53 protein-coding genes and 1 pseudogene (1 of these 54 cut by a window edge) are annotated in these 56,341 nt (G+C 71.5%); 36 read left to right on the top strand and 18 right to left on the bottom strand.

Features of this window, described 5'->3' with window-relative positions; genetic code table 11:
- Nucleotides 1–254: 254 nt before the first annotated feature.
- Together ACH4D3_RS38870 and aroQ are read left to right on the top strand one after the other, a co-directional pair.
- A complete protein-coding gene (locus tag ACH4D3_RS38870) occupies nt 255–1,355 on the top strand; it encodes a calcium:proton antiporter (protein WP_398332504.1) in 1,101 nt (366 codons plus the stop codon).
- 89 nt (nt 1,356–1,444) lie between these two features.
- A complete protein-coding gene (gene aroQ, locus ACH4D3_RS38875) occupies nt 1,445–1,918 on the top strand; it encodes a type II 3-dehydroquinate dehydratase (protein WP_003976858.1) in 474 nt (157 codons plus the stop codon).
- 209 nt (nt 1,919–2,127) lie between these two features.
- Here the strand turns inward: aroQ and ACH4D3_RS38880 are convergent, their stop codons facing one another.
- Together ACH4D3_RS38880 and ACH4D3_RS38885 are read right to left on the bottom strand one after the other, a co-directional pair.
- Entirely contained in the window at nt 2,128–2,784 is a 657-nt protein-coding gene (locus ACH4D3_RS38880; protein ID WP_398332505.1) for an MBL fold metallo-hydrolase, read from the bottom strand.
- Between the two features lie 60 nt (nt 2,785–2,844).
- Nucleotides 2,845–3,531 carry a maleylpyruvate isomerase family mycothiol-dependent enzyme gene (locus ACH4D3_RS38885; protein WP_398332506.1) on the bottom strand — a complete coding sequence of 229 codons (687 nt, stop codon included), beginning with the start codon at nt 3,529–3,531 and terminating at the stop codon, nt 2,845–2,847.
- A gap of 223 nt (nt 3,532–3,754) precedes the next feature.
- Here ACH4D3_RS38885 and uvrA point away from each other — a divergent pair, with 223 nt between their 5' ends.
- Nucleotides 3,755–6,811 carry an excinuclease ABC subunit UvrA gene (gene uvrA, locus ACH4D3_RS38890; RefSeq protein ID WP_398332507.1) on the top strand — a complete coding sequence of 1,019 codons (3,057 nt, stop codon included), beginning with the start codon at nt 3,755–3,757 and terminating at the stop codon, nt 6,809–6,811.
- Nucleotides 6,812–6,877: 66 nt separating this feature from the next.
- On the opposite strand, the gene ACH4D3_RS38895 is transcribed toward uvrA, so the two are convergent.
- A complete protein-coding gene (locus ACH4D3_RS38895; protein WP_398332508.1) occupies nt 6,878–7,438 on the bottom strand; it encodes a YceI family protein in 561 nt (186 codons plus the stop codon).
- A gap of 102 nt (nt 7,439–7,540) precedes the next feature.
- On the opposite strand from ACH4D3_RS38895, the gene ACH4D3_RS38900 reads away from it, so the two are divergent.
- The gene (locus tag ACH4D3_RS38900) at nt 7,541–8,404 is read left to right on the top strand and encodes a helix-turn-helix domain-containing protein (protein WP_398332509.1); all 864 of its coding nucleotides are present in this window, start codon (nt 7,541–7,543) and stop codon (nt 8,402–8,404) included.
- A gap of 16 nt (nt 8,405–8,420) precedes the next feature.
- Here the strand turns inward: ACH4D3_RS38900 and ACH4D3_RS38905 are convergent, their stop codons facing one another.
- Both ACH4D3_RS38905 and ACH4D3_RS38910 read right to left on the bottom strand, forming a co-directional pair.
- Complete coding sequence (locus ACH4D3_RS38905) at nt 8,421–9,329, bottom strand: carbohydrate kinase (RefSeq protein WP_398332510.1); 909 nt, start codon at nt 9,327–9,329, stop codon at nt 8,421–8,423.
- Nucleotides 9,326–10,432, bottom strand: coding sequence for a LacI family DNA-binding transcriptional regulator (locus tag ACH4D3_RS38910; RefSeq protein WP_398332511.1), 1,107 nt, complete (start codon nt 10,430–10,432; stop codon nt 9,326–9,328). The genes ACH4D3_RS38905 and ACH4D3_RS38910 overlap by 4 nt, the downstream gene beginning before the upstream one ends.
- A gap of 267 nt (nt 10,433–10,699) precedes the next feature.
- On the opposite strand from ACH4D3_RS38910, the gene ACH4D3_RS38915 reads away from it, so the two are divergent.
- On the top strand, nt 10,700–11,125 hold the full coding sequence (locus ACH4D3_RS38915; RefSeq protein ID WP_398332512.1) for a Rieske 2Fe-2S domain-containing protein: 426 nt from the start codon (nt 10,700–10,702) through the stop codon (nt 11,123–11,125).
- Nucleotides 11,126–11,140: 15 nt separating this feature from the next.
- Here the strand turns inward: ACH4D3_RS38915 and ACH4D3_RS38920 are convergent, their stop codons facing one another.
- Nucleotides 11,141–12,091 (bottom strand): hypothetical protein, encoded by a 951-nt coding sequence (locus tag ACH4D3_RS38920; RefSeq protein ID WP_398332513.1) that lies wholly within the window; start codon nt 12,089–12,091, stop codon nt 11,141–11,143.
- A 374-nt stretch (nt 12,092–12,465) separates the two neighbouring features.
- Between ACH4D3_RS38920 and uvrC the strand changes: the two genes are divergently transcribed.
- The 11 genes from uvrC to pgi all read left to right on the top strand — a co-directional run bounded on the left by uvrC (nt 12,466) and on the right by pgi (nt 26,968).
- Entirely contained in the window at nt 12,466–14,616 is a 2,151-nt protein-coding gene (uvrC, locus tag ACH4D3_RS38925; RefSeq protein ID WP_398332514.1) for an excinuclease ABC subunit UvrC, read from the top strand.
- Entirely contained in the window at nt 14,613–15,656 is a 1,044-nt protein-coding gene (gene rapZ, locus ACH4D3_RS38930) for an RNase adapter RapZ (protein ID WP_398332515.1), read from the top strand. Before uvrC ends, rapZ begins: the two co-directional genes overlap by 4 nt.
- A 7-nt stretch (nt 15,657–15,663) precedes the next feature.
- Nucleotides 15,664–16,755, top strand: a complete 1,092-nt coding sequence (yvcK, locus tag ACH4D3_RS38935) for a uridine diphosphate-N-acetylglucosamine-binding protein YvcK (protein WP_356861717.1) — start codon at nt 15,664–15,666, stop codon at nt 16,753–16,755.
- Nucleotides 16,746–17,738 (top strand): DNA-binding protein WhiA, encoded by a 993-nt coding sequence (whiA, locus tag ACH4D3_RS38940; protein WP_059300230.1) that lies wholly within the window; start codon nt 16,746–16,748, stop codon nt 17,736–17,738. Before yvcK ends, whiA begins: the two co-directional genes overlap by 10 nt.
- 197 nt (nt 17,739–17,935) lie before the next feature.
- Nucleotides 17,936–20,908 (top strand): M14 family zinc carboxypeptidase, encoded by a 2,973-nt coding sequence (locus ACH4D3_RS38945; RefSeq protein WP_398332516.1) that lies wholly within the window; start codon nt 17,936–17,938, stop codon nt 20,906–20,908.
- 227 nt (nt 20,909–21,135) lie between these two features.
- Nucleotides 21,136–22,146, top strand: a complete 1,011-nt coding sequence (gene gap, locus ACH4D3_RS38950) for a type I glyceraldehyde-3-phosphate dehydrogenase (RefSeq protein ID WP_398332517.1) — start codon at nt 21,136–21,138, stop codon at nt 22,144–22,146.
- A gap of 134 nt (nt 22,147–22,280) precedes the next feature.
- The gene (locus tag ACH4D3_RS38955; RefSeq protein ID WP_398332518.1) at nt 22,281–23,492 is read left to right on the top strand and encodes a phosphoglycerate kinase; all 1,212 of its coding nucleotides are present in this window, start codon (nt 22,281–22,283) and stop codon (nt 23,490–23,492) included.
- 5 nt (nt 23,493–23,497) lie between these two features.
- Complete coding sequence (gene tpiA, locus ACH4D3_RS38960) at nt 23,498–24,274, top strand: triose-phosphate isomerase (RefSeq protein ID WP_398332519.1); 777 nt, start codon at nt 23,498–23,500, stop codon at nt 24,272–24,274.
- Between the two features lie 135 nt (nt 24,275–24,409).
- Nucleotides 24,410–24,646, top strand: coding sequence for a preprotein translocase subunit SecG (gene secG, locus ACH4D3_RS38965; protein ID WP_016325957.1), 237 nt, complete (start codon nt 24,410–24,412; stop codon nt 24,644–24,646).
- Between the two features lie 213 nt (nt 24,647–24,859).
- On the top strand, nt 24,860–25,195 hold the full coding sequence (locus ACH4D3_RS38970) for an RNA polymerase-binding protein RbpA (protein WP_003976875.1): 336 nt from the start codon (nt 24,860–24,862) through the stop codon (nt 25,193–25,195).
- A 117-nt stretch (nt 25,196–25,312) separates the two neighbouring features.
- Entirely contained in the window at nt 25,313–26,968 is a 1,656-nt protein-coding gene (pgi, locus tag ACH4D3_RS38975) for a glucose-6-phosphate isomerase (RefSeq protein ID WP_398332520.1), read from the top strand.
- Between the two features lie 129 nt (nt 26,969–27,097).
- Here pgi and pgl read toward each other — a convergent pair whose 3' ends face one another.
- From pgl to tkt, 5 genes are read right to left on the bottom strand one after another with little or no spacing between them, the layout of a single operon-like run.
- Nucleotides 27,098–27,883: a 6-phosphogluconolactonase gene (pgl, locus tag ACH4D3_RS38980; protein WP_226030367.1), complete on the bottom strand. Its 786-nt coding sequence runs from the start codon at nt 27,881–27,883 to the stop codon at nt 27,098–27,100.
- The gene (opcA, locus tag ACH4D3_RS38985) at nt 27,880–28,932 is read right to left on the bottom strand and encodes a glucose-6-phosphate dehydrogenase assembly protein OpcA (RefSeq protein ID WP_398332521.1); all 1,053 of its coding nucleotides are present in this window, start codon (nt 28,930–28,932) and stop codon (nt 27,880–27,882) included. The genes pgl and opcA overlap by 4 nt, the downstream gene beginning before the upstream one ends.
- Nucleotides 28,929–30,452: a glucose-6-phosphate dehydrogenase gene (gene zwf, locus ACH4D3_RS38990; RefSeq protein ID WP_398332522.1), complete on the bottom strand. Its 1,524-nt coding sequence runs from the start codon at nt 30,450–30,452 to the stop codon at nt 28,929–28,931. The genes opcA and zwf overlap by 4 nt, the downstream gene beginning before the upstream one ends.
- A gap of 3 nt (nt 30,453–30,455) precedes the next feature.
- Nucleotides 30,456–31,574 (bottom strand): transaldolase, encoded by a 1,119-nt coding sequence (tal, locus tag ACH4D3_RS38995; protein WP_398332523.1) that lies wholly within the window; start codon nt 31,572–31,574, stop codon nt 30,456–30,458.
- 34 nt (nt 31,575–31,608) lie between these two features.
- Nucleotides 31,609–33,696, bottom strand: a complete 2,088-nt coding sequence (gene tkt, locus ACH4D3_RS39000; RefSeq protein WP_398332524.1) for a transketolase — start codon at nt 33,694–33,696, stop codon at nt 31,609–31,611.
- A gap of 370 nt (nt 33,697–34,066) precedes the next feature.
- On the opposite strand from tkt, the gene ACH4D3_RS39005 reads away from it, so the two are divergent.
- The 4 genes from ACH4D3_RS39005 to ACH4D3_RS39020 all read left to right on the top strand — a co-directional run bounded on the left by ACH4D3_RS39005 (nt 34,067) and on the right by ACH4D3_RS39020 (nt 37,494).
- Nucleotides 34,067–35,020, top strand: a complete 954-nt coding sequence (locus tag ACH4D3_RS39005; protein ID WP_063739967.1) for a heme o synthase — start codon at nt 34,067–34,069, stop codon at nt 35,018–35,020.
- A gap of 97 nt (nt 35,021–35,117) precedes the next feature.
- Complete coding sequence (locus ACH4D3_RS39010; protein ID WP_398332525.1) at nt 35,118–35,486, top strand: hypothetical protein; 369 nt, start codon at nt 35,118–35,120, stop codon at nt 35,484–35,486.
- 118 nt (nt 35,487–35,604) lie between these two features.
- A complete protein-coding gene (locus tag ACH4D3_RS39015; RefSeq protein ID WP_398332526.1) occupies nt 35,605–36,711 on the top strand; it encodes an amidohydrolase family protein in 1,107 nt (368 codons plus the stop codon).
- 39 nt (nt 36,712–36,750) lie between these two features.
- A complete protein-coding gene (locus tag ACH4D3_RS39020) occupies nt 36,751–37,494 on the top strand; it encodes a nucleotidyltransferase (RefSeq protein ID WP_398332527.1) in 744 nt (247 codons plus the stop codon).
- On the opposite strand, the gene ACH4D3_RS39025 is transcribed toward ACH4D3_RS39020, so the two are convergent.
- The 4 genes and pseudogenes from ACH4D3_RS39025 to ACH4D3_RS39040 form a co-directional block, all read right to left on the bottom strand.
- Nucleotides 37,449–38,471: a heme A synthase gene (locus ACH4D3_RS39025; RefSeq protein ID WP_398332528.1), complete on the bottom strand. Its 1,023-nt coding sequence runs from the start codon at nt 38,469–38,471 to the stop codon at nt 37,449–37,451. The genes ACH4D3_RS39020 and ACH4D3_RS39025 overlap by 46 nt on opposite strands.
- Before the next feature lie 55 nt (nt 38,472–38,526).
- Nucleotides 38,527–39,336, bottom strand: a complete 810-nt coding sequence (locus ACH4D3_RS39030) for an ABC transporter permease (protein ID WP_398332529.1) — start codon at nt 39,334–39,336, stop codon at nt 38,527–38,529.
- Nucleotides 39,333–40,256: an ABC transporter ATP-binding protein gene (locus ACH4D3_RS39035; RefSeq protein WP_063739109.1), complete on the bottom strand. Its 924-nt coding sequence runs from the start codon at nt 40,254–40,256 to the stop codon at nt 39,333–39,335. The genes ACH4D3_RS39030 and ACH4D3_RS39035 overlap by 4 nt, the downstream gene beginning before the upstream one ends.
- A 77-nt stretch (nt 40,257–40,333) precedes the next feature.
- Nucleotides 40,334–41,154 (bottom strand): annotated as a pseudogene (locus tag ACH4D3_RS39040) (aminoglycoside N(3)-acetyltransferase).
- 171 nt (nt 41,155–41,325) lie between these two features.
- On the opposite strand from ACH4D3_RS39040, the gene ACH4D3_RS39045 reads away from it, so the two are divergent.
- The 11 genes from ACH4D3_RS39045 to dapD all read left to right on the top strand — a co-directional run bounded on the left by ACH4D3_RS39045 (nt 41,326) and on the right by dapD (nt 49,917).
- A complete protein-coding gene (locus tag ACH4D3_RS39045; RefSeq protein ID WP_109031966.1) occupies nt 41,326–42,084 on the top strand; it encodes a metalloregulator ArsR/SmtB family transcription factor in 759 nt (252 codons plus the stop codon).
- Complete coding sequence (gene sufB, locus ACH4D3_RS39050; protein WP_003976894.1) at nt 42,081–43,502, top strand: Fe-S cluster assembly protein SufB; 1,422 nt, start codon at nt 42,081–42,083, stop codon at nt 43,500–43,502. Before ACH4D3_RS39045 ends, sufB begins: the two co-directional genes overlap by 4 nt.
- A gap of 60 nt (nt 43,503–43,562) precedes the next feature.
- Nucleotides 43,563–44,747 (top strand): Fe-S cluster assembly protein SufD, encoded by a 1,185-nt coding sequence (sufD, locus tag ACH4D3_RS39055; protein WP_398332530.1) that lies wholly within the window; start codon nt 43,563–43,565, stop codon nt 44,745–44,747.
- A complete protein-coding gene (locus ACH4D3_RS39060; protein WP_398332531.1) occupies nt 44,744–45,061 on the top strand; it encodes a non-heme iron oxygenase ferredoxin subunit in 318 nt (105 codons plus the stop codon). The genes sufD and ACH4D3_RS39060 overlap by 4 nt, the downstream gene beginning before the upstream one ends.
- Nucleotides 45,062–45,068: 7 nt before the next feature.
- Nucleotides 45,069–45,833: a Fe-S cluster assembly ATPase SufC gene (sufC, locus tag ACH4D3_RS39065; protein ID WP_115741523.1), complete on the top strand. Its 765-nt coding sequence runs from the start codon at nt 45,069–45,071 to the stop codon at nt 45,831–45,833.
- On the top strand, nt 45,830–47,086 hold the full coding sequence (locus tag ACH4D3_RS39070; RefSeq protein WP_398332532.1) for a cysteine desulfurase: 1,257 nt from the start codon (nt 45,830–45,832) through the stop codon (nt 47,084–47,086). Before sufC ends, ACH4D3_RS39070 begins: the two co-directional genes overlap by 4 nt.
- 17 nt (nt 47,087–47,103) lie before the next feature.
- Nucleotides 47,104–47,574, top strand: coding sequence for a Fe-S cluster assembly sulfur transfer protein SufU (gene sufU / locus ACH4D3_RS39075; protein ID WP_030868583.1), 471 nt, complete (start codon nt 47,104–47,106; stop codon nt 47,572–47,574).
- Nucleotides 47,571–47,903, top strand: a complete 333-nt coding sequence (locus ACH4D3_RS39080) for a metal-sulfur cluster assembly factor (protein WP_398332533.1) — start codon at nt 47,571–47,573, stop codon at nt 47,901–47,903. Before sufU ends, ACH4D3_RS39080 begins: the two co-directional genes overlap by 4 nt.
- A gap of 101 nt (nt 47,904–48,004) precedes the next feature.
- Nucleotides 48,005–48,325 (top strand): multidrug efflux SMR transporter, encoded by a 321-nt coding sequence (locus tag ACH4D3_RS39085; protein ID WP_003976901.1) that lies wholly within the window; start codon nt 48,005–48,007, stop codon nt 48,323–48,325.
- A complete protein-coding gene (locus tag ACH4D3_RS39090) occupies nt 48,325–48,918 on the top strand; it encodes a TetR/AcrR family transcriptional regulator (RefSeq protein ID WP_398332534.1) in 594 nt (197 codons plus the stop codon). Before ACH4D3_RS39085 ends, ACH4D3_RS39090 begins: the two co-directional genes overlap by 1 nt.
- A gap of 9 nt (nt 48,919–48,927) precedes the next feature.
- Nucleotides 48,928–49,917 carry a 2,3,4,5-tetrahydropyridine-2,6-dicarboxylate N-succinyltransferase gene (dapD, locus tag ACH4D3_RS39095; protein ID WP_398332535.1) on the top strand — a complete coding sequence of 330 codons (990 nt, stop codon included), beginning with the start codon at nt 48,928–48,930 and terminating at the stop codon, nt 49,915–49,917.
- A gap of 84 nt (nt 49,918–50,001) precedes the next feature.
- On the opposite strand, the gene ACH4D3_RS39100 is transcribed toward dapD, so the two are convergent.
- Nucleotides 50,002–50,190 (bottom strand): hypothetical protein, encoded by a 189-nt coding sequence (locus ACH4D3_RS39100; RefSeq protein WP_398332536.1) that lies wholly within the window; start codon nt 50,188–50,190, stop codon nt 50,002–50,004.
- 119 nt (nt 50,191–50,309) lie between these two features.
- Between ACH4D3_RS39100 and ACH4D3_RS39105 the strand changes: the two genes are divergently transcribed.
- Nucleotides 50,310–50,561 (top strand): hypothetical protein, encoded by a 252-nt coding sequence (locus ACH4D3_RS39105; RefSeq protein WP_398332537.1) that lies wholly within the window; start codon nt 50,310–50,312, stop codon nt 50,559–50,561.
- Here the strand turns inward: ACH4D3_RS39105 and dapA are convergent.
- A complete protein-coding gene (gene dapA, locus ACH4D3_RS39110) occupies nt 50,546–51,463 on the bottom strand; it encodes a 4-hydroxy-tetrahydrodipicolinate synthase (protein WP_398332538.1) in 918 nt (305 codons plus the stop codon). The two genes, ACH4D3_RS39105 and dapA, sit on opposite strands and share 16 nt — an antisense overlap.
- Nucleotides 51,464–51,630: 167 nt before the next feature.
- On the opposite strand from dapA, the gene ACH4D3_RS39115 reads away from it, so the two are divergent.
- From ACH4D3_RS39115 to ACH4D3_RS39125, 3 genes are all read left to right on the top strand, one after another.
- The gene (locus ACH4D3_RS39115; RefSeq protein ID WP_398332539.1) at nt 51,631–52,050 is read left to right on the top strand and encodes a phage holin family protein; all 420 of its coding nucleotides are present in this window, start codon (nt 51,631–51,633) and stop codon (nt 52,048–52,050) included.
- Nucleotides 52,047–52,511, top strand: coding sequence for a DUF3618 domain-containing protein (locus ACH4D3_RS39120; RefSeq protein ID WP_398332540.1), 465 nt, complete (start codon nt 52,047–52,049; stop codon nt 52,509–52,511). Before ACH4D3_RS39115 ends, ACH4D3_RS39120 begins: the two co-directional genes overlap by 4 nt.
- 153 nt (nt 52,512–52,664) lie before the next feature.
- Nucleotides 52,665–53,375, top strand: coding sequence for an antibiotic biosynthesis monooxygenase (locus ACH4D3_RS39125; RefSeq protein ID WP_398332541.1), 711 nt, complete (start codon nt 52,665–52,667; stop codon nt 53,373–53,375).
- Between the two features lie 30 nt (nt 53,376–53,405).
- Here ACH4D3_RS39125 and ACH4D3_RS39130 read toward each other — a convergent pair whose 3' ends face one another.
- Nucleotides 53,406–55,247: an endonuclease/exonuclease/phosphatase family protein gene (locus ACH4D3_RS39130; RefSeq protein WP_398332542.1), complete on the bottom strand. Its 1,842-nt coding sequence runs from the start codon at nt 55,245–55,247 to the stop codon at nt 53,406–53,408.
- Between the two features lie 302 nt (nt 55,248–55,549).
- Here ACH4D3_RS39130 and ACH4D3_RS39135 point away from each other — a divergent pair, with 302 nt between their 5' ends.
- On the top strand, nt 55,550–56,341 hold the 5' portion of the coding sequence (locus ACH4D3_RS39135; RefSeq protein ID WP_398332543.1) for a hypothetical protein. 636 nt of this gene lie beyond the right edge of the window; the window shows 792 of its 1,428 coding nt (coding positions 1–792); the start codon lies at nt 55,550–55,552; the stop codon falls past the right edge of the window.

The following is a 56,341-nucleotide window of genomic DNA, read 5'->3' on the forward strand; positions in this document are numbered from 1 at the left end:
GTCCCCCCCGGGGGGGGGCGGGGGGGGGCGGGCCGGGCGGCGGGGGGGGGGGGCCCCGGGGGGGGGGGGGGCCCCCCCCCCCCCCCCCCCCCCGGGGGGGGGGCCCCCCCGGGGGGGGGGGCCCCCCCCGGGGGGGGGGGGGCGGGGGGGGCCCCCCCCCCCCGCTCCTCCCGTGTGCGCCGGGCGTGCTCGGGCGGGGCGAAGGCCCCCGGACCCGGAGTGCGGCGCCCGTCGCCCTCTGCGACGATCACCGCATGGTCACCGGTCCCAGGGCGCTCCTCGCACAGTGGACGACCGTCACGCCCGTGATCGCGGTCGTACTGCTGGCCCTCACCTGGGGCCGCTCGCTGCCCGGCGCGGTGGTCGCGCTGCTCACGATCGTCCTGGCGGCCTCCGTCCTGGCCGCCGTGCACCATGCCGAGGTGGTCGCCCACCGGGTGGGCGAGCCCTTCGGCTCCCTGGTCCTGGCCATCGCGGTCACGGTCATCGAGGTCGCGCTCATCGTGACCCTGATGGTGGACGGCGGCGACAAGAGCGCGACCCTGGCCCGGGACACGGTCTTCGCGGCCGTCATGATCACCTGCAACGGCGTGGTCGGACTCAGCCTCCTGGTCGCCTCCCTGCGGCACGGGACCGCGGTGTTCAACCCGGAGGGCACCGGTGCCGCCCTGGCGACGGTGGCGACCCTGGCCACCCTCAGCCTGGTGCTGCCGACCTTCACCACCAGCGCGCCCGGCCCGGAGTTCTCCACCGTGCAGCTGACCTTCGCCGCACTGTCCTCGCTCGTCCTCTACGGCCTGTTCATCGCGACCCTGACCGTGCGGCACCGCGACTACTTCCTGCCGATCACCCGGCAGGGCGAAGTGATCACCTTCGAGGAGCACGCCCACGCACCGTCCTCCCGCACGGCCCTGATCAGCCTGGGGATGCTGGGCCTGGCGCTGGTCGGGGTCGTCGGCCTCGCGAAGGGCGTGTCGCCGACCATCGAGGACGGGGTGGCGGCCGCCGGACTCCACCACGCCGTCGTCGGCGTCATCATCGCGCTGCTGGTCCTGCTCCCCGAGACCATTGCCGCGGTGCGTTCCGCGCGCCGCGACCGGGTCCAGACCAGCCTGAACCTGGCGCTCGGGTCCGCCATGGCCAGCATCGGACTGACCATCCCCGCGGTGGCCCTGGCCTCCGTGTGGCTCACCGGACCGCTGGTCCTCGGCCTCAGCTCCATCCACATGGTGCTGCTCGCCCTGACCGTGGTGGTGGCCTCCCTGACGGTCGTGCCGGGCCGGGCCACGCCCCTGCAGGGAGGCGTCCACCTGGTGCTGTTCGCGGCGTACCTGGAACTGGCCGTCAACCCGTAGGCCGAACGGGGCACCGGCGCACCGTGATAGACCGGGGGCCGAGCAGCGGTCGCGCAGGGACCGCCGCACCCCCACGGACCGGAGGAACCGTGCCCCGCAGCCTGGCCAACGCCCCGATCATGATCCTCAACGGCCCCAACCTGAACCTGCTGGGCCAGCGCCAGCCGGAGATCTACGGCTCCGACACCCTCGCCGACGTCGAGGCACTGTGCGTGAAGGCGGCGGCCGCGCACGGCGGCACGGTGGACTTCCGGCAGTCCAACCACGAGGGCGAACTGGTCGACTGGATCCACGAGGCCCGGTTGAACCACTGCGGGATCGTGATCAACCCCGCCGCGTACTCGCACACGTCCGTCGCCATCCTGGATGCGCTCAACACCTGCGACGGGCTGCCGGTGGTGGAGGTCCACATCTCCAACATCCACCAGCGTGAGCCGTTCCGGCACCACTCCTACGTCTCGCAGCGCGCCGACGGTGTCGTCGCGGGGTGCGGTGTGCAGGGGTACGTCTTCGGTGTGGAGCGGATCGCGGCCCTGGCCGGGGCGGGCTCGGCCAGGGCCTGAGGCGCCGGGGCCGCCGGCCGAGGGCGGGGATCGGGGCCGGCGGCCCGTGCCGCCCAGGAGCCGTCGTTCCTGTGCGGGGCTGCCACCAGTCGACCGCGCCGCACCGCTGCCCGGGGAGCGGGTGCGTCCCGCGGGTGTGTGCGAACGCTTCACACGGGGCGCGTACGTCGGGCGGGAGGGCGCGGGCGCGCACCTGACCCGCCCGCCGGTCACCAGCCCCGCGCCCGCCACTCCGGCAGGTGCGGCCGCTCCGCGCCGAGCGTCGTGTCGTTGCCGTGTCCGGGATAGACCCACGCCTCGTCCGGGAGCGGGTCGAAGACCTTGGTCTCCACGTCGTGAATGAGGCTGGCGAAGGCCTCCGGGTCCTTGAAGGTGTTCCCCACGCCGCCCGGGAACAGGCAGTCCCCGGTGAACACGTGGGGATGCCCGTGCGGGTCGTCGTAGACCAGGACGATGGAGCCCGGTGTGTGGCCGACGAGGTGGCGTGCGGTGAGCTCCACCTGCCCCACCCGGATCGTGTCGCCGTCGTCGACCAGGACGTCGGTCGGCACCGGGATGCCCTCGGCGTCGTGCCGGCCCGCGTGGGTGCGGGCGCCGGTGGCCGCGACGACCTGGGCGAGTGCCTGCCAGTGGTCGCCGTGGCGGTGGGTGGTGACGACCGACCCGATGCCGTCGTCACCGATCGTGCCGAGCAGGGTGTGCGCGTCGTTGGCGGCGTCGATCAGCAGTTGCTCGTCGGTGGCCCGGCAGCGCAGCAGATAGGCGTTGTTGTTCATCGGGCCGACCGCGACCTTGGTGATCATCAGGTCCTTGAGCTCGTGCACGTCGGCGGGTCCGCCGACCGTCACCTCTCCGCTGTACGTCATGACGGCCAGCCTAGCGCCGGGAGGCGGCCCGCAGGCTGCCTCCCGCCCGACCACCGGGACCTACAGCGGAGGCAGCGCCGGCAGGGTGCCGCCCTCCACCGTGAGCGCGGAGCCCGCACGGCGGCCGGCGAGCCAGCCGAGCAGATCGGCCGGGGGGCCGGTGACGGTCACCTCGGCGGCGTCCGCCTCCCGTCCCGTGGTCCACGCGCGCGTGCCGTCGGTGAGCCGGGTCGGCGGCACCTCGGGGTGACCGGTGAACCGGGCGGCGAGGAAGTCGGTCTCCCGCTCGGTGAACTCCGCCGGAAGGTCCTCCAGCTCGTAGCCGATGCCCAGGTCCACGTGGTGCAGCTCCACCTCGGCCCACCGCCGGAACGGCACCCGGGAGGCCGAGTCCGTGACCCCGTTGCGCAGCTCCACCGTGCGCGACCAGTCCGCGGGGGCGGCACCGGCGTCCTGGAACCGGGCGGCGCTCTCGCGCACGTCCGCGAGCTGGGCGCCGAGGAGGCGCGGGGCGTCCCGCTCGATGTCGGCGTCCCGGGCCTCGCCGGAGACGTACATGGGGCGTCCTTCGAGGACGTTCACGAGGGCGTCGGCGTTGCGGGCGAGGTGGGCGAGGACGTGACCGCGGCTCCAGCCGGGCAGCCGTGACGACTCCGTCACGGACGCGTTGTCCAGTTTCCCGACCGCGGTCAGCAGCCGCTCGGTAGCGTCACGTACAGACGCCAGGTCATGAGCGTGATCAATCATGCTGCTGACCCTAGACCGCACCACACCTTCGGGTGAAGGTTGTGGCCGACCCCCGTAAATCGAATGCACGTGCTATAAGCTCGACTGCGGCGTCGGGCATGCTGGGAAGTCGGGGTTTGTTGACAACCGGTGAATCCGACCGGCGTTGTCAGTGGCTCCCCCTAGTCTGAGAAAGACGGGGGCCCCGCCCCTGTCACTTCTCTCAAGAAAGGTGCGGACCGGCGTGGCCGACCGTCTCATCGTCCGTGGCGCGCGCGAGCACAACCTGAAGAACGTCTCGCTCGACCTGCCTCGTGACTCGCTCATCGTCTTCACGGGCCTGTCCGGGTCGGGCAAGTCCTCCCTGGCCTTCGACACCATCTTCGCCGAGGGCCAGCGGCGCTACGTGGAGTCGCTCTCCTCCTACGCCCGGCAGTTCCTCGGCCAGATGGACAAGCCGGACGTCGACTTCATCGAGGGCCTCTCCCCGGCGGTCTCCATCGACCAGAAGTCGACCTCGCGCAACCCGCGCTCCACGGTCGGCACCATCACCGAGGTCTACGACTACCTGCGCCTGCTCTTCGCCCGCATCGGCAAGCCGCACTGCCCCGAGTGCCACCGGCCCATCTCGCGCCAGTCGCCGCAGGCCATCGTCGACAAGGTCCTGGAGCTGCCGGAGGGCAGCCGCTTCCAGGTGCTGTCGCCGCTGGTGCGCGAGCGCAAGGGCGAGTTCGTCGACCTCTTCGCCGACCTCCAGACCAAGGGCTACTCCCGCGCGCGGGTGGACGGCGAGACCGTCCAGCTGTCCAATCCGCCCACGCTGAAGAAGCAGGAGAAGCACACCATCGAGGTGGTCGTCGACCGCCTCACGGTGAAGGACTCCGCCAAGCGGCGCCTGACCGACTCCGTGGAGACCGCGCTCGGCCTGTCCGGCGGCATGGTCGTGCTCGACTTCGTCGACCTCCCCGAGGACGACCCCGAGCGCGAGCGCATGTACTCGGAGCACCTGTACTGCCCCTACGACGACCTGTCCTTCGAGGAGCTGGAGCCCCGCTCCTTCTCCTTCAACTCGCCCTTCGGCGCCTGCCCCGACTGCTCCGGCATCGGCACCCGCATGGAGGTCGACCCGGAGCTGATCGTCCCCGACGAGGACAAGTCCCTCGACGAGGGCGCCATCCACCCCTGGTCGCACGGGCACACCAAGGACTACTTCGGCCGCCTGATCGGCGCCCTCGCGGACGCGCTCGGCTTCCGTACGGACATCCCCTTCGCGGGCCTGCCGCTGCGCGCCCGCAAGGCCCTGCTGTACGGCCACAAGACCCAGGTCGAGGTCCGCTACCGCAACCGGTACGGCCGCGAGCGCCGGTACACCACGGCCTTCGAGGGCGCGATCCCCTTCGTCAAGCGCCGGCACAGCGAGGCGGAGAGCGACGCCAGCCGCGAGCGCTTCGAGGGCTACATGCGCGAGGTGCCCTGCCCCACCTGTGAGGGCACCCGCCTCAAGCCCCTCGTCCTCGCGGTCACCGTCATGGGCAAGTCGATCGCCGAGGTCTCGGCGATGTCCATCAGCGACTGCGCGGACTTCCTGGGCGAGCTGACCCTGAACGCCCGGGACAAGAAGATCGCCGAGCGCGTGCTGAAGGAGGTCAACGAGCGGCTGCGCTTCCTGGTCGACGTAGGCCTGGACTACCTCTCGCTGAACCGCGCGGCGGGCACCCTCTCCGGCGGCGAGGCCCAGCGCATCCGGCTGGCCACCCAGATCGGTTCCGGACTCGTCGGCGTGCTGTACGTCCTCGACGAGCCGTCCATCGGCCTGCACCAGCGCGACAACCACCGGCTGATCGAGACCCTCGTCCGGCTCCGGGACATGGGCAACACCCTGATCGTCGTCGAGCACGACGAGGACACCATCAAGGTCGCCGACTGGATCGTCGACATCGGCCCCGGCGCGGGCGAGCACGGCGGCAAGGTGGTGCACAGCGGATCCGTCAAGGAGCTGCTCGACAACGCCGAGTCGCAGACCGGCCTGTACCTGTCCGGGCGCAAGGCCATCCCGCTGCCCGACATCAGGCGCCCGCAGGACCCCTCCCGGCAGCTCACCGTGCACGGCGCCCGGGAGAACAACCTCCAGGACATCGACGTGTCCTTCCCGCTGGGCGTCTTCACGGCCGTCACGGGCGTCTCCGGCTCGGGCAAGTCGACCCTGGTCAACGACATCCTGTACACCCACCTGGCCCGCGAGCTGAACGGCGCGCGCAATGTCCCGGGCAGGCACACGCGCGTGGACGGCGACGACCTCGTCGACAAGGTCGTCCACGTCGACCAGTCGCCCATCGGCCGCACCCCGCGATCGAACCCGGCGACGTACACCGGCGTCTTCGACCACGTCCGCAAGCTGTTCGCCGAGACGACGGAGGCGAAGGTCCGGGGCTACCTGCCCGGCCGGTTCTCCTTCAACGTCAAGGGCGGCCGCTGCGAGAACTGCGCGGGCGACGGCACCATCAAGATTGAGATGAACTTCCTCCCGGACGTCTACGTCCCGTGCGAGGTCTGCCACGGTGCCCGGTACAACCGGGAGACCCTGGAGGTCCACTACAAGGGCAAGTCCATCGCCGACGTGCTGAACATGCCGATCGAGGAGGCGACCGACTTCTTCGAGGCGGTCCCCGCCATCTCCCGGCACATGAAGACCCTCAAGGACGTCGGCCTCGGCTACGTCCGGCTCGGCCAGTCCGCGACCACCCTGTCCGGCGGCGAGGCGCAGCGCGTCAAGCTCGCCAGCGAGCTGCAGCGCCGCTCCACCGGGCGCACGGTCTACGTGCTGGACGAGCCGACCACCGGTCTGCACTTCGAGGACATCAGCAAGCTGCTGACCGTCCTCGGCGGCCTGGTCGACAAGGGCAACACGGTCATCGTCATCGAGCACAACCTCGACGTGATCAAGACCGCCGACTGGGTCGTCGACATGGGCCCCGAGGGCGGCGCCGGTGGCGGCCTGGTGGTCGCCGAGGGCACCCCCGAGCAGGTCGCGGGCGTCCCCGCCAGCCACACCGGCAAGTTCCTGCGGGACGTCCTGGGCGCCGACCGGGTCAGCGACGCCGCCCCCGTGACCAGGCCGCGCAAGGCCGCGAAGACGGTGGCGACCAAGGCCACCGCCAAGAAGACCGCCACGAAGACGGTCACGAGCACGGCGGCCAAGAAGGCGACGGCCACCAAGACGGCCAAGACAGCGGCCAAGACAGTGGCCAAGAAGGCCGCCAAGCCCGCCGCGAAGAAGACCACGCGGACGAGCAAGGCCTGAGTCCGACGGCGCAGGGCCCCACGGGATCGTCCCGTGGGGCCCTGCGCCGTCCGCGCGGCCGGACACTCAGGCGCCGGCGGGCTCCACGAACTGCATGTCGAGCTGGATCTTCACGACCTCTCCGAGCAGCCCCGGCGCGAAGTCCAGGCCGTACTCGCCGCGCCGGATCTCACCCGTGGCCTCGAACCCGGCGTGCCGGCCGGCGCCCTCCATCGGGACGTCCACCAGCCCGCCGAACTCCACGGCCAGCGTCACCGGACGCGTCACGTCGCCGATCGTCAGCTCGCCCTCCATGGTCCAGTCCTCGCCCGCCCCCGACACCCGGGTCGAGCGGAAGGCCATCGTCGGCCGCTTCGCCACGTCGAGCAGGTCGGAGGCGCGTACGTGCGCGTCGCGATCGGCGTTCCCGGTGTCGATGGAGGCCAGGTCGACCGTCGCGGACACCCGGATCTCCTCGGCGGTCCGACCGACGTGCAGCTCGGTGTCGAACCCCGTGAAACGGCCCCGGACCTTGGCGATGCCGAGGTGGCGGATGGTGAAGTTCACGGAGGAGTGGAACGGGTCGAGCACCCACGCACCGGGCGCGATGGGCAGGGCGGCGGAAGGGGTACGGATGTCGTTCGTCATGCCGTCCACCCTGCGGGCGGAGCGCCCGCGGTGGGAGACCGGCCCGAGCGTGGTAGTGGCAGGGCCACCCTTTCGTCCGCGCGCGTTGGTACGTTCGAAGACGTGAGTGACAACGAGCTGGGCACGTTCCTGCGCCGGATGCGGGAGTCCGTCACCCCGGCAGAGGTGGGACTCCCCGCCGGCACCCGCCGCCGTACCCCGGGTCTGCGCCGCGCCGAACTGGCCACGCTCGCCGGCGTCAGCGTCGAGTACCTCACCCGGCTGGAACAGGGGCGCGACCGCAACCCGTCCGTCCAGGTGCTCGGCGCCCTCGCCGACGCGCTGAAGCTGTCCCTGCGGGAGCGGATGCTGCTGCGCCGCCTGACCAAGGAGGTCGAGGGCGGCGATCCGCTGCTGTGCGCCGAGGCCCCGTCGCGGACCAGCGGCGTGCGCCCCACGGTGCGGGCCGTGCTGGACCGGATGGAGCCCGCTCCCGCCCTGGTGCTCGACTGGGTCGGTGACGTCCTCGCCCACACCGACGGTTACGCCCGGCTGGCGGGACCGATCGGACTGCTGGACACCGAGCGGCCCAACCTGCTGCGGTATCTGTTCACCGACGCGCGTGCGCGCGACGCGTACCCCGACTGGGACCGGGTGGCCGACGACCTGGTCGCCCAGCTCCGGCAGGAGGCTCCGCTGCGGGACCCGTACGTGAGCGACCTGGCCGAGGAGCTGACGCTGACGGCGGGGGCGGCCTTCAGCGACCGGTTCTCCGACCTCGGCGCGGCGGCCCGGCGGGCCGGAGCCCAGCTCATGGAACACCCCGAGGCCGGACCGTTGCGGCTGCTGCACGAGACGCTCTCGCTGCCCGAGGACGGCCGGCGGATCGTCGTGCTCCTGCCTGCGGACGACGCCACGGCAGCCGCCCTCGACCGGCTGAACGGCCGCCGCCCCGGCGCCCTGCGGGCCGTCCGCCCGGCGGTCTGACAGCGGCCGGTTTCCGTCAGACGGCGACCTCGTGGGCGTACGGCGGTTCCGCGCCCGCACGCGAACAGGTGACCGCGGCGGCGCGGGCGGCGAAGCCCAGCAGCCCGGCCCAGCCGTCCGGACCCAGGGCGGCCAGGTCCGCGTCGCCGAGAGCGTCCCGCGCCGCGAGGCCGTGCAGGAGCGCCGCGTTCACCGTGTCGCCCGCGCCGATCGTGTCCACCACCTCGACGCGCTCACCCGGCACGGTGTACTCGCCCCCGTCCCGGGTGAAGGCCGTCAGACCGGCGCCGCCCCGGGTCACCACCACCGCGGCCGGTCCCGCCGCGAGCCACTCCCGGGGCGTGCCGCCGAGCCACTCGGCGTCCTCGGCGGACAGTTTCAGCAGGGACACCGACGGCAGCCAGCTCTTGAACCGCGCCCGGTAGGCGTCCGGGTCCGGGATCAGCCCGGCCCGGATGTTCGGGTCCAGCGCGGTGAACACACCCCGCGCGGCCGTCTCGCGCAACAGTTCCTCGTACGCGCTCGCGCCCGGCTCCAGCACCAGCGAACAGGTCCCGAAGGAGACGGCCCGGGTGCCGGACGGCAGCGCGGCGGGCAGCGCGAACATCCGGTCGGCCGTTCCGTCCACGTAGAAGGAGTACGCGGCCGAGCCGTCCGCGTCGAGCGACGCCACGGCGAGGGTCGTCGGCTCGGCCCCGCGCTGCACCGGGGAGGCGTCGACACCGGTCTCCCGTAGCCGGTCGAGCAGCGCCTCGCCGAAGCCGTCGTACGACACCCGGGAGCAGAACGCGGCGGGGGAGCCGAGGCGGCCCAGCGCGACGGCCGTGTTGTACGGACCGCCGCCGAGCGCGGGCCGCAGCGCGGCGAGGGCGCCCGTGCCCTGCGGTACCAGGTCGATCAGTGCCTCACCGGCGACGACGATCACGGGAGGGTCCTTTCGTGGGCCTTGGCGTGGGCTTCCCCGGACGGTCCGCAGACGTGCCCGGACTTCTCCGAGAGCGGTCCGGGCCGCTCGGCGCAGCCGCACGAGCCGCGGTGGACGAACGTGCAGGGCAGTCGCAGGGTCCGCGCGGGCCGGTCCGGCGCGGCGAGGCGGTCGAGGAGCAGGCGGACGGCCTGCGCCCCGATGTCCCTGCTGGGCTGGGCGACGGCGGTGAGCCGGGGGGAGAAGAGGTCCGCCCAGGCGAAGTCGTCGAAGCAGCACAGGGCGAGGTCACCGGGTACCGACAGGCCCCGGCCCCGCAGGGCGCGCAGGGCGCCGATGGTCATCGCGTTGTTGGCGGTGACCAGCGCGGTGGGCGGCACCGCCAGGGACAGCAGGTCCGCCGTGGCCCGTTCGCCGCCCGCGGCCTCGGAGTCGCCGTGGACCAGCAGCCGCTCGTCGAAGGGCAGCCCGGCGGCGGCGAGGCCATGCCGGTACCCGGTGATCCGCTCGCGGGTCGTGCTGAGCCCCGGCCGGCCCGCGACCAGCCCGATCCGGCGGTGGCCCAGCCCGGCGAGATGGTCCATCAGGCCGGTCGTCGGCTCGGCGCCCTCGGCGCCGACCTGGTCGAAGCGCGGGGCGTCCTCGCCCTCCGGCACGTCCACGATCCGGTCGAGGAACACGGCCGGCACCCGGTGGCGGGTGAGGTAGGCGACGAGTTCCCGGGGCTCGGCGGACGGCGCGACGATCATGCCGTCCACGCGTCGCTCGTGCAGCAGCTGGACGACTGTGCGTTCGTGCGCGGGGTCGTCGTGCGGATCGGCGATGAGCAGGCTGTAACCGTGTTCCAGGGCACTGGCCTCGACGCCCTGGAGGATCTCCGTGAAGTACGGGTTGCTGATGGCCGACACCGCGAGCCCGATGGAGCGGGTACGGGAGGTCACCAGGGAGCGGGCGAGGGTGTTCGGGGTGTAGCCCAGTTCCTCGACGGCGTCCAGCACCGCCCGGCGGGTGTGCGGCAGCACCGGACGGGTGTCGTTGAGCACGTGCGAGACGGTCGCCACCGAGACCCCGGCACTCCGCGCCACATCGGCCATGGTCGCCACCGGCGTACCCCCTTCGCTTGCGGTCGCGCTGTGGCCGGACCGTACCCCATGCCGCCGGGTCGCGTAAACGCTTGCGCAAGCGTTTACGCGGCCTTCGGCGAAGGCCTCGGCGAAGGTCTGGGCGGAGACCTTCGGCCCGGGGGCGAAGGCCTCGCCGGATACCCCCGCCCCGGGCCACCCGGCCCTCGGAGCTGCCCGGGCCGCCGGATATCGTCGCCCTGCACCCGCACACCCCCGGCCCTGCCCGCCCCGACCAGTGGAGATCCCATGCCCGGCCGTCCCGCCCCGAGCCGCCGTACCGTCCTGCGTTCGGCGGCCGCCGCGCCCGTCGCCGGGCTCGGCCTGGCCGCCTGCTCCCCGGGCGACGACGGTGCCGCGCCGGCCAGGCCGACCGCGCCCGTGGACCTCGGCGCGGACACAGACGTCGCCAAGGGCGCGACGAAGCTCTTCCCGGACGGGAACGTGGTGGTCAGCCGGGCCGCGGACGGCTCCCTGAAGGCGTTCAGCACGGTGTGCACGCACGCGGGGTGCCCGATCAAGAAGCTGGCGGGGACCAAGCTCGTCTGCGACTGCCACGGCAGCGAGTTCGACGCCCGTACCGGCGAGGTGCTGCACGCCCCGGCGACCGTGCCGCTCGTCGAACTGCCCGTCGAGGTGAAGCAGGGCAGGATCGTCGCGAGCCCGGGGACCTGACCGGCCGGCGGGCCGCTACTCCCAGTCCCAGCCGATCCCCAGCATCCCCGACCTGACCCGCGGCTCCACGAGGTGCACCGAGTGGTGCTGCCCGCTGAGCACCAGCTCCTGCCGGCCGCCGCGCGGGGCCGCCGGAGAGTGCTGCGTGAAGCGGTGGCAGCGCACCGGAAGTGCCGCGGCGTCGAACCGCACCTGGAGCGCGTACTGCCCGCCCGCCGTATCGAACCCGCGGACGTACTCGCGCGACACACCGGCCGTGGCGTCCTCGACGCCGTAGCGGAAGAGATGGGTGTCGCCCGCCCCCAGCCGCGTGTCGAAGAGCAGCTCGGTGACGAGCACACCGGTCTCCTGGTGGGTGCGGACACGGCCGGTGCGGCAGTTCTCCAGCGCGTGGACGGTCATCCGCGCGGGAACGCATCCCGGATCGCCGTAGTGGACCGCGACGAAGCGGTCCACGCCGTCGCGGTGGGCGCGGACGATGAGGTGCGACTCGCGTCCCGCCAGCTCACGGCGGGGGCCGATCCGGATCCGTTCGTGGTGCCCCAGGGTGTGCACCCCGCCGTCCGGCGACGGGTGTTCCAGTTCGGTCAGCAGCTGGTCCAGGACGCCCGACGCCGCCAGGTGGGCACGGTAGGAGCGGCCCGCGGGCCGTCGCTCCGCGGGCTCCGCGTCGGCCTCGGCGAGCAGGCGTATCAGCGACTCCTCGGGCAGCTGGAGTATCTCTTCCAGGGCCCGCACCGCCCGCAGGGACTCCGGACGCTGCGGACGGCGGGCACCCTGCTGCCAGTAGCTCAGACTCGTGACGCCCACCTTCACCCCGTGGCGCGACAGATGGTGCTGCACGCGCTGCAGCGGCAGTCCGCGGGCGGCGATCGCCGCCCGCAACGCGACGTGGAAGGGACCACCGCGCAGGGCCGAGTCGAGTTGCGCGGTGGCGACGTCCGCGTGCTGTGTGGCGTGCGGCATGCAGGGGCCCTTCTGTGAAGTTCACGGCGGCTGGTCAGGCCGTCGACACGGATCGCCCGGGGCCGCCCGCCCCCCGTCGCGGCGCAGAGGTCTTCACATCCGTACGCCGCGCTTCAGGGCCCCGAGTCCCCCCGCATTGAAGCGTGTTGACCTAGTCCCGACAACACCTGGCGCCCGACCGCCACCCGCTCCTGGCCGAGAACGCACGGGCCCGCGGTCCAAGGGGCCACTCACCGTGACCGACCGGCCCCGCACCGTCTTCCCCGGCCTCTCCCGCCGGCTGTCCACAGGGGCCCGGCCCGTCGTCCACGAGGGCCCGGCCCGTCGTCCACAGGCCCGCCGGAGTGTCGGCCCGCGCCAGTAGGGTGTGAGTCATGGCCGACCCCTCCAGCTACCGCCCCAGGCCGGGAGAGATCCCGGACTCCCCGGGGGTGTACAGGTTCCGTGACGAGCACCGCCGGGTGATCTACGTCGGAAAGGCGAAGAGCCTGCGCCAGCGCCTGGCGAACTACTTCCAGGACCTGGCGCACCTGCACCCGCGCACCCGCACCATGGTCACCACGGCCGCGTCCGTGGAATGGACGGTGGTGTCCACCGAGGTCGAGGCGCTCCAGCTGGAGTACTCCTGGATCAAGGAGTACGACCCCCGGTTCAACGTCAAGTACCGCGACGACAAGAGCTACCCGTACCTCGCGGTGACGATGAACGAGGAGTTCCCGCGCGTCCAGGTGATGCGCGGCCAGAAGAAGAAGGGCGTGCGCTACTTCGGGCCGTACGGGCACGCCTGGGCGATCCGCGACACGGTCGACCTCCTGCTGCGCGTCTTCCCGGTGCGCACCTGCTCCGCGGGCGTCTTCAAGAACGCCGCCCGCACCGGCCGCCCCTGTCTGCTCGGCTACATCGGCAAGTGCTCGGCGCCCTGCGTCGGCCGCATCACCCCCGACGACCACCGGGACCTGGCCGACGAGTTCTGCGACTTCATGGCCGGTCGCACCGGCACCTACCTGCGCCGCCTGGAGCGGCAGATGGCCGAGGCGGCCGAGGAGATGGAGTACGAGCGGGCGGCGCGCCTGCGGGACGACATCGGAGCCCTCAAGAAGGCCATGGAGAAGAGCGCGGTCGTCCTCGCCGACGCCACCGACGCCGACCTGATCGCGGTCGCCGAGGACGAGCTGGAAGCGGCCGTCCAGATCTTCCACGTGCGCGGCGGACGCGTGCGCGGTCAGCGCGGCTGGGTCACCGACAAGGTGGAGGAGATCACCACCGGCGCCCTCGTCGAGCACGCCCTCCAGCAGCTGTACGGCGAGGAGAGCGGGGACGCCGTCCCCAAGGAGGTCCTGGTCCCCGCCCTGCCCGACCCGGTCGAGCCCGTCCAGCAGTGGCTGACCGAGCGCCGCGGGTCTGGGGTGTCGCTGCGCATCCCGCAGCGCGGCGACAAGAAGGCGCTGATGGAGACCGTCCAGCGCAATGCCCAGCAGGCCCTCGTCCTGCACAAGACCAAGCGCGCCTCCGACCTGACGACGCGCTCGCGCGCGCTGGAGGAGATCGCCGAGGCCCTCGACCTGGACAGCGCACCGCTCAGGATCGAGTGCTACGACATCTCGCACCTCCAGGGGGACGACGTCGTGGCCTCCATGGTCGTCTTCGAGGACGGACTGGCCCGGAAGAGCGAATACCGGCGGTTCCAGATCAAGGGCTTCGAGGGACAGGACGACGTCCGTTCCATGCACGAGGTCATCACCCGCCGCTTCCGCCGCTATCTCGCCGAGAAGGAGAAGACCGGCGAGTGGGCGGACGGCGAGGGACTGTCCGGCGACGCCCGGCACCCGAACGGCGACGCCGCCCCGGACGACGGCGCGGCACGCGCGGACGGGCGGGGGCTCACGGACGGGCAGCAGCTCACGGACGGCCCCGCGCTCAAGGACGACGACGGCCGGCCCAAGCGCTTCGCCTACCCGCCGCAGCTCATCGTCGTCGACGGAGGCCAGCCGCAGGTCGCGGCCGCCCAGCGGGCGCTGGACGAGCTGGGCATCGACGACATCGCCGTGTGCGGTCTCGCCAAGCGCCTGGAGGAGGTCTGGCTGCCCCGCGAGGACGACCCGGTCGTCCTGCCCCGTACCAGCGAGGGCCTCTACCTGCTGCAGCGGGTCCGCGACGAGGCCCACCGCTTCGCGATCACCTACCAGCGCGCCAAGCGCGCCAAGCGCTTCCGCTCCAGTCCGCTGGACGACGTGCCCGGCCTGGGGGAGACCCGGAAACAGGCGCTGATCAAACACTTCGGTTCGGTGAAGAAGCTGCGGTCGGCGACCATCGACCAGATCTGCGAGGTGCCTGGCATAGGCCGCAAGACGGCCGAGACCGTCGCCGTGGCCCTCGCCGGGGCCACCCCGGCCGCGCCCGCCGTGAACACGGCGACCGGAGAGATCATGGATGACGACGACGGGGCACCCGAGACGACGGCGGATGCCCCGGGGGAGCCCGTGTCCGCGGGCACCCCGGACGAACGACGGGGGCAGGAGAGATGACCGAGCACGAAGCACGGCCCGCAGCGGAACGAGAACAGGCACGGCCCGCAGCCGGGCGAGAACAGGCGCAGCCCGCGACGGGACGGGAAAAGGCCCAGGGCACAGCCGAACGGGAACAGACCCGCGACGACGGAGCACAGGTGAGTACGGGCAAGGAAACGGCCGGGGCGCACGAGGCGGCCATCCCCGAGCTGGTGATCATCTCCGGCATGTCCGGGGCCGGCCGCTCGACGGCCGCCAAGTGTCTGGAGGACCTGGGCTGGTTCGTCGTCGACAACCTGCCGCCCGCACTGATCCCCACCATGGTCGAGCTCGGCGCCCGCTCCCAGGGCAACGTGGCCCGCATCGCGGTGGTCGTCGACGTCCGCGGCCGGCGCTTCTTCGACAATCTGCGCGAGTCCCTCGCGGACCTCGACGCCCGCGGCGTCACCCGCCGGATCGTCTTCCTCGAGTCCTCCGACGACGCCCTGGTGCGCCGCTTCGAGTCGGTGCGCCGCCCGCACCCCCTCCAGGGCGACGGCCGCATCGTCGACGGCATCGCCGCCGAGCGCGCGCTCCTGCGCGAGCTGCGCGGCGACGCCGACCTGGTGATCGACACCTCCAGCCTCAACGTGCACGAGCTGCGCGCCAAGATGGACGCCCAGTTCGCCGGCGAGGAGGAGCCCGAGCTGCGGGCCACGGTGATGTCCTTCGGCTTCAAGTACGGCCTCCCGGTCGACGCCGACCTCGTCGTCGACATGCGCTTCCTGCCCAACCCGCACTGGGTCCCGGAGCTGCGCCCCTTCACCGGCCTCAACGAGGAGGTGTCGAGCTACGTCCTCAACCAGCCCGGGGCCAAGGAGTTCCTCGACCGCTATGCCGAGCTGCTCCAGCTGATCGCCGCGGGCTACCGTCGGGAGGGCAAGCGCTATGTGACCGTCGCCGTCGGCTGCACGGGCGGCAAGCACCGGTCCGTGGCCATGTCGGAGAAGCTCGCCGCCCGGCTCGCCGCCGAGGGCGTGGAGACGGTGGTCGTCCACCGGGACATGGGACGGGAATGACAGGGGAATGACAGGACGTACTCCGCGGCTGAGCAGGCTGCGCCGGGTGGTGCCCGAGGGGCGCGGCGGCAGACCCGCCGACGCCCGCGCCGCCCGGCCCGAACAGGCGCGCGGCGGCAAGCCGCGCCGCCGGGGCGCGCAGCCCAAGGTCGTCGCCCTCGGCGGCGGCATGGGTCTGTCCGCCTCGCTCGCCGCGCTGCGCCGGATCACCGGCGACCTCACCGCCGTCGTCACCGTCGCCGACGACGGCGGCTCCAGCGGGCGCCTGCGCGACGAGCTGGGCGTCCTGCCGCCCGGTGACCTGCGCAAGGCGCTGGCAGCGCTGTGCGGCGACGACGACTGGGGCCAGACCTGGGCCCGCGTCATCCAGCACCGCTTCCAGTCCCAGGGCGACCTGCACGAACACGCGGTCGGCAATCTGCTGATCGTCGCCCTGTGGGAGCAGCTCGGCGACCACGTCCAGGCGCTGGACCTGGTGGGCAAGCTGCTCGGCGCGCACGGGCGGGTACTGCCCATGTCCGCCGTCCCGCTGGAGCTCCAGGCCCTGGTCAGGGGCCACGCCCCGGAGCGGCCCGACGAGGTGGACACCGTACGGGGGCAGGCGACCGTGGCGCTCACGCCCGGCGAGGTGCAGTCCGTGCACCTGGTGCCCAGCGACCCGCCCGCCGTCCCCGAGGCGGTCGACGCCGTCCTGGACGCCGACTGGGTGGTGCTGGGCCCCGGCTCCTGGTTCTCCTCGGTCATCCCGCACCTGCTCGTGCCGGATCTGCTGGACGCGCTGGTCGAGACGAAGGCGCGCCGAGTGCTCTCGCTGAACCTCGCCCCCCAGCCCGGAGAAACTGAGGGCTTCTCCCCGCAGCGTCATTTGGAGGTTTTGGGACGACACGCCCCTAAACTCGCCCTGGACGTGGTGCTGGCCGACGAGGCCGCCGTGCCCGACCGTGACTCGCTCACCGACGCCGCGAAACGGTTCGGTGCCGCGGTCGAGCTGGCTCCGGTCGCCCGGACCGACGGGACCCCGAGGCACGACCCGGAGCTGCTGGCCGCCGCGTACGACCGTATTTTTCGGATGCATGGAAGGATCGGCCCATGGCGATGACGGCAGCGGTGAAGAGCGAGATCTCCCAGCTCCCCGTCACCCGGACCTGCTGCAGAAAGGCGGAGGTCTCCGCCGTCCTGCGGTTCGCCGGCGGCCTCCACCTGGTGAGCGGACGCATCGTGATCGAGGCGGAGCTGGACACCGGGAACGCGGCCCGTCGGCTCAAGCGGGACATCCTGGAGATCTTCGGGCACAGCTCGGAGCTGATCGTGATGGCGCCGGGCGGGCTGCGCCGCGGTTCGCGTTTCGTGGTCCGGGTGGTCGCGGGCGGTGACCAGCTGGCCCGGCAGACCGGACTGGTGGACGGCCGGGGCCGCCCGATCCGCGGCCTGCCGCCGCAGGTGGTCTCGGGGGCCACCTGCGACGCCGAGGCCGCCTGGCGCGGGGCCTTCCTGGCGCACGGCTCGCTCACCGAGCCCGGCCGCTCCTCCTCCCTGGAGGTGACCTGCCCGGGACCCGAGGCGGCGCTCGCCCTGGTCGGCGCCGCCCGCCGGCTGTCGATCCCCGCCAAGGCCCGCGAGGTGCGCGGCGTGGACCGGGTCGTGGTCCGCGACGGCGACGCGATCGGCGCGCTGCTCACCCGGCTCGGCGCCCACGACTCGGTACTGGCCTGGGAGGAGCGCAGGCTGCGGCGCGAGGTCCGGGCCACCGCCAACCGGCTCGCCAACTTCGACGACGCCAACCTGCGCCGCTCCGCCCGCGCGGCCGTCGCCGCCGGTGCCCGGGTGCAGCGGGCGCTGGAGATCCTCGCCGACGACGTGCCCGAGCACCTCGCCGCGGCGGGCCGGCTGCGCATGGAGCACAAGCAGGCCTCCCTGGAGGAGCTGGGCGCCCTCGCCGACCCGCCGCTGACCAAGGACGCGGTCGCGGGCCGCATCCGCCGCCTGCTGGCCATGGCCGACAAGCGGGCCTCGGACCTGGGCATCGCCGGTACGGACGCCAACCTCGGCGAGGAGGAGATGGCCGACAACCTCGTCGGCTGACCGGACGCCCCCGTGCCTCCGGGCCACACGCGAACGAGGACAACGAGCTGGTGCCGGCGCCCACTTGGGTGACCGGTACCGGCTTTCGCGTGTCCTTGCCGCACTCTTGACTCGATCATGAGCTGTCATGAGCCTGGCATCTGTTCGCCGCTGTGGCGGACGCAGGCCTGTCGGACAGGCCTCATCTAGGGGGGTTCATGAGACGAAGAGCGAGATCGATCCTCGCTGTCGGCGCGCTCCTGATCGGCGGAGCGAGCTTCGCGCCCATCGCCCAGGCACAGCCCGCGGACCCGGGGACCCCGGACGCGATCGAAGTGAAGGTCTTCCGCGCCGACGTAACCAAGGAGCAGGTGCCCCTGCTGCTGGCGACCGGCCAGGACGGTCACGAACTCGGCGAGCAGGTACCCGACCGGGGTACGGCCGCCGTCGAGCTGTACCTCACCGAGAAGCAGGCCGGCACGCTGCAGAAGCAGGGTGTCGACCTCACCGAGCACACCCTGTCCACCCAGGCCGAGAAGCGGGTCGAGAGCGCCGCCGACGGCGTCTTCCGCCCGTACAGCGGCAGCGGCGGCCTGCGCGAGGAGATCCTGCGCACCGCCCAGGAGAACCCCGGCCTCACCAAGGTCGTCTCCATCGGCAAGACGGTCAACGGCCAGGACATCCTGGCGCTCAAGCTCACCAAGCACGCGAAGAAGTCGAAGGACGGCTCCAAACCGGCCGTCCTCTACATGTCCAACCAGCACGCGCGCGAGTGGATCACCCCGGAGATGACCCGGCGGCTGATGCACCACTACCTGGACAACTACAAGAAGGACCGGCGGATCAGGGAGATCGTCGACTCCACCGAGCTGTGGTTCGTCCTGTCGGCCAACCCCGACGGCTACGACTACACCTTCGAGAGCACCGACAACCGCCTCTGGCGCAAGAACCTGCGCGACGTCAACGGCGACGGCACCATCAGCACCGGCGACGGCGTCGACCTCAACCGCAACTTCGCCTACAAGTGGGGCTACGACGACGAGGGCTCGTCGCCCAACCCCACCAGCGAGACCTACCGCGGCGCGAGCCCCGGCTCCGAGCCCGAGACCAAGGCGCTGGACGCCTTCCAGAAGCGCATCGGCTTCACGTACGGCATCAACTACCACTCCGCCGCCGAACTCCTCCTCTACGGAGTCGGCTGGCAGGTCGCCACCAACACGCCGGACGACGTCCTCTACAAGGCGCTGGCCGGCACCCCCGACAACTCGGCGATCCCCGGCTACCACCCGCAGGTCTCCTCGGAGCTGTACACCACCAACGGCGAGGCCGACGGGCACGCGGCCAACGTCAACGGCATGGCGATGTTCACCCCGGAGATGTCGACCTGCAAGACGGCCTCCGACGTGGACCCCGACGACCAGTGGAACGCGCGCGACTGCCAGTCCGGCTTCAACTTCCCCGACGACGAGAAGCTGATCCAGCAGGAGTTCGCCAAGAACATCCCCTTCGCGCTCTCCGTCGCCGAGACCGCCGCCCACCCCGACCGGCCGTCCTCCTCGGTCGGCCTGGACGCCGCCGACTTCACCCCCGCCCCCTTCACCACCTCCTACGCGCGCGGCGCCGACCAGGAGGTCTCCGTCGTCGTCCGCAAGTCCGTGCGCGACAAGGAGCTGAAGTACCGCGTCAACGGCGGACGCACGCACGACACGGCACTGCGGCCCTGGCGGGGCGGCGAGACGTACGGCGGCGAGGACAACCTCTACTTCGACGAGTACCGGGCCAAGGTGCGGGGCGCCGACCCCGGCGACCGCGTCGAGGTCTGGTTCACCGGAGAAAAGCCGCGAGGCACCCACGACCGGCACGGCAAGCGCACCGAGAGCGCGCACTTCACGTACACGGTCGCCGAGCGGCCCCGCGCCGACGTCCTCGTCGTCGCCGAGGAGGGCGCGAAGGCCACGCAGACCCAGACCTACGTGGACGCGCTCAAGGCCAACGGCCAACGCGCCGCCGTCTGGGACGTCGCCACCCAGGGCGCCCCCGACGCGCTCGGCGTCCTCGGCCACTTCGGCACCGTCGTCCACTACACGGGCGCCGCGGTGCCCGGCAACGCCACCCAGCTCCAGCTGCGCGCCTTCCTCAACGAGGGCGGCAAGCTGATCGAGGCCGGGGAGCAGGCGGGCGGCGACGTCGACCTCGGCGGCGGCACCCTCTCCGACGACTTCAGCCAGTACTACCTCGGCGCCTACACCCGCACCGCCACCTCCGACGCCACCGGGTTCACCGGCTCCGGCAAGCTCGACAAGGCCGACGGCACCCTCGGCGACGCCCCCGGCAACCCGCTGGACGCCGCCGGCGCGTACAGCGTGACCTCCGACGAGCTGGACCCCGGCACCTACCCGCAGTTCGCGAGCGCGGGCGCCGGGAAGTTCGCCGGGACGGTCAACCCGTACGGGCCGTACGCCGGGGAGTGGATGGCCGCCGCCGTCCACACCGACGACGCCTACAAGCGCCTCACCCGCACCGTCGACCTCACCCAAGTCACCGCCTCCGAGCGCCCCGTGCTCCGCACCCAGCTGCTGTGGGACACCGAGCGCGGCTACGACCACGCCCTGGTCGAGGCGCACACCACCGGCGCCGACGACTGGACCACGCTGCCCGAGGCGAACGGCGCCACCGGCACCGCCGTACCCGCGGAGTGCGCGGCCGGGTTCTACCTGGCCGGGCACCCCTGGCTGGCGCACTACCTGACGCTGTCCGACGAGGGCTGCACCGCGACCGGCACCACCGGCCAGTGGAACAGCCTCACCGGCTCCTCCGGCGGCTGGAAGCAGGTCGAGTTCGACCTGAGCGCCTACGCCGGGAAGTCCGTGGAGCTGTCGATCGCCTACGTCACCGACCCTGGCAGCGGCGGCCGCGGCGTCCTCGCCGACGAGGCCTCCCTGGTCGTCGGCGGCACGGCGACGCAGACCGAGGGCTTCGAGACCTCGCTGGGCGCCTGGCAGGTCTCCGGACCCCCGGCGGGCAGCCCCGCCGTCCTGAAGGACTGGACCCGCACCGGGACCCTGTTCCAGACCTTCGGCGCGGTCACCACGGACGACACCGTGCTGCTCGGCTTCGGCCTGGAGCACCTCGCCGAACCGGCCGCCCGCGCGGCACTGGTCCGGCAGGCGCTGCGTGCCCTGGACGAGTGAATCCCGGTGTACGGGGGACTGACCCGGTGTAGCGAAATCGGGTGATCGGTCCCCGTCGCCCGGGGCGGTCCGTACCCCTACTGGCGGGTACGGACCGCCCTGCCGGGTATGGGGCGTCTCGATGTCACCCCCGACGCCGTAGGGAGGTAGGGTCGGAGGTGGTCGGGGACATCCCAAATACAGCTCGCCGGCACATCGGGCCGGCGTACCAACGAGGAGATCGGTTCGTGACGATCCGCGTAGGCATCAACGGCTTTGGCCGCATCGGTCGTAACTACTTCCGCGCGCTGCTGGAGCAGGGTGCGGACATCGAGATCGTGGCTGTCAACGACCTGGGTGACACCGCGACCACCGCCCACCTGCTGAAGTACGACACCATCCTCGGCCGCCTCAAGGCGGAGGTCTCGCACACCGAGGACACCATCACCGTCGACGGCAAGACCATCAAGGTCCTGTCCGAGCGCAACCCGGCCGACATCCCGTGGGGCGAGCTGGGCGTCGACATCGTGATCGAGTCGACCGGCATCTTCACGAAGAAGGCGGACGCGGAGAAGCACATCGCCGGTGGCGCGAAGAAGGTCCTCATCTCGGCTCCGGCCAAGGACGAGGACATCACCATCGTGATGGGCGTCAACCAGGACAAGTACGACCCGGCGAACCACCACGTCATCTCCAACGCCTCCTGCACCACCAACTGTGTGGCGCCGATGGCCAAGGTCCTCGACGAGAACTTCGGCATCGTCAAGGGCCTGATGACGACGGTCCACGCGTACACGAACGACCAGCGCATCCTGGACTTCCCGCACAAGGACCTGCGCCGCGCCCGTGCCGCCGCGGAGAACATCATCCCGACCACCACCGGTGCCGCCAAGGCCACCGCGCTGGTCCTGCCGCAGCTCAAGGGCAAGCTCGACGGCATCGCGATGCGCGTCCCGGTCCCGACCGGCTCGGCCACCGACCTGGTCGTGGAGCTCCAGCGCGAGGTCACCAAGGACGAGGTCAACGCCGCGTTCAAGAAGGCCGCCGACGACGGCGACCTCAAGGGCTTCCTGTTCTACACCGAGGACGCGATCGTCTCCTCGGACATCGTCGGCGACCCGGCCTCCTGCACCTTCGACTCCTCCCTGACCATGGTCCAGGAGGGCAAGTCGGTGAAGATCCTCGGCTGGTACGACAACGAGTGGGGCTACTCGAACCGCCTCGTCGACCTCACGGTCTTCGTCGGCAACCAGCTCTGATCGACTTCAGCAAGGCACCTCGATGCGGTAGCAGGGCTCGGACAGCGCAAGGCCGCGCTGCCCGGGCCCTGCGTCGCGTCCGCCGCCACCAGCCCTCGTAGGATCACGAGCGATCCGAGAACCCAGGAGCCCTCTTGAAGACGATCGACGAACTGCTCTCCGAAGGCGTCGCGGGCAAGCGCGTCTTCGTCCGCGCCGACCTGAACGTCCCGCTGGACGGCACCACCATCACCGACGACGGCCGCATCCGCGCGGTAGTGCCCACCGTCAAGGCGCTGGCCGACGCGGGCGCCCGCGTGATCGTCGCCTCGCACCTGGGCCGCCCCAAGGGCGCCCCGGACCCCGCCTTCTCGCTCGCCCCGGCCGCCGCCCGCCTCGGTGAACTGCTCGGCACCGACGTCGCCTTCGCCTCGGACACGGTCGGCACCTCCGCCGAGGCCGCCGTCTCCGGCCTCGCCGACGGCGGTGTCGCCGTCATCGAGAACCTGCGCTTCAACGCCGGTGAGACCAGCAAGGACGACGCCGAGCGCGCCGCCTTCGCCGACAAGCTGGCCGGCCTCGCCGACGTCTACGTCGGTGACGGCTTCGGCGCGGTGCACCGCAAGCACGCGTCGGTCTTCGACCTGCCGAAGCGGCTGCCGCACTACGCCGGGTACCTCATCGCCACCGAGGTCGGCGTGCTCAGGAAGCTCACCGACGACGTGAAGCGCCCCTACGTCGTCGCCCTCGGCGGCGCCAAGGTCTCCGACAAGCTCGCCGTCATCGACGAACTGCTCGGCAAGGCCGACCGGATCCTCATCGGCGGCGGCATGGCGTACACCTTCCTCAAGGCCAAGGGGTACGAGGTCGGCATCTCGCTGCTCCAGGAGGACCAGATCCCGGCGGTCCAGGAGTACATCGAGCGCGCCGAGAAGAACGGCGTCGAGCTGGTCCTGCCCGTCGACGTCGTCGTCGGGCCCGAGTTCCCGGACCTGAAGACCAAGGCTCCGGCCAACGCCACCACCGTCGCCGCGGACGCCGTCCCGGCGGACCGGATGGGCCTGGACATCGGCCCCGAGTCCGGCAATCTGTACGCGTCCAAGCTCGCCGACGCCGGCACCGTCTTCTGGAACGGTCCCATGGGCGTCTTCGAGCACCCCGACTACGCCGAGGGCACCAAAGCGGTCGCCCAGGCCCTCGTCGACGCCCCGGGCTTCACCGTGGTCGGCGGCGGCGACTCCGCCGCGGCCGTGCGCACGCTCGGCTTCGACGAGAACGCATTCGGCCACATCTCGACCGGCGGCGGCGCCTCCCTCGAATACCTCGAGGGCAAGACGCTCCCCGGCCTCGCCGCACTGGAGGACTGACCCCGATGACCACCCGCACGCCGCTGATGGCGGGCAACTGGAAGATGAACCTCAACCACCTGGAGGCCATCGCCCACGTCCAGAAGCTCGCCTTCGCCCTCGCGGACAAGGACTACGACGCCGTCGAGGTCGCCGTCCTCGCCCCCTTCACCGACCTGCGCTCCGTGCAGACCCTGGTCGACGGGGACAAGCTCAAGATCAAGTACGGTGCCCAGGACATCTCCGCGCACGACGGCGGCGCCTACACCGGCGAGATCTCGGGCCCGATGCTGGCCAAGCTGAAGTGCGCGTACGTGGCCGTCGGCCACTCCGAGCGCCGGCAGTACCACGCCGAGACCGACGAGATCGTGAACGCCAAGGTCAAGGCCGCCTACAAGCACGGTCTGACCCCGATCCTGTGCGTCGGCGAGGAGCTGGACGTCCGCGAGGCGGGCAGCCACGTCGAGCACACCCTCACCCAGGTCGAGGGCGGCCTGAAGGACCTCCCGGCCGAGCAGGCCGAGACCGTCGTGATCGCCTACGAGCCCGTGTGGGCCATCGGCACCGGCAAGGTCTGCGGCGCCGACGACGCGCAGGAGGTCTGCGCGGCGATCCGCGGCAAGCTCGCCGAGCTGTACTCCCAGGAGCTGGCCGACAAGGTCCGCATCCAGTACGGCGGCTCCGTCAAGTCCGGCAACGTCGCCGAGATCATGGCGAAGCCCGACATCGACGGCGCCCTGGTCGGCGGCGCCTCGCTGGACTCGGACGAGTTCGTCAAGATCGTCCGCTTCCGCGACCAGTAGCCCGTGGCCGGTCGAGAGGCAGATCGACCAGTGAGTATGCGCTAGCGGCGATACGTCGTACCCTTGCGGGGGCATGGTGGCCCGCTGCCACCGTGCCCCCGTCGTTCATCCGAATCCGAGGAAGTTGGTCCAGCCGTGGTTTTGGGGTTCTCGATCGCCCTGATCGTCTTCAGCCTGCTGCTGATGCTGCTGGTGCTGATGCACAAGGGGAAGGGCGGCGGCCTCTCCGACATGTTCGGTGGCGGCATGCAGTCCTCCGTCGGCGGCTCCTCGGTCGCCGAGCGCAACCTCGACCGGATCACCGTCGTGGTCGGTCTGGCCTGGTTCGCCTGCATCATGGTGCTCGGCCTGCTCATGAAGGCCAACAACTGACGGGTCCCTTCGCCCCGTCACACACTTGTGCACGTAAAGCCCCATGTCCGGTACGCGCCTCGGCGCGCCGCCTATCATGGGGCTTGCGTCTGTGCAGTGGAGCTTGTAACTCCAAATACTGGACGCGCGTTGGGCCTTACGTAGACTGAGGCGCTCGCAGCGAAGCGAAACGCCGACTCGCTTTGCGGCACCATCACGCAGGGAGTTACGACCGTGGCAAGTGGCAACGCGATCCGGGGAAGCCGGGTCGGGGCGGGGCCGATGGGCGAGGCCGAGCGTGGCGAGTCCGCGCCGCGCCTGCGCATCTCCTTCTGGTGCTCCAACGGACACGAGACACAGCCGAGCTTCGCGAGCGACGCCCAGGTCCCGGAGACCTGGGACTGCCCGCGCTGCGGCTTCCCCGCCGGACAGGACCGGGACAATCCTCCGGACCCGCCGCGCACCGAGCCCTACAAGACCCACCTCGCGTATGTGCGCGAACGCCGCAGCGACGCGGACGGCGAGGCGATCCTCGCCGAGGCACTCGCCAAACTGCGCGGCGAGATCTAGTTCCGTACACCGCCGGTTTCCGTCTCCGCCGGTCGCCTTCACTCCTGATCACTTAGGTTGGAACAGCTGGACAGCCGGGACAGCTGGAACACCCAAGGAAGAAGGCTGACGTCCGACATGAACGCAGACGGCCGTACCAGGCTCCACCAGACGCCCGAATGGGCCGCGCTGGTCAAGCACCGCGAGCAGCTCGGCGAGGTGCGGCTGCGCGAGCTGTTCGCCGCCGACCCGGGGCGCGGCGCCGGCTGGACGCTGCGCGTGGGCGACCTGCACGTCGACTACTCGAAGAACCTCGTCACCGACGAGACGCTGGCCCTGCTCCAGGAGCTGGCCGCCGCGACCGGCGTGGCCGGGCTGCGCGACGCGATGTTCCGCGGTGAGCGCATCAACATCACCGAGGACCGGGCGGTGCTGCACACCGCGCTGCGCGCCCCCAGGGACGCGGTGATCGAGGTCGACGGCGAGAACGTCGTCCCCAAGGTGCACGCCGTGCTCGACAAGATGGCCGGCTTCGCCGACCGGGTCCGCTCCGGCGAATGGACCGGCCACACCGGCAGGCGCATCCGCAATGTCGTCAACATCGGCATCGGCGGCTCCGACCTCGGTCCGGCGATGGCCTACGAGGCGCTGCGGGCCTTCACCGACCGCTCGCTCGACCTCCGCTTCGTGTCCAACGTGGACGGCGCCGACCTGCACGAGGCGGTCCGGGACCTGGACCCGGCCGAGACGCTGTTCATCATCGCCTCCAAGACCTTCACCACCATCGAGACGATCACCAACGCCACCTCGGCCCGCTCCTGGCTGCTGAACGGCCTCGGGGGTGACGAGAAGGCGGTCGCGAAGCACTTCGTGGCCCTGTCGACGAACGCCGAGAAGGTCTCCGGCTTCGGCATCGACACGGCCAACATGTTCGAGTTCTGGGACTGGGTCGGCGGCCGCTACTCCTTCGACTCGGCCATCGGCCTCTCCCTGATGATCGCCATCGGCCCGGACCGCTTCCGCGAGATGCTCGACGGCTTCCACCTGGTCGACGAGCACTTCCGGACCGCCCCCGCCGAGTCCAACGTGCCGCTGATGATGGGACTGTTGGGCGTCTGGTACGGCAGCTTCCTGGGCGCGCAGTCGCACGCGGTGCTGCCGTACTCGCACTACCTGTCGAAGTTCACCGCGTACCTCCAGCAGCTCGACATGGAGTCCAACGGCAAGTCCGTCGACCGGGACGGGAACCCGGTGGAGTGGCAGACCGGGCCGGTGGTGTGGGGCACACCGGGCACCAACGGGCAGCACGCCTACTACCAGCTGATCCACCAGGGCACCAAGCTGATCCCGGCGGACTTCATCGGCTTCGCCCGGCCCGTGGGCGAACTGAGCGAGGAGCTGAAGGCGCAGCACGACCTGCTGATGGCCAACTTCTTCGCGCAGACCCAGGCCCTCGCCTTCGGCAAGACCCCGGACGAGGTACGCGCCGAGGGGGTGCCGGAGGAACTGGTCCCGCACAAGACCTTCCGCGGCGACCATCCGACGACGACGATCCTCGCCCGCGAGCTGACCCCGTCGGTGCTGGGGCAGCTCGTCGCGCTGTACGAGCACAAGGTGTTCGTGCAGGGCGCGGTCTGGAACATCGACTCCTTCGACCAGTGGGGCGTCGAACTCGGCAAGGTGCTCGCCAAGCGGGTCGAGCCCGCGCTGACCGAGGGCGCGAACGTGTCCGGCCTCGACCCGTCCACGGTCGCGCTGGTGGCCGCCTACCGGGAGTTGCGCGGGCGGGTGTGAACGTGCCGAAGGGGCGGCGAGGGTTTTCGCCCCCGCCGCCCCTTCCCGTTCCCATCCCTGGGGGCTGCCGCCCCCAGACCCCCGCTTTCGGCCTGGACGGCCTCGTCCTCAAACGCCGGACGGGCTGGATTATGCCGACGCCGGTGGATAGAGCGACCTCGGCAGCTGGGACGCCGCCGCCGAGTCCAGGAGCCACAGGGTGCGGGCGCGGCCCCGGGCGCCCGCTGCCGGGGCCTGGATCTCGCCCGCGCCCGACAGGGCCATCGCCACCGCGTTCGCCTTGTCCTCGCCCGCCGCCAGCAGCCACACCTCACGGGCGGCGCGGATCGCGGGCAGGGTCAGGGAGATGCGGATGGGCGGCGGCTTGGGGGAGCCGTGGACGCCGATCACCGTGCGCTCCGTCTCCCGGACCCCCGGGTGCTCCGGAAAGAGCGACGCCACATGGGTGTCCGGGCCGACCCCGAGGAGCAGGACGTCGAAGGACGGGACCGCGGCGTGGTTCTCGGGGACGGAGGCCGTGGCCAGTTCCTGGGCGTAGGCAGCCGCTGCCGCCTCCACGTCGGAGCCGTACGGGCCGTCGGAGGCCGCCATCGCGTGCACCCGCTTCGGGTCCAGCGGCACCGCGTCGAGGAGCGCCTGGTGCGCCTGGGTGACGTTGCGCTCCGGGTCGCCCTCCGGCAGGAACCGCTCGTCGCCCCACCACAGGTCGAGGCGGCCCCAGTCGATCGCGTCCCGGGCCGGGGAGCCGGCCAGCGCCGCGAGCAGGCCGTTGCCGTTGCGGCCGCCGGTGAGGACCACGGACGCGCTGCCCCGGGAGGCCTGCGCGTCCACGATCTTCGTGATCAGGCGGGCCGCCGCGGCCTCGGCCATCAGCTCCTTGTCGCGGTGCACGACCAGCTGCGGGGTGTCGCTCATTTCGCCGCCGCCTTCCTCACCGGTGTCTTCTCCTGCGCCGCGTCCTTCGCGGGAGCCTTCGCGACCGCCCCGACGGGAGCGGCGACCGCGAGGGCGCCCTCGTCGGCCCGGTCTCCTTTGGCCGGCGCGTTCAGCCGGTCCACGCCGTACCGCAGCGCCGAGGCGTACGTGTCGTCCGGGTCCAGGCGGCGCAGCTCCTCCGCGATCAGCTCGGCCGTCTCACGGCGCTTGAGGGCGACCGCGCGGGCCGGCTGACCCTGGATGGAGAGGTTCGCCAGCGAGCCGTCGGCCCGGTCCAGGACGACCGGACCGCAGTCGGTGTCCATGCGGACCGCGGTCAGACCCGGGCCGCTCGACACCGTGCGCCGCACCGGCACGTCCAGCCGGTCGGCGAGCCACATCGCGAGCAGCTCACAGCTGGGGTTGAACTCCTCGCCCTCCACCTCGACCGACTGCACCTCGCAGTCGACCTGGTCCAGAGCCGCCGCCAGCATCGAGCGCCAGGGCGTGATGCGGGTCCACGACAGGTCGGTGTCGCCCGGCGCGTAGGCGTCGGCGCGGGTCACCAGCTCCCGTATCGGCTCCTCGCAGGCGTAGGTGTCGGTGACCCGGCGCTGCGCGAGGGCGCCCAACGGGTCCTTCGCCGGGTCCAGCGGCGCGTTCACCGGCCACCAGACCACGACCGGCGCGTCCGGTAGCAGCAGCGGCAGGACCACCGACTGGGCGTGGTCGACGACGTCGCCGTACAGCCGCAGCACGATCGTCTCGCCGGTGCCCGCGTCGACGCCGAGGCGCACCTCGGCGTCGAGCCGGGACCGGGTGCGGTCCCGGGGCGAGCGCGAGACCCGCTTGATGACGACGAGGGTGCGCGAGGGGTGCTCGTGGGCGGCGTCGCTCGCGGCCTTCAGCGCGTCGTACGCGTTCTCCTCGTCGGTGACGATGACCAGGGTGAGCACCATGCCGATGGCCGGGGTGCCGATCGCCCGGCGACCCAGCACCAGCGCCTTGTTGATCTTGCTGGCGGTGGTGTCCGTGAGGTCTGTCTTCATGGCCGGCGCCAGCTCCGTCCGTCTCGTTCCAGCATGTCGTCCGCCTCGACGGGCCCCCAGGTGCCGGCCGGGTACTGGGCCGGGGTGCCGTGCGCGTCCCAGTACTCCTCGATCGGGTCGAGGATCTTCCAGGACAGCTCGACCTCCTCGGTACGCGGGAAGAGGTTGGCGTCGCCCAGGAGGACGTCCAGGATCAGGCGCTCGTACGCCTCCGGGCTGGACTCGGTGAAGGACTCGCCGTAGGCGAAGTCCATCGACACGTCCCGGATCTCCATCGACGTGCCCGGCACCTTGGAACCGAAGCGGACGGTGACGCCCTCGTCGGGCTGCACGCGGATGACGATCGCGTTCGAGCCGAGTTCCTCGGTGGCCGTCGTGTCGAAGGGGGAGTGCGGCGCCCGCTGGAAGACGACCGCGATCTCGGTGACGCGGCGGCCCAGGCGCTTGCCGGTGCGCAGGTAGAACGGGACGCCCGCCCAGCGGCGGTTGTCGATGCCCACCTTGATCGCGGCGTAGGTGTCGGTCTTCGACTTGGGGTCGATGCCGTCCTCTTCGAGGTAGCCGACGGCCTTGGCGCCGCCCTGCCACCCGGCCGCGTACTGGCCGCGCACGGTGTCCCGGCCCAGGTCCTTCGGGAGCCGGACCGCGCCGAGCACCTTGGTCTTCTCCGCCGCCAGCGCGTCCGCGTCGAAGGAGGCGGGCTCCTCCATCGCGGTCAGCGCGAGCAGCTGGAGGAGGTGGTTCTGGATGACGTCGCGGGCGGCGCCGATGCCGTCGTAGTAGCCGGCCCGGCCGCCGATGCCGATGTCCTCGGCCATGGTGATCTGGATGTGGTCGACGTAGGACCGGTTCCAGATCGGCTCGAACATCGTGTTGGCGAAGCGCAGCGCCAGGATGTTCTGGACGGTCTCCTTGCCCAGGTAGTGGTCGATGCGGAAGACCTGGTCGGAGCCGAAGACCTCGTGGACGATCGCGTTGAGCTCCTCGGCCGACTTCAGGTTGTGGCCGAAGGGCTTCTCGATCACCGCGCGGCGCCAGGAGCCGCTCGACTGGTCGGCGAGACCGTGCTTCTTCAGCTGCTGGATGACCACCGGGAAGGACTTCGGCGGCACCGACAGGTAGAAGGCGAAGTTGCCGCCCGTGCCCTGTGCCTTGTCCAGCTCCTCGATGGTGCCGCGCAGCCGCTCGAAGGCGTCGTCGTCGTCGAAGGTGCCCTGGACGAAGCGCATCCCCTGGATGAGCTGCTGCCAGACCTCCTCGCGGAACGGGGTCCGGGAGTGCTCCTTGACGGCGTCGTGCACGACCTGGGCGAAGTCCTCGTGCTCCCAGTCGCGGCGGGCGAACCCGACGAGCGAGAAGCCCGGCGGCAGCAGACCCCGGTTGGCGAGGTCGTACACGGCGGGCATGAGCTTCTTGCGGGACAGATCGCCGGTGACGCCGAAGATGACCAGACCCGACGGCCCCGCGATGCGCGGGAGCCGTCGGTCTGCGGGGTCACGCAGCGGATTGCTGCTCGACAATTCTCAGCCCTTCGAGGGAGCGAGGCGCTTGAGCTCCGCCTCCGTGGACTTCAGCAGGTCGTTCCAGGCCGCCGCGAACTTCTCGACGCCCTCGTCCTCCAGCAGTTGGACCACCTCGTCGTAGGAGATCCCGAGCTTCTCGACCGCGTCGAGGTCGGCACGGGCCCGCTCGTACGACCCGGCGACGGCGTCGCCGGTGATCTCGCCGTGGTCCTCGGTGGCCACCAGGGTGGCCTCCGGCATGGTGTTGACCGTGTTCGGCGCGACCAGGTCGGTGACGTACATGGTGTCGCTGTACGCCTTGTCCTTCACGCCGGTCGACGCCCACAGCGGACGCTGCTTGTTGGCGCCGGCCTTCTCCAGGGCGGCCCAGCGGTCGGTGCCGAAGACCTCCTCGTACGCCTGGTAGGCCAGGCGCGCGTTGGCGACGGCGGCCTTGCCGCGCTGCGCCTTGGCCTCGTCGGTGCCCAGCGCGTCGATCCGCTTGTCGATCTCGGTGTCCACGCGGGACACGAAGAAGGACGCCACGGAGTGGATCTGGGAGAGGTCCAGGCCGCGCTCCTTGGCCTTCTCCAGGCCGGTCAGGAAGGCGTCCATGACCTTGCGGTAGCGCTCCAGGGAGAAGATCAGCGTGACGTTGACGCTGATGCCCAGGCCGATGGTCTCGGCGATGGCCGGCAGGCCCGCCTCGGTCGCCGGGATCTTGATGAAGGTGTTCGGCCGGTCCACCAGCCACGCCAGCTGCTTGGCCTCGGCCACCGTGGCGCGGGTGTCGTGCGCCAGGCGCGGGTCCACCTCGATGGAGACCCGGCCGTCCTTGCCGCCGGTGTTGTCGTAGACCGGGCGCAGGATGTCGGCGGCGTCGCGGACGTCCGCCGTGGTGATCATGCGGATGGCCTCTTCGACCGTGACCCCGCGGACGGCGAGGTCGGCGAGCTGCTGGTCGTAGCCGTCGCCCTGCGAGATCGCCTTCTGGAAGATCGACGGGTTGGTGGTGACGCCCACGACGTGCTGCTGGTCCATCAGCTCGGCGAGGTTGCCGGACGTGATCCGCTTGCGCGACAGGTCGTCCAGCCAGATCGCGACGCCTTCATCGGAGAGGCGCTTGAGTGCGTCTGTCATGGAAAATGCATCTCCTACGTGTCGTATACGAGCGTCAGCGCTGGGCCGCGGCGAGAGATTCCCGCGCGGCGGAGGCCACGTTCTCGGCGGTGAAGCCGAACTCCTTGAAGAGCACCTTGGCGTCCGCCGAAGCACCGAAGTGCTCCAGGGAGACGATGCGGCCGGCGTCTCCCACGTACTTGTGCCAGGTCAGGCCGATCCCGGCCTCGACCGCGACCCGGGCCTTCACGGACGGGGGCAGGACGCTGTCCCGGTACCCCTGGTCCTGCTGCTCGAACCACTCCACGGACGGCATGGACACCACACGGGTCGGCACACCGTCGGCCTGGAGCTGCTCGCGCGCCCCGACGGCCACGTGCACCTCGGAACCGGTGGCGATGAGCACGACCTGCGGCTCGCCGCCCTCGGCGTCGAACAGGACGTAGCCGCCCTTGGCCGCGTCGTCGTTGGGCTCGTACGTCGGCACGCCCTGGCGGGTCAGCGCCAGACCGTGCGGCTGGCCCTTGCCGAACTCCTTCGTCCAGCGGCGCAGGATCTCCCGCCAGGCGATCGCCGTCTCGTTGGCGTCGGCCGGCCGGACCACGTTCAGACCCGGGATGGCGCGCAGCGAGGCCAGGTGCTCGACCGGCTGGTGGGTCGGGCCGTCCTCGCCCAGACCGATGGAGTCGTGCGTCCACACGTACGTCACCGGCAGGTGCATCAGGGCCGACAGCCGCACCGCGTTGCGCATGTAGTCCGAGAAGACCAGGAACGTTCCGCCGTAGATGCGGGTGTTGCCGTGCAGCGCGATGCCGTTCATCTCCGCGGCCATCGCGTGCTCGCGGATGCCGAAGTGGATGGTGCGGCCGTACGGGTCGGCCTCCGGCAGCGGGTTGCCCGCGGGGAGGAAGGACGACGTCTTGTCGATCGTCGTGTTGTTCGAACCCGCGAGGTCGGCCGAGCCGCCCCACAGCTCCGGGACGACCGCGCCGAGCGCCTGGAGCACCTTGCCGGACGCGGCGCGGGTCGCCAGGCCCTTGCCCGCCTCGAAGACCGGGATCTTCTCCTCCCAGCCGGTGGGCATCTCACCCTTGGCGACGCGGTCGTACTCGGCGGCGCGCTCCGGGTTGTTGTCCCGCCACTGCTGGAAGGACTTCTCCCACACCGCGCGGGCCGCCTGGCCCTTCTCCAGCGCCTTGCGGGTGTGCCCGATGACCTCGTCGGAGACCTCGAAGGACTTCTCCGGGTCGAAGCCCAGGACCCGCTTGGTCGCCGCGACCTCGTCGTCGCCGAGCGCCGAGCCGTGCGCGGCCTCGGTGTTCTGCGCGTTCGGGGCGGGCCAGGCGATGATCGAGCGCATCGCGATGAACGACGGCCGGTCGGTGACCTTCTTCGCCGCCTCGATCGCGTCGTAGATCGCGTTCGGGTCCAGGTCGCCGTCCGGCTTCGGGGCGACACGCTGGACGTGCCAGCCGTACGCCTCGTACCGCTTGCAGGTGTCCTCGGAGACGGCGGTCTCGGTGTCGCCCTCGATGGAGATGTGGTTGTCGTCCCACAGCAGCACCAGGTTGCCGAGCTTCTGGTGACCCGCCGTCGAGGACGCCTCGGCGGAGATGCCCTCCTGGAGGCAGCCGTCACCGGCGATGCAGTAGACGAAGTGGTCGAAGGGGGACTCGCCCTCGGCGGCCTCCGGGTCGAACAGGCCGCGCTCGTAGCGGGCGGCCATCGCCATGCCCACCGCGTTGGCGACACCCTGGCCCAGCGGGCCGGTCGTGGTCTCCACGCCCGTGGTGTGGCCGTACTCCGGGTGGCCGGGGGTCTTCGAGCCCCAGGTGCGGAAGGACTCCAGGTCCGCCAGCTGAAGGCCGAAGCCGGCCAGGTACAGCTGGGTGTAGAGGGTCAGGGACGAGTGCCCCGCGGACAGCACGAAACGGTCGCGTCCGACCCAGTTCGCGTCGGCGGGGTCGTGCCGCATCACCTTCTGGAAGAGGGTGTAGGCGGCGGGCGCCAGGCTCATCGCCGTACCCGGATGGCCGTTGCCAACCTTCTGTACGGCATCGGCGGCCAGGACGCGGGCGGTGTCCACGGCCCGCTGGTCCAGTTCGGTCCACTCGAGGTCTGTGGTGGTCGGCTTGGTGCTCACCCTGAGTCAGGGCTCCTCTCCACATGTCGGTTGCCGGTGCACGAGTGCACCGGCTGCCGGCGCGTCCGTGAGTCGGCCGGCCATGGCCGAGCCTACCCCCGTAAGTACGTGCGTTTTTCCGATGGAAACCAGACTGCCGGGACTCTTCTCGATCCGCCTGTCGACTGGGCGAAACCGCATTCGGCAAGTGAATACGGAGCCGCTCATCTGACTGCTCAATCGACTCCCCGAACGCACGTCGGAGCGGCCTCGCCAACACGAGCCCACCCCCGCGAGGGCCGAGGTATGGGCAACGTCTAAAGTGGCGTGGTACGCGCGAGCCTTTACCGCCACTTCACACGGTCGGGCTTGCTGGGAGTCTCTGTCAGGGGTGTGCGTGACGGCCGTTGAATCCCGTCCTGCGGGGGTAATCGGGACGAGCCAGAGCCCGAGTCACCGGCCGTTCGGGGCCCGTGTCAAGGCGTTCGTGGCGCTGACCAAGCCGCGGATCATCGAGCTTCTGCTGATCACCACCGTTCCGGTGATGTTCCTCGCCGAACAGGGTGTTCCGAATCTGAAGCTGGTGCTGCTGACCTGCGTCGGCGGTTATCTGTCGGCCGGCGGCGCCAACGCGCTGAACATGTACATCGACCGCGACATCGACGCGCTGATGGACCGGACCTCGCAGCGCCCGCTGGTGACCGGCATGGTCAGCCCGGTGGAATGCCTCGTCTTCGGCATCACCCTGGCGGTCGTCTCGACGCTGCTGTTCGGCTTCACGGTCAACTGGCTGTCGGCCTGGCTCTCACTCGGCGCACTCCTCTTCTACGTGGTCGTCTACACGATGATCCTCAAGCGCCGCACCTCGCAGAACATCGTCTGGGGCGGCATCGCGGGCTGTCTGCCGGTGCTCATCGGCTGGTCGGCCGTGACCAACTCGATGTCCTGGGCGCCGGTCATCCTCTTCGGGGTGATGTTCTTCTGGACGCCGCCGCACTACTGGCCGCTGTCCATGAAGGTCAAGGAGGACTACGCGCGCGTGGGCGTGCCGATGCTCCCGGTGATCGCCTCCAACAAGGTCGTCGCCCGGCAGATCGTCATCTACAGCTGGGTGATGGTCGTGGTGTCGCTGCTGCTGCAGCCGCTCGGCTACACCGGCTGGTTCTACACGGCGGTGGCCCTGGCCGCGGGCGGCATGTGGCTGTGGGAGGCGCACGGACTGCAGAACCGCGCCAAGGCCGAGGTGACGGGCGGCAAGCTCAAGGAGATGCGGCTGTTCCACTGGTCCATCACCTACGTGTCGGTGCTGTTCCTGGCGATCGCGGTGGACCCCTTCCTGCGCTGAGCGCCTCTCGTGGAGCCGTCCGACGGGCGGGGCGCGTGGTCAAGGCCACGCACCCCGCCCGTCGCCGTTCGATCTACCCGTCGGTAGCATCCTGGTCATGGCAGACACGCAGCAGGTGGACACGGAGCAGTCCGGCGCGAAGGGCGGCTGGGCCGACCGGTGGGCCGCGTACGAGGTGACCCGGACGGCCGGGCGGATCGGCTCCTTCGCCAAGGCCCACGGCGGCGCCGAGGCCCAGGTGGCGTACCTCGGCGAGCGCGGCGCCCGGATCGTCCTGGTCGGCGCGGACGGCGCCTGGGGCGACCTGGTCACGCGCACCCACGCGGGCGCGCTGAAGGCCGTCGAGCAGTCCGGCATCACCGTCCACGAGGACTTCGACGGCGAGTTCGCGGCCAAGGTCACCACGGGCCGCTACGAGTGGTCGCGCATGGCAGGCATCCAGGTCGGGGGCCCGAGCAACACCTGAGGGCGGGTTCACCCGTTAGGACCGTAGGAAGCCGCGAGGCACGCGGGCCGCGAGTCGTGCGGGCCGCGAGGCACACGAGCCGAGCCGCGCGGCACACGGTCCAGCGCGGGGAGCCCGGATGATCGAAACGCCGTCCCTGGTGGACCAGTACTGCCACGGCGTCCTGAGAACGGAGCTGGGCCTCGGCACCTTCGAGGCCCAGCTGGCCCGCACCGAGGGCCCGCCCGCACCGGGCACCACCCTCTTCGACACCCAGACCGGCTTCGCGGTACGCCGCTGGTGCCCGCCCCTGCTCGGTCTGGAACCGCACTGCCCGCCCGCCCGCTACCTGGCCCGGCGCCGCGAACTGGGCGTCATGGAGGCCGACCGCAGGCTCCTGCGCGGCAGCGGCATCACCACCTACCTGGTCGACGCGGGACTGCCCGGAGACCTCACAGGACCCACCGAGATGGCCACCGCCGCGGACGCGGACACGCGCGAGATCGTGCGCCTGGAGCTGCTCGCCGAGCAGGTCGCCGACACCTCGGGCACCGTCGAGTCCTTCCTCGCCAACCTCGCCGAGGCCGTGCACGGCGCCGCCGCGGACGCGGTCGCCTTCACCTCCGTCGCCGGGGTGCGGCACGGCCTGGCCCTCGCCCCGGAGCCGCCGGGCCCCGGCGAGGTGCGCGGGGCCGCCGCCCGCTGGCTGACCGGGCGCGAGGTCGGCGGGGAGCTGAGCGACCCCGTACTCCTGCGCCACCTGCTGTGGATCGCCGTCGCCTCCGGCCTGCCGCTCCAGCTGCATGCGGGCCTCGGCGAACCGGGCCTGCGCATCGACCGCACCGACCCGGTCCTGCTCACCGACTTCGTGCGGGCCACCGCCGGACTCGGCACCGACCTGGTCCTGCTGCACGGCTACCCCTACCACCGGCACGCCGCCCACCTGGCCGGGGTCTTCCCGCACGTCTACGCCGACTCGGGCGCCGCCCTGGTACGCACCGGCGCCCGGGCCGCGACGGTGCTCGCGGAGATCCTGGAGCTGGCCCCCTTCGGCAAGATCCTGTTCTCCAGCGGCGCCCAGGGCCTGCCCGAACTGCACGTGGTCGCCGCCCGGCTGTTCCGCGAGGCCCTCGGGCGGGTGCTGGGCGCCTGGGTGGCCGAGGGGGCGTGGTCGCTCGGGGACGCGCAGCGGGTGGCGGCGATGATCGCCTCGGGGAACGCCGCGCGGGTGTACGGACTGGAGTGACGGGTGTACACACCGGCGGGGCTCGTCGAGACTGGGCGCATGCCGACCGACGCCCTGCTCGACCGCTTCCTCACCGGCCTCGCGCCCCTGGACCCCGTCGCCGTCTGGGCGCACGGATCACTGGGCGCGGGCGACTACCAGGAGGGCCGCAGCGACCTGGACCTGATCGCGGTGCTGCCCCGGCCGGCCACGGCGCGCACGGCCTGGCGGCTCGGGCTGCTCCACGCCCGCCTGCGCGCCGAGCCCCTGGCCGGGCTGCTGCACTGCACCTACGTGTCGCCCGACACGGCCGCCGACCCCGAGCAGCGGCATCTGACGTGGGCCCACCAGCAGCTCTTCAAGCGGACGGTCACCCCGGTCACCCGGCGCGAACTCCACAGCTTCGGCCGCGTCCTGCACGGCGAGTCGCCGGAGCGACTGCTGCCCCCGGTGCCGGACCCGGAGCTGGACGCCTTCGTCGTCCGCGACCAGCGGGACTTCTGGCGCCCGCACGTGGGCAGGGCCGAGCTGTGGTCGCAGGACGTCTGGGTCGACCTGGGGCTGATCACCTTCGCCCGCGCCACCGTCACGCTGCGCGAGGGCCGCCTGATCACCAAGCGGCAGGCCCTGGACGAGCTGCCCGAGCTGGGCGCGCCCGGCGAGGTGGTCGAGGACATCACCGAACGGCGGTACGGGAACCGTGCGCGACCCGCGGCCACGGGGGAGTGGACCGCCCGCCGCGCGGAGCTGACCCGGAGCTACCTGGGACCGGCCATCGACACGCTGGTGGCGTCGTACTCCTGAGCGGGCAGCCCGAGCGCCGTCTCCTCGGGCCGCTCGCGCAGCGCCAGCAGCACCCGCAGCACCGCGATCCACACCAGGCACGAGCCGAACATGTGTGCGCCGACGAGGATCTCGGGCAGGTCGGTGAAGTACTGGACGTACCCGATGGCGCCCTGGGCGAGCAGCACCAGGAACAGGTCGCGGGTGCGGGCCAGCGGGCCCTTGGGCGCGTCGACCGCCTTCAGCACGAACCACAGGGCGAACGTCAGCGTCACCACGATCCACGCCAGGACGGCGTGCGCCTTGCTGATCATCTCCCAGTCGACCGGCATGCGCGGCACGTCGCTGGAGTCGCCCGCGTGCGGTCCCGCGCCGGTGACCACGGTGCCGACCATGACCAGCAGCGCGGAGACGACGACCATCACCCACACCAGCTGCTGCACGGACTTGCCGACCAGCGGGCGCGGTGCCGTGTCGCCCTCCCGGGTGCGCTGCCACATCACCGTGGCCAGGGTCAGCAGCGCCGTCGTCGCCACGAAGTGCGCCGCGACCGTGTACGGGTTGAGGCCGACGAGCACGACGATGCCACCGAGCACGGCGTTGCTCATCACGACCCAGAACTGCGCCCACCCCAGCAGGGTGAGGCTGCGCCGGTACGGCTTCTGCGAGCGGGCGGCGATGATCGCCCAGCCGACCGCGGCGCACAGCACGTAGGTCAGCATGCGGTTGCCGAACTCGATGATGCCGTGGAAGCCCATCTCGCTCGTGGTGGTGAGCGAGTCGTCGGTGCACTTGGGCCAGGTCGGGCAGCCGAGGCCCGAGCCGGTGAGCCGGACGGCGCCGCCGGTGACGACGATGACCACCGACATCACGAGGGGCGCGAGGGCCGCCCGCTGGACCGTCCGGGGCTGCGGGGTCCAGTGTGCGGCGATGAAGGCGAGCGGGTTGCGCACGGCGGCTACGGCGTCGGCACGGGTCACGTTTGGCACGCCGTCCATCGTAGGCGCCCGCTTGTGCACGCATTCACGAGGGTCCGGTCCGCGGCATGTGTTCTTACTCCCAGCGGAAGAACTTCCCGGCGGCCGCGAGCCCCACGACCGCCCACCCGGCGAGGATCCCCAGGTCGCCCCAGGGCATCGCGGCGCCGTGCTGGAGGACGTCCCGGAGTCCGTCCGACAGGGCGGAGATGGGCAGCAGCCCCAGCACGTCCTGCGCCGCGTCCGGGAACCTGTCCAGCGGCACGATCACCCCGCCGCCCACGAGGAGCAGCAGGAAGACCAGGTTGGCGGCGGCCAGCGTGGCCTCCGCCTTGAGCGTGCCGGCCATCAGCAGACCCAGCCCGGAGAAGGCGGCGGTGCCGAGGACCAGGAGCAGCAGCACGGCCGCCGGATTGCCGTGCGGCGACCAGCCCAGCGCGAGGGCGATCACCGTCAGCAGCACGATCTGGAGCACCTCGGTGACCAGGACCGATGCCGTCTTCGCGGTCATCAGGGCCCAGCGCGGCAGCGGGGAGGCGGCCAGCCGCTTCAGCACCCCGTACCGGCGCTCGAAGCCGGTGGCGATGGCCTGGCCGGTGAACGCCGTCGACATCACGGCGAGCGCCAGGATGCCCGGGGCGAGGAAGTCGACCGCCTCCCCGGCTCCGGTGTCGATGATGTCGACGGAGCTGAACAGGACGAGCAGCAGCGTCGGGATGATCACCGTCAGCAGCAGCTGCTCGCCGTTGCGCAGCAGCATCTTCGTCTCGAGCACGGCCTGCGCCGCGATCATGCGCCCGAGCGGCGCGGCACCGGGCCTGGGCGCGTACGTCCCCGCGGCCCCGGGCGTGCCGGTGTTCCCCGGTGTCCCTGTCGTCGTGGTCACCCGCGCAGCTCCTTGCCCGTCAGCTCCAGGAAAACGTCCTCCAGCGTGTGCCGCTCCACCGAGATGCGGTCCGGCATCACCCCGTGCTGGGCGCACCAGGAGGTCACCGTCGCGAGCAGCTGGGGGTCGACCTCGCCGTTCACCCGGTAGGAGCCCGGGGTCAGCTCGGCGGCCGCGGAGTCCGGGGGCAGCGCCTTGAGCAGGGACGCGACGTCCAGTCCCGGGCGGCCCGTGAACCGCAGGGTGTTCTCGGCGCCGCCGCGACACAGCTCCTCCGGGGAGCCCTGGGCGACGACCCGGCCGGTGTCGATGATGGCCACGTCGTCGGCCAGCTGCTCGGCCTCGTCCATGTGGTGCGTGGTGAGGATCACCGAGACCCCGTCGCCGCGCAGGTCCCGCACGAGGTCCCAGGTGGCGCGGCGGGCCTGCGGGTCCAGGCCGGCGGTCGGCTCGTCCAGGAACACCAGCTCCGGGCGGCCGACCACGGCCATCGCGAGGGCGAGCCGCTGCTGCTGCCCGCCGGAGAGCCTGCGGTACGTGGTGCGGCCGCACGAGCCGAGACCCAGGCGCTCGATCAGCGCGTCGACGTCCAGCGGGTGGGCGTGCAGCTTCGCGACGTGGCGCAGCATCTCGTCCGCGCGGGCGCCGGAGTAGACGCCCCCGGACTGGAGCATCACGCCGATCCGCGGGCGCAGCTCGGCGCCCTGCCGCACCGGGTCCAGGCCCAGGACGCGCACCGTCCCGGAGTCCGGTCTGCGGTATCCCTCACAGGTCTCGACCGTGGTCGTCTTGCCCGCCCCGTTGGGGCCGAGCACGGCGGTGACGCCCGTGCGGGCCACCAGGTCGAGGCCGTTCACCGCGGTCTTCGTGCCGTACCGCTTCACCAGGGCCTGGACCTGGACCACGGGCTCGCTTCGCATGGGTCACGAGTTTAGGGAGACGGCCGGCCGGCCGGGCGCGGGGGTGTGGAAAACCCTTCTCGCACCGTGGACGGGGCTCACTCGCGCGGGCGGTGCAGGGGCAGCCACCGCTCGGCGTACGCGACCGCGTCGGCCAACGGGAACAGGCGTGCCTCGGCCGCGCCGACCCTGTCGCGCGCGACGGGGCGGTCCCGTTCGAAGTCGTGGCCCAGTTCGTCGAAGCGCTCCGAGGTGATCGACACCTCCCTCACCCGTTCCCATCCCGCCGGCCCCGGGCGCCCCACCTCCACCATCGGCGCGGGGATCCGGTACTCGGCGAGGTGGAAGGCGGTGCACGCGTCGTAGCCCGCGCCGAGCAGCAGGACCCGGGCGTCCAGCCGCTCCAGCGTGGCCAGTGGACTGTTCCCCCACTGCCTTAAGGGCGTGGGAGGTACCCCCAGCCCAGCCGGCAGTCGGTCGCGTGGCCGGCGACCACCTCGGCCCCGCGGGCGCCCAGGGCGGCGAAGGAGGTCTGCGGATGGGCGCTGCGCCGGGCGCCGGGCCAGGTGCGGACCGTCTCCGGGACCACGCCGACGCCGCGCGAGGGCGTGATCAGCGGGTCGTAGGGGGGTGTCGCCGCGCGGACGGCCTCCCACCACGCCTCGGGCACCGGCGGGCTGGTCCACAGGGCCGGGTCGGAGAGGTCGCCGGTCTGCGTCGGAACCACCAGGGTGCCGTCCGGCCCGAGCACGTCGAGAAGCGCCTGGACGACCGCGACGGGGCCTCCGCAGACCCACCCGAGCGAGCTGAGGGAGGAGTGCGCGAGGAGGGTGTCGCCGGTGCGCACACCCAGTTCGCGCAACCCGGCGGCGAGCGTGCCGCGGGTGACGAGTGGGCCGGTCGGAGGGGGCGTGGGCATGCGGGGGAGTGTTCCGGAAGCCGGTCGCGGATGCCAGCGGATTGCCCGGCGTCTGATCGATCAAAGATCGTTTCCGCAGGTCACCTTAGGTATGCCTAAGTGACGCAGGGCACCGTCCGATGATCCGGACGCGGCTTGCCCGCCCCGGAGGAATTACGCAACAATGGCGTTGTGAAAAACGTCGGTGAGGCTCCGCAGGAGGAACTCGCGACCGGTGAGCGGTCCACCCGCAACCGGGTCGCGCGCTCCATCCTGGACCACGGGCCGTCCACTGTCGCCGAGCTCGCCGGACGCCTGGGCCTGACCCAGGCCGCTGTCCGGCGCCACCTCGACGCCCTGGTCGCCGACGACGTGGTCGAGGCCCGCGAGCAGCGGGTCTACGGCGCGCGCACGCGCGGACGGCCCGCCAAGGTCTTCGCGCTCACCGACTGCGGCCGGGACGCCTTCGACCAGTCGTACGACAAGCTGGCCGCCGACGCCCTGCGCTGGATCGCCGAGCAGGAGGGCGGGGAGCAGGCGATCGCCGCCTTCGCCCGCGCCCGGATCGCCGCCCAGTCGGGCGCGTACCGCGCGGCCGTCGAGTCCGTCCCCGCCGAAAAGCGCGCCGAAGCGCTGGCCAAGGCCCTGAGCGAGGACGGGTACGCTGCTACCGCGCGGAGCGCACCCCACCCCCAGCAGGGCGAGCAGCTGTGCCAGCACCACTGCCCGGTCGCCCACGTCGCGGAGCAGTTCCCGCAGCTGTGCGAGGCGGAGACGGAATTTTTCGCCGAGCTGCTCGGTACGCATGTACAGCGGCTCGCGACCATCGCGCACGGCGACGGGGTCTGCACCACGTTCATTCCGAAGACTTCGCACGCGCCACCCCCGGCGCGCGCCCCCAAGAACACCGCTAACGCATCTGCAAGCACGGCCGGGAGGAACCCCGCATGACTCTCCCCACGGAGACTGCTCACCCCGAGCTCGAGGGCCTGGGCAAGTACGAATACGGCTGGGCCGACTCCGACACGGCCGGCGCCTCTGCCAAGCGCGGCATCAACGAGGACGTCGTCCGCGACATCTCCGCGAAGAAGAACGAGCCGGAGTGGATGACCAAGCTCCGTCTCAAGGGCCTGCGCCTCTTCGAGAAGAAGCCCATGCCGAACTGGGGCTCGGACCTGTCGGGGATCGACTTCGACAACATCAAGTACTTCGTGCGCTCCACGGAGAAGCAGGCGGAGTCCTGGGAGGACCTGCCCGAGGACATCAAGAACACGTACGACAAGCTCGGCATCCCCGAGGCGGAGAAGCAGCGCCTCGTCGCCGGTGTCGCGGCCCAGTACGAGTCCGAGGTCGTCTACCACCAGATCCGCGAGGACCTGGAGGAGCAGGGCGTCATCTTCCTGGACACCGACACGGCCCTGAAGGAGCACCCGGAGCTCTTCAAGGAGTACTTCGGCACCGTCATCCCGGTCGGTGACAACAAGTTCGCCTCGCTGAACAGCGCCGTGTGGTCCGGCGGCTCCTTCATCTACGTGCCGAAGGGCGTGCACGTCGAGATCCCGCTCCAGGCCTACTTCCGCATCAACACGGAGAACATGGGCCAGTTCGAGCGGACCCTGATCATCGTCGACGAGGGTGCCTACGTGCACTACGTCGAGGGCTGCACCGCGCCGATCTACAAGTCGGACTCGCTGCACTCCGCGGTCGTCGAGATCATCGTCAAGAAGAACGCCCGCTGCCGCTACACGACCATTCAGAACTGGTCGAACAACGTCTACAACCTGGTCACCAAGCGCGCCGTGGCGTACGAGGGCGCGACCATGGAGTGGATCGACGGCAACATCGGCTCCAAGGTGACGATGAAGTACCCGGCCGTCTACCTGATGGGCGAGCACGCCAAGGGCGAGACCCTGTCCATCGCCTTCGCGGGCGAGGGCCAGCACCAGGACGCCGGTTCCAAGATGGTCCACATGGCGCCGAACACCTCCTCCAACATCGTCTCGAAGTCCGTGGCGCGCGGCGGCGGCCGCACCTCCTACCGCGGTCTCGTCGAGATCGGCGAGGGCGCCCACGGCTCCAAGTCGAACGTGCTGTGCGACGCGCTGCTGGTCGACACCATCTCCCGCTCCGACACGTACCCCTACGTGGACGTCCGCGAGGACGACGTGTCCATGGGCCACGAGGCGACCGTCTCCAAGGTCTCCGAGGACCAGCTCTTCTACCTGATGAGCCGCGGTCTGAGCGAGTTCGAGGCGATGGCGATGATCGTGCGCGGCTTCGTCGAGCCGATCGCCAAGGAGCTGCCCATGGAGTACGCCCTCGAGCTCAACCGGCTGATCGAGCTGCAGATGGAGGGCGCGGTCGGCTGACCCCCGCCCCCACCGCAGTCACCAGATCCAGGAACGTAGGAAGAGAGCAGACCGACAGCCATGGCTGAGGCTCAGAACATCCCCGTGGGGTCCACCACCGCGGGCCAGATCGCGGTGGCCGCCGAGTCGACCGTCGCCACGCGCATGAGCGCGCCCGCGTCCTTCGACGTGGCGGACTTCCCGGTCCCGCACGGCCGCGAGGAGGAGTGGCGGTTCACCCCGCTGGAGCGGCTGCGCGGGCTGCACGACGGCACCGCCGTCGCCACCGGTGACGGCGTGAAGGTCGACATCGAGGCGCCCGAGGGCGTCGTCGTCGAGACCGTCGGCCGCGACGACGCGCGCATCGGCAGGGCCGGGACCCCCGTGGACCGGATCGCCGCCCAGGCCTACTCGGCGTTCGAGAAGGCGGGCGTGATCACCGTCCCCAAGGAGACGGTCCTCACCGAGCCGATCCGCATCGCCGTGCACGGCGAGGGCGGCACCGCCTACGCCCACCAGGTCGTCGAGCTGGGCGCCTTCGCCGAGGCCGTGGTCGTCATCGACCACACCGGCGACGCGGTGCTCGCCGCCAACGTCGACTACGTCCTGGGCGACGGCGCCAAGCTGACCGTCGTCTCCGTGCAGGACTGGGACGACAAGGCGGTCCACGTCGGCCAGCACAACGCGCTGGTCGGCCGCGACGCGACCTTCAAGTCCTTCGTCGTCACCTTCGGCGGCGACCTGGTCCGCCTCCACCCGCGCGTGGCCTACGCCGGACCCGGCGGCGAGGCCGAGCTGTTCGGCCTGTACTTCACCGACGCCGGCCAGCACCAGGAGCACCGCCTCCTGGTCGACCACAACGTCCCGCACTGCAAGTCGAACGTCGTCTACAAGGGCGCGCTCCAGGGCGACGACGCGCACGCGGTCTGGATCGGCGACGTGCTCATCGAGGCCGCGGCCGAGGGCACCGACACCTACGAGATGAACCGCAACCTCGTCCTCACCGACGGCGCGCGGGTCGACTCGGTGCCGAACCTGGAGATCGAGACCGGCGAGATCGTCGGCGCCGGTCACGCCTCCGCCACCGGCCGCTTCGACGACGAGCAGCTCTTCTACCTGATGGCGCGCGGCATCCCCGAGCTGGACGCCCGCCGCCTGGTGGTGCACGGCTTCTTCGCCGAGCTGGTCCAGCAGATCGGCGTCGAGGACATCCAGGAGCGCCTCCTCGCCAAGATCGCGGAAGAGCTGGAGGCGTCGGTCGCATGACCTTCGTACGCGTCTGTGGAACGGACGAGCTGGAGGAGGACACCCCCAAGCGGGTGGAACTCGACGGCACGCCGATCTCCGTCGTGCGGACCGAGGGCGAGCTGTTCGCCATCCACGACATCTGCTCGCACGCGAACGTCTCGCTGGCCGAGGGCGAGGTCGACGACTGCCACATCGAGTGCTGGCTGCACGGCTCGCGCTTCGACCTCCGCTCCGGCAAGCCCGACAGCCTTCCGGCGACGCGCCCCGTCCCCGTTTACCCCGTAAAGATCGAAGGGGACGACGTGCTCGTCTCCCTCACCCAGGAGTCCTGAGGCACCCATGGCAACGCTTGAAATCCGAGACCTGCACGTCACCGTCGAGGCCGACAACGCCACGAAGGAGATCCTCAAGGGCGTCGACCTCACCGTGAAGCAGGGCGAGACGCACGCCATCATGGGCCCGAACGGCTCCGGCAAGTCGACCCTCGCCTACTCACTGGCGGGTCACCCCAAGTACACGATCACCGGCGGCACCGTCACCCTCGACGGCGAGGACGTCCTGGAGATGTCCGTCGACGAGCGCGCCCGCGCCGGCCTCTTCCTCGCCATGCAGTACCCGGTCGAGGTCCCCGGCGTCTCCGTCTCCAACTTCCTGCGCACCTCCGCCACCGCCGTCCGCGGCGAGGCCCCCAAGCTGCGGCACTGGGTCAAGGAGGTCAAGGAGGCCATGGAGCGCCTCAACATGGACCCCGCCTTCGCCGAGCGCAACGTCAACGAGGGCTTCTCCGGCGGTGAGAAGAAGCGCCACGAGATCCTCCAGCTGGAGCTGCTCAAGCCGAAGGTCGCCATCCTCGACGAGACCGACTCCGGCCTGGACGTCGACGCCCTGCGCGTCGTCTCCGAGGGCGTCAACCGGGTCCGCGAGAGCGGTGAGGTCGGCACCCTGCTGATCACGCACTACACGCGCATCCTGCGCTACATCAAGCCCGACCACGTCCACGTCTTCGCCAACGGACGCATCGCCGAGTCCGGCGGCGCCGAGCTGGCCGACAAGCTGGAGGCCGAGGGCTACGAGGCATACACGAAGGGCGGCGCATCCGAGTGACACAGCTGCCGGGCCTCCTCGACACAGAGGCGATCCGCAAGGACTTCCCCATCCTGGACCGCCAGGTCCACGACGGGCACAAGCTCGTGTACCTGGACAACGCGGCGACCAGCCAGAAGCCGCGGCAGGTGCTGGACGCGCTCAGCGAGTACTACGAGCGCTACAACGCCAACGTCCACCGAGGCGTGCACGTCCTCGCCGAGGAGGCCACGGCGCTGTACGAGGGCGCCCGTGACAAGGTCGCGGAGTTCATCAACGCGCCCTCGCGCGACGAGGTGATCTTCACCAAGAACGCCTCGGAGTCCCTCAACCTGGTCGCGAACATGCTGGGCTGGGCCGACGACCCCTACCGCGTGGACCACGAGACCGAGATCGTCATCACGGAGATGGAGCACCACTCCAACATCGTGCCGTGGCAGCTGCTCGCGCAGCGCACCGGTGCGAAGCTCCGCTGGTTCGGTCTCACGGACGACGGCCGCCTGGACCTGTCCAACATCAACGAGGTCATCACCGAGAAGACGAAGATCGTCTCCTTCGTGCTGGTCTCCAACATCCTGGGCACCCAGAACCCGGTCGAGGCGATCGTGCGCCGCGCCCAGGAGGTCGGCGCGCTGGTCTGCATCGACGCCTCCCAGGCCGCGCCGCACATGCCGCTGGACGTGCAGGCCCTCCAGGCCGACTTCGTGGCCTTCACCGGCCACAAGATGTGCGGCCCGACCGGCATCGGCGTGCTCTGGGGCCGCCAGGAGCTGCTGGAGGACCTCCCGCCGTTCCTCGGCGGCGGCGAGATGATCGAGACCGTCTCGATGCACTCCTCCACCTACGCCCCGGCCCCGCACAAGTTCGAGGCGGGCACGCCCCCGGTCGCCCAGGCGGTCGGTCTCGGCGCGGCGATCGACTACCTCAACTCGATCGGCATGGACAGGATCCTCGCCCACGAGCACGCGCTGACCGAGTACGCCGTCAAGCGCCTGCTGGAGGTCCCGGACCTGCGCATCATCGGCCCCACCACGGCCGAGGAGCGCGGCGCGGCGATCTCCTTCACGCTGGGGGACATCCACCCGCACGACGTGGGCCAGGTCCTCGACGAGCAGGGCATCGCGGTCCGGGTCGGCCACCACTGCGCCCGCCCGGTCTGCCTGCGCTACGGAATTCCTGCGACCACGCGAGCGTCGTTCTATCTGTACTCCACGCCGGCCGAGATCGACGCACTGGTCGACGGCCTGGAGCACGTACGGAACTTCTTCGGCTGACGGGACGAGCGAAGAGCATGAAGCTGGACTCCATGTACCAGGAAGTCATCCTGGACCACTACAAGAACCCGCACGGGCGGGGCTTGCGGGATGGCGACGCCGAGGTCCACCACGTCAACCCCACCTGCGGGGACGAGATCACGCTCCGCGTGAAGTACGACGGCACCACGATCAGCGACGTCAGCTACGAGGGCCAGGGCTGCTCCATCAGCCAGGCGAGCGCCTCCGTGCTGAACGACCTGCTGGTCGGCAAGGACCTCGCCCAGGCGCAGCGGATCCAGGAGACGTTCCTGGAGCTGATGCAGTCCAAGGGCAGGATCGAGCCCGACGACGCGATGGAGGAGGTCCTGGAGGACGCGGTCGCGTTCGCCGGGGTCTCGAAGTACCCGGCCCGGGTCAAGTGCGCCCTGCTGAGCTGGATGGCCTGGAAGGACGCGACCGCCCAGGCGCTGGACGGCGCCGACGCCGAGAAGGAGACGACGGCATGAGCGAGACCCTGGAGATGAAGCCGGCCTCGGAGGAGGAGCTCCGCGAGGCCCTGATGGACGTCGTGGACCCCGAGCTGGGCATCGACGTCGTCAACCTCGGCCTGATCTACGGCATCCACGTCGACGACGCGAACATCGCCACCGTCGACATGACCCTGACGTCGGCGGCCTGTCCGCTGACCGACGTGATCGAGGACCAGGCCAAGTCCGCCACGGACGGCCTCGTCAACGAGCTGCGCATCAACTGGGTGTGGATGCCGCCGTGGGGCCCCGACAAGATCACGGACGACGGCCGCGAGCAGCTGCGCGCGCTGGGGTTCAACGTCTGAGCCACTCCGGCAGCACCTTTCTCGAAACGGCGGCACCTCCGGGTGCCGCCGTTTCCCGTGTTCGCGCCCGCTCGCGTCCCGCGTTATGTACGCTCGTACACATGGGATATCTGCTCCTGGCCGGAGCCATCGCCGCCGAGGTCGCCGGCACCACCGCCATGAAGTACAGCGAGGGCTTCAGCAGACTGGTGCCCTCACTGCTGACGGCACTCGCCTACGTACTCTCCTTCGCACTGCTGGCCCAGACCCTGAAGATCCTCGCCGTCGGCACGGCCTACGCCATCTGGGCCGGGGTGGGCACCGCCGCCATCGCCACCATCGGCGTCGCCTTCATGGGCGAGGGGATGACGCTCACCAAGGCCGCCGGCATCGCGCTGATCATCATCGGCGTCGTCGTCCTCAACCTGGGCGGAGCGCACTGATGGCCCGCCGCCACGACCCCGAGCGCCGCCAGCGCATCATCGACGCCGCGATCCGGGTCGTCGGCCGTGCGGGCATCGCGGGCCTCAGCCACCGCACCGTCGCCGCCGAGGCGGACGTCCCGCTCGGCTCCACCACGTACCACTTCGCGACCCTGGACGACCTTCTGGTCGCCGCCCTGCGCCAGGCCAACGAGGGCTTCGCCCGGGTCGTCGCGGCGCACCCCGCCCTGTCCGACCCCGAAGCCGACCTGCCCGGCGAGCTCGCCCGCGTCCTCGGCGAATGGCTGGGCGGCGACCGCACCGGCGTGGAGCTGGAGTACGAGCTGTACCTCGCCGCCCTGCGCCGCCCCGCGCTGCGCCCGGTCGCCGCCGAGTGGGCCGAGGGCGTGGGCGCCCTGCTCGCCGCCCGCACCGACCCCACGACGGCCCGCGCCCTGGTCGCGGTACTGGACGGCATCTGCCTCCAGGTGCTGCTGACGGACACGCCGTACGACGAGGAGTACGCCCGGCAGGTGCTGACCCGGCTGATCCCCGCGCCCGGCACGCGAGACGCCCCCGGTCCCGGCTCGCATCGGCGGGCGGCGGCCGGTTAGGTTGCCCTCATGACCGACACGACTGCTCCCCGCACCACCGGCGCCGTGGCCGCGGGCCTCGCCACGATCGCCGCCGACGGCACCGTCCTCGACACCTGGTTCCCGGCCCCCGAACTGTCCGACGAGCCCGGTCCCTCCGGCACCGAGCGCCTCACCGCCGAACAGGCCGCCGAACTCCTGGGCGGCGGCGCCACCGCCGCGGTCGGTCCGGACGCCCGCCGCGGCGTCGAGGTGGTCGCGGTGCGCACGGTCATCTCCTCGCTGGACGAGAAGCCGGTCGACACCCACGACGTCTACCTGCGCCTGCACCTGCTCTCGCACCGCCTGGTCAAGCCGCACGGCCAGAGCCTGGACGGCATCTTCGCCCACCTCGCCAACGTCGCCTGGACCTCGCTGGGCCCGGTCGCCGTCGACGACATCGAGAAGGTCCGCCTCAACGCCCGTGCCGAGGGCCTGCACCTCCAGGTCACCTCGATCGACAAGTTCCCCCGCATGACGGACTACGTCGCCCCCAAGGGCGTCCGCATCGCCGACGCCGACCGCGTGCGGCTCGGCGCCCACCTGGCCGAGGGCACCACGGTCATGCACGAGGGCTTCGTCAACTTCAACGCCGGCACGCTGGGCACCTCGATGGTCGAGGGCCGCATCTCCGCGGGCGTCGTCGTCGGCGACGGCTCCGACATCGGCGGCGGCGCCTCCACCATGGGCACCCTCTCCGGCGGCGGCAACGTCCGCATCGTCATCGGCGAGCGCTGCCTGGTCGGCGCCGAGGCGGGCGTCGGCATCGCCCTGGGCGACGAGTGCGTCGTCGAGGCCGGCCTCTACGTCACCGCGGGCACCCGCGTCACGATGCCCGACGGCCAGGTCGTCAAGGCCCGCGAACTCTCCGGCGCCTCCAACATCCTCTTCCGCCGCAACTCGGTCACCGGCACGGTCGAGGCCCGCCCGAACAACGCGGTCTGGGGCGGCCTGAACGAGATCCTGCACAGCCACAACTGAGCCGGTCAAGGCTCGCCGAGCGCCCTCCACCGCCGTCGCGGGGGAGGGCGCTCGGGCGTCTGCGGGGGACCCGGCCCGCGGGGCTCACCGTTTCAGGGCCCGGTACCGCTTCAGCAGCGCGGTGACGCGGACCTGGTCGGCCGCTCCGTTCAGCTCGGTCAGGAGGTCGTCGGGGCACAGTTCGTAGAGGTCGCCCCACCAGCGGCGGCCCGTGTTGTCCCAGATGCGGTATCCGCCCGGGACGCCCCGGGCCACGTAGCGTCTTCTGCTCATCGCGGGCAACGTATCCCGCACGTACGGATGACTGCCCGTGACTTATCGGTGGTCTTGGCGGATGAACGGGTGGACGCAGAGTCCGATCAGACGCCGATCCGACGAGACGAGGACCTGGGATGACGCCTGAGACAGGGAACGAGCGGGCGGGAGCCGTGGCGCGGCTGCTGGCCGGGGCGGGCGCCGCGGTGCTGGTGTGCTGGCTCCCGGTGGGGGCCGCGGGGACCGCGCACGCCGACGAGACGACGACCGGTTCGCACAACGGCCCCCGGGTGGGGCTCCTCAACGTCCACGTCGGGCAGATCGACGACCCGGCCGAGGACGTACTGGAACACACCCTGCTGTTCGGCGACGGCTACGCCTGGGACTGACCGGCGTCGGCGGCCAGTTCCCCGTAGGCCGCCAGCAGACCGGCCGTGGTCTCCCGGTCCGCGGACCGCAGCGGTGCGCGGACCGGGCCCGCCGGCAGCCCCAGCGCGCCGAGGAGGGCCTTGGCGGTGACCGTGCCGGGCAGACCGGCCGCCATCATCGACTCGACGAGCGGGACCGCCCGCCGCTGGAGCAGGGCGGCCCGGCCGGTGTCGCCCGCGTCGAAGGCGTCCAGGACGGCCCGGAACAGCTCCGGCACGACGTTGGCGACGGTGCTGACGTACCCCGCCGCTCCGATCGCGTAGAGGGGGAGGACCTGTTCGTCGCAGCCCGCGTAGTAGGCCAGACCGGTGCGGGACAGCACCTTCTGGGTGCCGAGGAGGTCGTACGAGCAGTCCTTGACGGCCACGATCCGCGGGTGGGCGGCGAGCCGCACGACGGTGGCGGGCTCGATGCGGGTGCCGGTGCGGCCCGGGATGTCGTACAGCATCACCGGCAGGCCGCTCGCGTCGGCGATCTCGCGGAAGTGCGCCTCCAGGGCGTCCTGCGGTGGCCTGCTGTAGTACGGGGCGACCACCAGCAGTCCGTCGGCTCCGGCCTTCTCGGCGGCCAGGGCCAGTTCCACGGTGTGCCGGGTGTCCGCGGTGCCGACCCCGGCGACGAGTGCCGCACGGTCCCCGACCGCCTCCCGGACCGCCGTCACCAGCGCCGCCTTCTCGGCGTCCGTCGTGGTCGGCGACTCGCCCGTGGTGCCGGACAGCACCAGGCCGTCGCAGCCCCGCGAGACCAGCCGGTCCGCGAGTCGCTGGGCGCCGTCGAGGTCGAGCGCGCCCGACCCGGTGAAGGGCGTGACCATGGCGCACAGGCTGCGGCCGAAGGGGGCGGAGTCGTCGTCTGTCGTCATGGGAGTAGTGTCGGCCGTCTGACAGTGTAGCTCCACTTAAATTTACTACGAGGTACCTGTAAGGAATGCTTCAGGCGGGGGTGGGGGTGGCGCGGGTGTCGGCAGGGGTAGCGCCGGTCGGCCCGGGGTACCCGGGGTGCTCCGAACCGAGAGGAGGCGGGAACACCGTGACCGGAACCATGCACACCAGGCCGGTGCACGACGAGCAGCACTCCGTGGGCGAACTCGTCGGGCAGGCCACCGAACAGCTCTCCCGGCTCGTGCGCCAGGAAGTGGCCCTGGCCAAGATGGAACTGGCCGAGAAGGGCAAGCGGGCCGGGCGCGGCGGCGGCATGCTCGGTGCCGCGGGCGCCATCGCCTACGTGGGTCTGTTCGCCCTGGCCGGCACGGCCGCCGCCGCGCTCTCGCTGGTACTGCCCGTCTGGGCGGCGGCACTCATCGTGACGGCGGCGCTCTTCGTGATCGCCGGCGTACTGGCCATGACCGGTCGCGCCCAGCTCCGCCGGGCCGTGCCACCCAAGCCCGAGGAGACCCTCGGCAGCGTCAGGGCCGACGTGGACCAGATCAGGGAAAGGGCGCATCGATGACCGACACGACGAGCCGGGGCGGTTCGAGGAGCGGCTCCACCGAGCAGCCGGTCGGCGGGGCCAAGGGCCCGGACGAGCTGCGCAGGCAGATCGAACAGACCCGCGGTCAGCTCGGCGACACCGTGGAGGAGCTCGCGGGCAAGGCCGACGTGAAGGGCCGCGCCAAGGCCCGGGCCGCCGACCTGAAGGACAAGGCGGGCGCGATGCGCGTTCAGCTGCGCAGTTCCGCCGCGCACGCCGGGCACACCGTCCACGACAAGGCGGGCCGGGCCGGGCGCACCGCGCACGACAGGGCGGGCCGGGCCAAGGGCGGCGCGGAGGGGCACGCGCGGCCCGGGCGGGCGCGCGGGGCGGTGCGGGCGGGGCTCGGGCACCCGCGGGCCATGCTGGCCGCCGGGGCGGCGGCGGGCGTGGTGGTCGCGGCGAGCCTCGTGCGGCGCCGGCAGCACGGGCACTGCTGAGCGCACGTACGGGAACGGCGCGGGCGAGGGGCTCCGGACGGGCCCCTCGCCCCGTGTGCCGTTCCGCCGGTGCCGGAAGGGACTTGACCTCAACCTTGGTCGAGGTCGGAGGGTGGTGTGTGCACCGACGGAAACCGATCACTGGAGACCGGCATGACCCGCCGCACCGACACCCACCCCGACCTGGTCCGCCCCGACGTCCTGGCGCCCTTCTTCAGTACCTGGCGGGTGGGCACCCCCGAGCGGCAACGGCAGACCGTCGACGCCATCGCCCGTGCCTGGGAGAGCCGCCCCTGGCCCGCCGAAGACCTGCGCGGCTACCACGTCTACACCGGGCACGACGGCAGCACGCTGCTGCACCACTCCCAGTGGGCGAGCGAGCAGGCGTACGAAGCCTTCGTCAAGACCCGCCGGCAGGAGCGCGTCGACGAGATCGACACCGCCGTGCCGGACATCGAGCGGCTGAGGCTGGGCCGGTACCGCCGCTACCGCAGCACGCGGCGCGAGGAATCGGCGGCCGCCGTCGTCCCCGGCTGCATCGTGATCGTCGACGTCGAGTTCGAGGGACCCGACCCCGACCGTCAGCGGGCCTGGGTGGACGCCGTCTTCGAGGCCCTGGAGAGCGAGCCGAACCCACGCCCCGGCGGCATCTCCGCCCACTTCCACCTGAGCACCGACGGCACGCGCGTCCTCAACTACGCCGAGTGGGAGAGCGCCGAGGCCCACCGCGCCGCCCTGGCCGCACCCGGCGACGGAGTCGGCTCGACGACGCCCCAGTGGGAGCGGGTGCAGAACTGGCCGGGCCTGACCGGTGGCGGCGGGGTCGTCCGGTACGACCACGCCCTCGGCCTCGTACCCCGCTGACACCCCGGACCCGCCCCCACCGGGGCCCCGTCACGGACGGAACCGCAGCACCTGCGGGTCGTGGTCGCTGATCTGGTCGTGGAACTCGGCGTTGACGTGCACGCTGTCGTAGGACAGGTGCCCGGCGCGGCGCACCGACGGGCTGACCAGGATCTGGTCCAGGACCTGGCTGTTGCCCTGGTAGACGTACGAGTAGCGTTCGCTCCTCGGCAGCGACTTCACCGCCGACCACAGGGCCCCGTCACCCTCCAGGATGCGGGCGGTCCGCGAGAACTCGAAGTCGTTGATGTCGCCGAGCGCGACGACGTCCGCGTTCTTCTGGGCGGCCAGGATCTCCTTGACGAAGGTGTTCACCACCTTCGCCTGGGCGTGGCGCTGGGTCTCCGAGCCGCGCGACGGCGGCTGGTACTGCGCCGTCAGGCCCTGGTCGCCGCCCTTGGAGTTGAAGTGGTTGGCGATCACGAAGACCGTCCGGCCGCGGAAGACGAACTCGCCGGCCAGCGGCTTGCGGCTGTCCTCCCAGGCCGGGTCGGCCGGGTCCACCCGGCCCGGGGAGAGCGTCAGCGCCGCCTTGCCGCGCGCCTTGCGCACCCCGGTCGCGGTGGTCGCGTCGCCGCCCGCCCGGTCGGTGAAGGAGACCCGCTCCGGGTTGAACAGGAACGCCTGGCGGATGTTGCCGCCGGGCTGGCCGCCGTCCGCCTTGTCGACCGGATCGATGCCCCGCCAGTCGTAGCGCGGGCCGCCGGCCGCGACGATCGCGTCGATCAGCCTGCCGACCGTCGCGTCGGCCGCCACGGTGCCGTCGTCCGTGGCGCCGTTGTTGTCCTGGATCTCCTCCAGCGACACGATGTCGGGGGACTTCAGGCGGTGCACGATCGTTTCGGCGTGCGCGGTGAAGGTGTCGTCCGACGGATCGAGGTTCTCGACGTTGTACGTCGCCACCGCCAGCTCGCGCGCGCTCTGCCGGCGCGTCGACTCGCGCTCCGTGCCGCCGCTCTCCAGGGCGCCGATCTCGCTCGCGACCAGGGTGTAGCCGCCGTACTGGTTGTAGTCCAGCGGACCGGCGGTGGTGCCGGCGAGCGTGTCGCCCACGTTCGCGGCGGGGAAGTCGGCCGGCTTGCCCAGCGACTGGATCTGCAGCCGGCCGGTGTTCTGGTCGTCGTAGGAGCCGTAGACCGTGCCGCCGCGGCGGTTCGGGTTCTCCCAGGGCTTCACCGTGACCCACAGCTCGGTGTACGGGTCGGAGGCCCCGACCACGCGGGCGTCGGAGACCCGGACGTTCATGCCCTCCAGGGACTCGTAGTAGTCCAGGGCGTACGTCCTCGGCCGCAGGGGCAGGGCGTTGACCGAGCCGTTCGCCGCCCCGTCGCCCTCGGGGGCGTACGTGCGGGGCACGGAGCGGGCGGAGACGGTCGTCGCGGCCGGGAGCGCGTTGCCGCCCGAGACGACGGTGACCGTCGGACGGGTGATCTCGGTCAGCGACTGGTTCCCCGAGGACGTACCGCCGGGGACGTACTCCGAGACCGTGCCGGAGACGGTGACCGCGTCTCCGACGGCGACCTCGGGGGCCTTGCCCGTGAAGACGAAGACGCCCTCGCTGGTGGCCGGGTCCGCGTCCGGCAGCGGGTCCTGCATCCAGAAGCCCTTGGAGGAGCCGTAGCCGCGGACGCCGGTGACGATTCCGGCCACGTCCGTGACCTGCTCGCCGGCGTACGGCGACAGCCTGGTGCTGCCCTGGACGTCGTGGATGCGCACCGGGCCGGCCGCCGCGGAGGCGGCGTGCGCGGGCGTGGTGAGGACGACGGTGGACGCCGCCGAGCAGACGGCGGCGACGGTGAGCGCGGCGAGGCGCGCGGAGGACTTGCTGGCCAACGGATCCCTCCGGGGATGTGACGTGGCGCCGGAACGAGGGTGGGGGTGCGAGAGGCAGCAGGCTGCACGTGGGACACCCGGGACCTGAGTGAACACTTGTCCCCGGCCCGCCCCCCGCTTTCTACGCGCGTCAATCTCCTGCTTGGTCACGCCAGTTGTCAAGGTTTCGGCCATGTACACCACCCGACGGGGAGATGAACCGGGCGGCATGGGGTGAAACCCGTCTAGGCTGAGCCGTTGAGCCGTACGCGGTCCGAACGCGGTCGTACGGCGGTCAAGAGGCGCGCGAGGAGAAACTTCCGATGTCAGACAGCTCCACCCTGCCGCCCGCACGGCTGCGCCCCGAAGCGGAGCTGGCCCGCGACGCGCTGTCCGCGCCGGTGCTCGCCCGGGCCGCGCGGCTGGCTCGCTGGGCCGATGCCGGCACCCGCGTCGACGCCGGGGGCGGACTCGTCGAGGAGCAGCTGCCCGCGGCGGCCGAGCAGCTCGGGCTGAGCGGGGACGACGCCGCCGCCCACGCGAGCGAGGCCTGGCGGATCGCCGTCGACACCGGGCTCGTGGAGATCACCGACGAGGAGACGGGCGCCGTGGCCGCGGGCGAGGACCTCGCCCTGCTCACCGGCGGCTCCCCCCAGGACGTGCTCGGGGTCTGGCTCACCGCCCTGGAAGCGGTACTCGCCGACGCGAGCGTGCCCGACCTCGACGACCTGGTCGACGCGATGGCCGAGGGCGGCGAGGTGGACCTCTCCTCCCTCGACTGGGACCCCGAGGCCGAGTCCGACTTCCTCGACGGCGTGCTCGGCAACCTCTACCTGCTCACCGTCGGCGAGGAGGGTCCCGACGAGGCCCCGGTGCCGCTGCCGGCGCTGGCCGCCTCGATGATCGTGCCCAGCGACATGGGCGAGCCCAGCAACGAGGTCCTGGAGCAGGTGTCGGACGCGATGATGCGCCTGGACGACCAGTTCCGGCTGCTCGAACCGATCGGCCTCGTCGAGTACCAGCCGGTCGACGAGGCGCTCATGGCCGACGCCGACGAGGAGCCCGCCGCCCCCGTCGACGAGGCCGACGTCACCCGTTACGGCATGGTGCGGCTC

Origin of the sequence: Streptomyces sp. NPDC018026, assembly GCF_044327745.1 — a bacterium.
Lineage (GTDB): Bacteria > Actinomycetota > Actinomycetes > Streptomycetales > Streptomycetaceae > Streptomyces > Streptomyces rubrogriseus.

What these genes read in the sequence shown, in the direction of transcription:
- uvrC (WP_398332514.1), top strand. Translation starts at nt 12,466, where the DNA reads ATGGCCGACCCCTCCAGCTACCGCCCCAGGCCGGGAGAGATCCCGGAC.
- sufD (WP_398332530.1), top strand. Translation starts at nt 43,563, where the DNA reads ATGGCTGAGGCTCAGAACATCCCCGTGGGGTCCACCACCGCGGGCCAG.
- opcA (WP_398332521.1), bottom strand. Translation starts at nt 28,932, where the DNA reads ATGAAGACAGACCTCACGGACACCACCGCCAGCAAGATCAACAAGGCG.
- ACH4D3_RS39015 (WP_398332526.1), top strand. Translation starts at nt 35,605, where the DNA reads ATGATCGAAACGCCGTCCCTGGTGGACCAGTACTGCCACGGCGTCCTG.
- ACH4D3_RS38895 (WP_398332508.1), bottom strand. Translation starts at nt 7,438, where the DNA reads ATGACGAACGACATCCGTACCCCTTCCGCCGCCCTGCCCATCGCGCCC.
- dapA (WP_398332538.1), bottom strand. Translation starts at nt 51,463, where the DNA reads ATGACGACAGACGACGACTCCGCCCCCTTCGGCCGCAGCCTGTGCGCC.
- ACH4D3_RS39035 (WP_063739109.1), bottom strand. Translation starts at nt 40,256, where the DNA reads ATGCGAAGCGAGCCCGTGGTCCAGGTCCAGGCCCTGGTGAAGCGGTAC.
- sufB (WP_003976894.1), top strand. Translation starts at nt 42,081, where the DNA reads ATGACTCTCCCCACGGAGACTGCTCACCCCGAGCTCGAGGGCCTGGGC.
- ACH4D3_RS38880 (WP_398332505.1), bottom strand. Translation starts at nt 2,784, where the DNA reads ATGACGTACAGCGGAGAGGTGACGGTCGGCGGACCCGCCGACGTGCAC.
- sufU (WP_030868583.1), top strand. Translation starts at nt 47,104, where the DNA reads ATGAAGCTGGACTCCATGTACCAGGAAGTCATCCTGGACCACTACAAG.
- rapZ (WP_398332515.1), top strand. Translation starts at nt 14,613, where the DNA reads ATGACCGAGCACGAAGCACGGCCCGCAGCGGAACGAGAACAGGCACGG.
- yvcK (WP_356861717.1), top strand. Translation starts at nt 15,664, where the DNA reads ATGACAGGACGTACTCCGCGGCTGAGCAGGCTGCGCCGGGTGGTGCCC.
- sufC (WP_115741523.1), top strand. Translation starts at nt 45,069, where the DNA reads ATGGCAACGCTTGAAATCCGAGACCTGCACGTCACCGTCGAGGCCGAC.
- ACH4D3_RS39125 (WP_398332541.1), top strand. Translation starts at nt 52,665, where the DNA reads ATGACCCGCCGCACCGACACCCACCCCGACCTGGTCCGCCCCGACGTC.
- ACH4D3_RS39060 (WP_398332531.1), top strand. Translation starts at nt 44,744, where the DNA reads ATGACCTTCGTACGCGTCTGTGGAACGGACGAGCTGGAGGAGGACACC.
- ACH4D3_RS39100 (WP_398332536.1), bottom strand. Translation starts at nt 50,190, where the DNA reads ATGAGCAGAAGACGCTACGTGGCCCGGGGCGTCCCGGGCGGATACCGC.
- ACH4D3_RS39020 (WP_398332527.1), top strand. Translation starts at nt 36,751, where the DNA reads ATGCCGACCGACGCCCTGCTCGACCGCTTCCTCACCGGCCTCGCGCCC.
- ACH4D3_RS39085 (WP_003976901.1), top strand. Translation starts at nt 48,005, where the DNA reads ATGGGATATCTGCTCCTGGCCGGAGCCATCGCCGCCGAGGTCGCCGGC.
- ACH4D3_RS38915 (WP_398332512.1), top strand. Translation starts at nt 10,700, where the DNA reads ATGCCCGGCCGTCCCGCCCCGAGCCGCCGTACCGTCCTGCGTTCGGCG.
- ACH4D3_RS38870 (WP_398332504.1), top strand. Translation starts at nt 255, where the DNA reads ATGGTCACCGGTCCCAGGGCGCTCCTCGCACAGTGGACGACCGTCACG.
- ACH4D3_RS39080 (WP_398332533.1), top strand. Translation starts at nt 47,571, where the DNA reads ATGAGCGAGACCCTGGAGATGAAGCCGGCCTCGGAGGAGGAGCTCCGC.
- ACH4D3_RS39120 (WP_398332540.1), top strand. Translation starts at nt 52,047, where the DNA reads ATGACCGACACGACGAGCCGGGGCGGTTCGAGGAGCGGCTCCACCGAG.
- ACH4D3_RS38920 (WP_398332513.1), bottom strand. Translation starts at nt 12,091, where the DNA reads ATGCCGCACGCCACACAGCACGCGGACGTCGCCACCGCGCAACTCGAC.
- tpiA (WP_398332519.1), top strand. Translation starts at nt 23,498, where the DNA reads ATGACCACCCGCACGCCGCTGATGGCGGGCAACTGGAAGATGAACCTC.
- ACH4D3_RS39025 (WP_398332528.1), bottom strand. Translation starts at nt 38,471, where the DNA reads ATGGACGGCGTGCCAAACGTGACCCGTGCCGACGCCGTAGCCGCCGTG.
- pgl (WP_226030367.1), bottom strand. Translation starts at nt 27,883, where the DNA reads ATGAGCGACACCCCGCAGCTGGTCGTGCACCGCGACAAGGAGCTGATG.
- ACH4D3_RS38945 (WP_398332516.1), top strand. Translation starts at nt 17,936, where the DNA reads ATGAGACGAAGAGCGAGATCGATCCTCGCTGTCGGCGCGCTCCTGATC.
- ACH4D3_RS39010 (WP_398332525.1), top strand. Translation starts at nt 35,118, where the DNA reads ATGGCAGACACGCAGCAGGTGGACACGGAGCAGTCCGGCGCGAAGGGC.
- ACH4D3_RS39105 (WP_398332537.1), top strand. Translation starts at nt 50,310, where the DNA reads ATGACGCCTGAGACAGGGAACGAGCGGGCGGGAGCCGTGGCGCGGCTG.
- tal (WP_398332523.1), bottom strand. Translation starts at nt 31,574, where the DNA reads ATGACAGACGCACTCAAGCGCCTCTCCGATGAAGGCGTCGCGATCTGG.
- ACH4D3_RS38885 (WP_398332506.1), bottom strand. Translation starts at nt 3,531, where the DNA reads ATGATTGATCACGCTCATGACCTGGCGTCTGTACGTGACGCTACCGAG.
- pgi (WP_398332520.1), top strand. Translation starts at nt 25,313, where the DNA reads ATGAACGCAGACGGCCGTACCAGGCTCCACCAGACGCCCGAATGGGCC.
- ACH4D3_RS39090 (WP_398332534.1), top strand. Translation starts at nt 48,325, where the DNA reads ATGGCCCGCCGCCACGACCCCGAGCGCCGCCAGCGCATCATCGACGCC.
- whiA (WP_059300230.1), top strand. Translation starts at nt 16,746, where the DNA reads ATGGCGATGACGGCAGCGGTGAAGAGCGAGATCTCCCAGCTCCCCGTC.
- dapD (WP_398332535.1), top strand. Translation starts at nt 48,928, where the DNA reads ATGACCGACACGACTGCTCCCCGCACCACCGGCGCCGTGGCCGCGGGC.